This is a genomic window from Streptomyces sp. NPDC020490 (genome assembly GCF_044335305.1).
Lineage (GTDB): Bacteria > Actinomycetota > Actinomycetes > Streptomycetales > Streptomycetaceae > Streptomyces.
Window position 1 is genome coordinate 112798 of sequence record NZ_JBIRUY010000007.1, and the last position, 56768, is coordinate 169565.

At 72.0% G+C, this 56768-nt stretch carries 50 protein-coding genes, 1 tRNA gene and 2 pseudogenes (2 of these 53 only partly in view); 26 read left to right on the forward strand and 27 right to left on the reverse strand.

Features of this window, described 5'->3' with window-relative positions; translation table 11 throughout:
* Together ACH4ZX_RS10300 and ACH4ZX_RS10305 are read right to left on the reverse strand one after the other, a co-directional pair.
* Nucleotides 1-602, reverse strand: the 5' end (the start) of a protein-coding gene (locus tag ACH4ZX_RS10300; RefSeq protein WP_398270468.1) for a GntP family permease. It extends 796 nt beyond the left edge of the window; the window shows 602 of its 1398 coding nt (coding positions 1-602); its start codon is at nt 600-602; the stop codon falls past the left edge of the window.
* A 104-nt stretch (nt 603-706) separates the two neighbouring features.
* Entirely contained in the window at nt 707-1225 is a 519-nt protein-coding gene (locus ACH4ZX_RS10305) for a gluconokinase (protein ID WP_398270472.1), read from the reverse strand.
* Nucleotides 1226-1364: 139 nt separating this feature from the next.
* Here ACH4ZX_RS10305 and ACH4ZX_RS10310 point away from each other — a divergent pair, with 139 nt between their 5' ends.
* Entirely contained in the window at nt 1365-2066 is a 702-nt protein-coding gene (locus tag ACH4ZX_RS10310) for a FadR/GntR family transcriptional regulator (RefSeq protein WP_360752212.1), read from the forward strand.
* A gap of 36 nt (nt 2067-2102) precedes the next feature.
* Here ACH4ZX_RS10310 and ACH4ZX_RS10315 read toward each other — a convergent pair whose 3' ends face one another.
* The 11 genes from ACH4ZX_RS10315 to ACH4ZX_RS10365 form a co-directional block, all read right to left on the reverse strand.
* A complete protein-coding gene (locus tag ACH4ZX_RS10315) occupies nt 2103-2525 on the reverse strand; it encodes a YchJ family protein (protein WP_398270476.1) in 423 nt (140 codons plus the stop codon).
* Nucleotides 2526-2607: 82 nt separating this feature from the next.
* Nucleotides 2608-3297: a DUF4389 domain-containing protein gene (locus ACH4ZX_RS10320; protein ID WP_398270479.1), complete on the reverse strand. Its 690-nt coding sequence runs from the start codon at nt 3295-3297 to the stop codon at nt 2608-2610.
* A gap of 6 nt (nt 3298-3303) precedes the next feature.
* On the reverse strand, nt 3304-4020 hold the full coding sequence (locus ACH4ZX_RS10325) for a CBS domain-containing protein (RefSeq protein WP_398270482.1): 717 nt from the start codon (nt 4018-4020) through the stop codon (nt 3304-3306).
* A gap of 690 nt (nt 4021-4710) precedes the next feature.
* On the reverse strand, nt 4711-5607 hold the full coding sequence (locus tag ACH4ZX_RS10330) for a universal stress protein (protein ID WP_398270485.1): 897 nt from the start codon (nt 5605-5607) through the stop codon (nt 4711-4713).
* A gap of 138 nt (nt 5608-5745) precedes the next feature.
* A complete protein-coding gene (locus tag ACH4ZX_RS10335) occupies nt 5746-6171 on the reverse strand; it encodes a pyridoxamine 5'-phosphate oxidase family protein (protein WP_398270488.1) in 426 nt (141 codons plus the stop codon).
* A gap of 94 nt (nt 6172-6265) precedes the next feature.
* A complete protein-coding gene (locus ACH4ZX_RS10340) occupies nt 6266-7492 on the reverse strand; it encodes a PAS domain S-box protein (protein WP_398270491.1) in 1227 nt (408 codons plus the stop codon).
* Nucleotides 7493-7533: 41 nt separating this feature from the next.
* Nucleotides 7534-8529: a SpoIIE family protein phosphatase gene (locus ACH4ZX_RS10345; protein ID WP_398270494.1), complete on the reverse strand. Its 996-nt coding sequence runs from the start codon at nt 8527-8529 to the stop codon at nt 7534-7536.
* Between the two features lie 49 nt (nt 8530-8578).
* Nucleotides 8579-9007, reverse strand: coding sequence for an anti-sigma regulatory factor (locus tag ACH4ZX_RS10350; RefSeq protein ID WP_360752191.1), 429 nt, complete (start codon nt 9005-9007; stop codon nt 8579-8581).
* Nucleotides 9004-9390, reverse strand: a complete 387-nt coding sequence (locus ACH4ZX_RS10355; RefSeq protein WP_324788775.1) for an STAS domain-containing protein — start codon at nt 9388-9390, stop codon at nt 9004-9006. Before ACH4ZX_RS10355 ends, ACH4ZX_RS10350 begins: the two co-directional genes overlap by 4 nt.
* A complete protein-coding gene (locus ACH4ZX_RS10360; protein ID WP_398270498.1) occupies nt 9390-10607 on the reverse strand; it encodes a PAS domain S-box protein in 1218 nt (405 codons plus the stop codon). The genes ACH4ZX_RS10355 and ACH4ZX_RS10360 overlap by 1 nt, the downstream gene beginning before the upstream one ends.
* A gap of 188 nt (nt 10608-10795) precedes the next feature.
* Nucleotides 10796-10880: transfer RNA gene (locus tag ACH4ZX_RS10365), tRNA-Leu, on the reverse strand.
* A 185-nt stretch (nt 10881-11065) separates the two neighbouring features.
* Here ACH4ZX_RS10365 and ACH4ZX_RS10370 point away from each other — a divergent pair.
* From ACH4ZX_RS10370 to ACH4ZX_RS10380, 3 genes are all read left to right on the forward strand, one after another.
* Entirely contained in the window at nt 11066-12391 is a 1326-nt protein-coding gene (locus ACH4ZX_RS10370; protein WP_398270501.1) for a M20/M25/M40 family metallo-hydrolase, read from the forward strand.
* A gap of 137 nt (nt 12392-12528) precedes the next feature.
* Nucleotides 12529-12762 (forward strand): chaplin ChpH, encoded by a 234-nt coding sequence (gene chpH / locus ACH4ZX_RS10375; protein WP_398270504.1) that lies wholly within the window; start codon nt 12529-12531, stop codon nt 12760-12762.
* 128 nt (nt 12763-12890) lie between these two features.
* Nucleotides 12891-13691, forward strand: coding sequence for a chaplin family protein (locus ACH4ZX_RS10380; protein WP_398270507.1), 801 nt, complete (start codon nt 12891-12893; stop codon nt 13689-13691).
* A gap of 70 nt (nt 13692-13761) precedes the next feature.
* Here ACH4ZX_RS10380 and ACH4ZX_RS10385 read toward each other — a convergent pair whose 3' ends face one another.
* On the reverse strand, nt 13762-13950 hold the full coding sequence (locus tag ACH4ZX_RS10385; protein ID WP_007380901.1) for a DUF5703 family protein: 189 nt from the start codon (nt 13948-13950) through the stop codon (nt 13762-13764).
* A 47-nt stretch (nt 13951-13997) separates the two neighbouring features.
* Between ACH4ZX_RS10385 and ACH4ZX_RS10390 the strand changes: the two genes are divergently transcribed.
* The gene (locus tag ACH4ZX_RS10390) at nt 13998-14795 is read left to right on the forward strand and encodes a hypothetical protein (protein ID WP_398270511.1); all 798 of its coding nucleotides are present in this window, start codon (nt 13998-14000) and stop codon (nt 14793-14795) included.
* Nucleotides 14796-14865: 70 nt separating this feature from the next.
* Here the strand turns inward: ACH4ZX_RS10390 and ACH4ZX_RS10395 are convergent, their stop codons facing one another.
* Nucleotides 14866-17421 carry a helix-hairpin-helix domain-containing protein gene (locus ACH4ZX_RS10395; protein ID WP_398270514.1) on the reverse strand — a complete coding sequence of 852 codons (2556 nt, stop codon included), beginning with the start codon at nt 17419-17421 and terminating at the stop codon, nt 14866-14868.
* Nucleotides 17418-18401, reverse strand: coding sequence for an aldo/keto reductase (locus ACH4ZX_RS10400; protein ID WP_398270517.1), 984 nt, complete (start codon nt 18399-18401; stop codon nt 17418-17420). The genes ACH4ZX_RS10395 and ACH4ZX_RS10400 overlap by 4 nt, the downstream gene beginning before the upstream one ends.
* 196 nt (nt 18402-18597) lie before the next feature.
* Between ACH4ZX_RS10400 and ACH4ZX_RS10405 the strand changes: the two genes are divergently transcribed.
* Together ACH4ZX_RS10405 and ACH4ZX_RS10410 are read left to right on the forward strand one after the other, a co-directional pair.
* Entirely contained in the window at nt 18598-19653 is a 1056-nt protein-coding gene (locus ACH4ZX_RS10405; protein WP_398270520.1) for an LLM class F420-dependent oxidoreductase, read from the forward strand.
* A 440-nt stretch (nt 19654-20093) separates the two neighbouring features.
* Complete coding sequence (locus ACH4ZX_RS10410) at nt 20094-20882, forward strand: ferritin-like domain-containing protein (RefSeq protein WP_398270523.1); 789 nt, start codon at nt 20094-20096, stop codon at nt 20880-20882.
* 43 nt (nt 20883-20925) lie between these two features.
* Here ACH4ZX_RS10410 and corA read toward each other — a convergent pair whose 3' ends face one another.
* Entirely contained in the window at nt 20926-21921 is a 996-nt protein-coding gene (gene corA, locus ACH4ZX_RS10415) for a magnesium/cobalt transporter CorA (RefSeq protein WP_398270526.1), read from the reverse strand.
* A gap of 62 nt (nt 21922-21983) precedes the next feature.
* On the opposite strand from corA, the gene ACH4ZX_RS10420 reads away from it, so the two are divergent.
* The 5 genes from ACH4ZX_RS10420 (at nt 21984) to ACH4ZX_RS10440 (ending at nt 26661) form a co-directional block, all read left to right on the forward strand.
* Nucleotides 21984-22670: a histidine phosphatase family protein gene (locus ACH4ZX_RS10420; RefSeq protein WP_398270529.1), complete on the forward strand. Its 687-nt coding sequence runs from the start codon at nt 21984-21986 to the stop codon at nt 22668-22670.
* 110 nt (nt 22671-22780) lie between these two features.
* Nucleotides 22781-23371 carry a DUF3090 domain-containing protein gene (locus tag ACH4ZX_RS10425; protein WP_398270532.1) on the forward strand — a complete coding sequence of 197 codons (591 nt, stop codon included), beginning with the start codon at nt 22781-22783 and terminating at the stop codon, nt 23369-23371.
* Nucleotides 23335-24153, forward strand: a complete 819-nt coding sequence (locus ACH4ZX_RS10430) for an SCO1664 family protein (protein WP_398270535.1) — start codon at nt 23335-23337, stop codon at nt 24151-24153. The genes ACH4ZX_RS10425 and ACH4ZX_RS10430 overlap by 37 nt, the downstream gene beginning before the upstream one ends.
* Before the next feature lie 94 nt (nt 24154-24247).
* The gene (mshC, locus tag ACH4ZX_RS10435) at nt 24248-25477 is read left to right on the forward strand and encodes a cysteine--1-D-myo-inosityl 2-amino-2-deoxy-alpha-D-glucopyranoside ligase (RefSeq protein WP_398270538.1); all 1230 of its coding nucleotides are present in this window, start codon (nt 24248-24250) and stop codon (nt 25475-25477) included.
* A 230-nt stretch (nt 25478-25707) separates the two neighbouring features.
* Nucleotides 25708-26661 carry an SMP-30/gluconolactonase/LRE family protein gene (locus tag ACH4ZX_RS10440; protein WP_398270541.1) on the forward strand — a complete coding sequence of 318 codons (954 nt, stop codon included), beginning with the start codon at nt 25708-25710 and terminating at the stop codon, nt 26659-26661.
* Nucleotides 26662-26789: 128 nt separating this feature from the next.
* On the opposite strand, the gene ACH4ZX_RS10445 is transcribed toward ACH4ZX_RS10440, so the two are convergent.
* The 6 genes from ACH4ZX_RS10445 to ACH4ZX_RS10470 all read right to left on the reverse strand — a co-directional run bounded on the left by ACH4ZX_RS10445 (nt 26790) and on the right by ACH4ZX_RS10470 (nt 33943).
* The gene (locus tag ACH4ZX_RS10445) at nt 26790-27803 is read right to left on the reverse strand and encodes a PAC2 family protein (protein ID WP_398270544.1); all 1014 of its coding nucleotides are present in this window, start codon (nt 27801-27803) and stop codon (nt 26790-26792) included.
* A 142-nt stretch (nt 27804-27945) separates the two neighbouring features.
* Nucleotides 27946-28617, reverse strand: coding sequence for a FadR/GntR family transcriptional regulator (locus ACH4ZX_RS10450; protein WP_360752144.1), 672 nt, complete (start codon nt 28615-28617; stop codon nt 27946-27948).
* Between the two features lie 144 nt (nt 28618-28761).
* Entirely contained in the window at nt 28762-30378 is a 1617-nt protein-coding gene (locus ACH4ZX_RS10455; RefSeq protein WP_398270548.1) for an FAD-dependent oxidoreductase, read from the reverse strand.
* 9 nt (nt 30379-30387) lie between these two features.
* Nucleotides 30388-31947, reverse strand: coding sequence for a glycerol kinase GlpK (gene glpK / locus ACH4ZX_RS10460; RefSeq protein WP_398270551.1), 1560 nt, complete (start codon nt 31945-31947; stop codon nt 30388-30390).
* A gap of 67 nt (nt 31948-32014) precedes the next feature.
* Nucleotides 32015-32809, reverse strand: coding sequence for an MIP/aquaporin family protein (locus tag ACH4ZX_RS10465; RefSeq protein WP_398270553.1), 795 nt, complete (start codon nt 32807-32809; stop codon nt 32015-32017).
* 369 nt (nt 32810-33178) lie between these two features.
* Nucleotides 33179-33943 carry an IclR family transcriptional regulator gene (locus ACH4ZX_RS10470; RefSeq protein WP_398270556.1) on the reverse strand — a complete coding sequence of 255 codons (765 nt, stop codon included), beginning with the start codon at nt 33941-33943 and terminating at the stop codon, nt 33179-33181.
* Between the two features lie 456 nt (nt 33944-34399).
* Between ACH4ZX_RS10470 and metH the strand changes: the two genes are divergently transcribed.
* From metH to ACH4ZX_RS10485, 3 genes are all read left to right on the forward strand, one after another.
* Nucleotides 34400-37912, forward strand: coding sequence for a methionine synthase (metH, locus tag ACH4ZX_RS10475; protein WP_398270559.1), 3513 nt, complete (start codon nt 34400-34402; stop codon nt 37910-37912).
* Nucleotides 37913-38108: 196 nt separating this feature from the next.
* A complete protein-coding gene (locus ACH4ZX_RS10480; protein ID WP_398270562.1) occupies nt 38109-38852 on the forward strand; it encodes an HAD family hydrolase in 744 nt (247 codons plus the stop codon).
* Between the two features lie 393 nt (nt 38853-39245).
* A complete protein-coding gene (locus ACH4ZX_RS10485; protein ID WP_398270565.1) occupies nt 39246-40850 on the forward strand; it encodes an ABC transporter substrate-binding protein in 1605 nt (534 codons plus the stop codon).
* Nucleotides 40851-40956: 106 nt separating this feature from the next.
* Here the strand turns inward: ACH4ZX_RS10485 and ACH4ZX_RS10490 are convergent, their stop codons facing one another.
* Both ACH4ZX_RS10490 and ACH4ZX_RS10495 read right to left on the reverse strand, forming a co-directional pair.
* Nucleotides 40957-41628, reverse strand: coding sequence for a response regulator transcription factor (locus ACH4ZX_RS10490; RefSeq protein WP_020141342.1), 672 nt, complete (start codon nt 41626-41628; stop codon nt 40957-40959).
* A gap of 14 nt (nt 41629-41642) precedes the next feature.
* Nucleotides 41643-42642 (reverse strand): annotated as a pseudogene (locus tag ACH4ZX_RS10495) (RecB family exonuclease).
* A 174-nt stretch (nt 42643-42816) separates the two neighbouring features.
* On the opposite strand from ACH4ZX_RS10495, the gene ACH4ZX_RS10500 reads away from it, so the two are divergent.
* The 3 genes from ACH4ZX_RS10500 (at nt 42817) to ACH4ZX_RS10510 (ending at nt 46467) form a co-directional block, all read left to right on the forward strand.
* On the forward strand, nt 42817-44589 hold the full coding sequence (locus ACH4ZX_RS10500; RefSeq protein ID WP_398270569.1) for a site-2 protease family protein: 1773 nt from the start codon (nt 42817-42819) through the stop codon (nt 44587-44589).
* 181 nt (nt 44590-44770) lie between these two features.
* Complete coding sequence (locus tag ACH4ZX_RS10505) at nt 44771-45673, forward strand: tRNA (adenine-N1)-methyltransferase (RefSeq protein ID WP_061921269.1); 903 nt, start codon at nt 44771-44773, stop codon at nt 45671-45673.
* 218 nt (nt 45674-45891) lie between these two features.
* Complete coding sequence (locus tag ACH4ZX_RS10510; RefSeq protein WP_398270573.1) at nt 45892-46467, forward strand: hypothetical protein; 576 nt, start codon at nt 45892-45894, stop codon at nt 46465-46467.
* Nucleotides 46468-46525: 58 nt separating this feature from the next.
* Here the strand turns inward: ACH4ZX_RS10510 and ACH4ZX_RS10515 are convergent, their stop codons facing one another.
* On the reverse strand, nt 46526-46846 hold the full coding sequence (locus ACH4ZX_RS10515) for a ferredoxin (protein ID WP_398270575.1): 321 nt from the start codon (nt 46844-46846) through the stop codon (nt 46526-46528).
* Nucleotides 46847-47089: 243 nt separating this feature from the next.
* Between ACH4ZX_RS10515 and arc the strand changes: the two genes are divergently transcribed.
* The 6 genes and pseudogenes from arc to prcA all read left to right on the forward strand — a co-directional run bounded on the left by arc (nt 47090) and on the right by prcA (nt 53269).
* Complete coding sequence (gene arc, locus ACH4ZX_RS10520; protein ID WP_398270578.1) at nt 47090-48856, forward strand: proteasome ATPase; 1767 nt, start codon at nt 47090-47092, stop codon at nt 48854-48856.
* 241 nt (nt 48857-49097) lie between these two features.
* Nucleotides 49098-50609 (forward strand): depupylase/deamidase Dop, encoded by a 1512-nt coding sequence (gene dop / locus ACH4ZX_RS10525; RefSeq protein ID WP_351899199.1) that lies wholly within the window; start codon nt 49098-49100, stop codon nt 50607-50609.
* Nucleotides 50610-50773: 164 nt separating this feature from the next.
* Nucleotides 50774-50992 carry a ubiquitin-like protein Pup gene (locus ACH4ZX_RS10530; protein WP_121888496.1) on the forward strand — a complete coding sequence of 73 codons (219 nt, stop codon included), beginning with the start codon at nt 50774-50776 and terminating at the stop codon, nt 50990-50992.
* Between the two features lie 27 nt (nt 50993-51019).
* A pseudogene (locus ACH4ZX_RS10535) lies at nt 51020-51648 on the forward strand (endonuclease VII domain-containing protein).
* A complete protein-coding gene (gene prcB, locus ACH4ZX_RS10540; protein WP_398270582.1) occupies nt 51600-52445 on the forward strand; it encodes a proteasome subunit beta in 846 nt (281 codons plus the stop codon). Before ACH4ZX_RS10535 ends, prcB begins: the two are co-directional and overlap by 49 nt.
* Before the next feature lie 62 nt (nt 52446-52507).
* Nucleotides 52508-53269: a proteasome subunit alpha gene (prcA, locus tag ACH4ZX_RS10545; protein ID WP_398270585.1), complete on the forward strand. Its 762-nt coding sequence runs from the start codon at nt 52508-52510 to the stop codon at nt 53267-53269.
* A 76-nt stretch (nt 53270-53345) separates the two neighbouring features.
* Here the strand turns inward: prcA and ACH4ZX_RS10550 are convergent, their stop codons facing one another.
* Nucleotides 53346-54374, reverse strand: a complete 1029-nt coding sequence (locus ACH4ZX_RS10550) for a LacI family DNA-binding transcriptional regulator (RefSeq protein ID WP_398270588.1) — start codon at nt 54372-54374, stop codon at nt 53346-53348.
* Between the two features lie 155 nt (nt 54375-54529).
* Between ACH4ZX_RS10550 and ACH4ZX_RS10555 the strand changes: the two genes are divergently transcribed.
* Together ACH4ZX_RS10555 and pafA are read left to right on the forward strand one after the other, a co-directional pair.
* Entirely contained in the window at nt 54530-55789 is a 1260-nt protein-coding gene (locus ACH4ZX_RS10555; protein ID WP_398270591.1) for an MFS transporter, read from the forward strand.
* Between the two features lie 9 nt (nt 55790-55798).
* A protein-coding gene (pafA, locus tag ACH4ZX_RS10560) for a Pup--protein ligase (RefSeq protein WP_398270594.1) crosses the window boundary here: on the forward strand, nt 55799-56768 show its 5' portion. Its footprint extends 392 nt past the window's final position; the window shows 970 of its 1362 coding nt (coding positions 1-970); it begins with the start codon at nt 55799-55801; its stop codon lies off the right edge, out of view.

The following is a 56768-nucleotide window of genomic DNA, read 5'->3' on the forward strand; positions in this document are numbered from 1 at the left end:
CCGAGGGCGAGGGTGACGCCCAGGTCGGCGTGGAGGGCGTCGATCGCGACCAGCGGCCCGGGGTGCGGCGGCACCAGCCCGTGCATCACGGACAGGCCCGCGAGCGCCGGGACGCCGATGCGCATCAGCGAGTAGTTGCCGCGCCGGGCGACCATCAGCACGACCGGGATCAGCAGCACGATGCCGACCTCGAAGAACAGCGGCAGACCGATCACCGAGGCGATCAGCACCATGGCCCACGGCATCGCGCGCCCGCCCGCCCTGGCGAGGATCGTGTCGACGATCTCGTCGGCGCCGCCGGAGTCGGCGAGCAGCTTGCCGAGGATCGCGCCGAGGGCGATCAGCACGCCCACGCCGGCGACCGTGGAGCCGAGCCCGGTGGTGAAACTGGTGATCGCCTTGTCGAGCGGCGCCCCGGCGATCGCGCCGAGCGCCAGCGAGCCGATGGTCAGCGCCAGGAAGGCGTGCAGCTTGAACCGGGTGATGAGCAGGACGATGACGGCGATGCCCGCCAGGACGGCGATGCCCAGCTGAGCGTGACCGGCCGAGGTGATCGGCTCGGGCGCGTCCGCTGCCAGCATCTCGACGCTGAGTCTGGTCACGGTTTTCCCTTGCAGGTACGGGGGACGGGGGAGTGGTGTCGGGCGAGGCGCTGCCCGGTACTACCGGGCCGGGCCGGGCAGCACCGGGCCGGGCGGAGGCGCCGCTATCGGGCCGGGCGGGACAGCGCGGCCAGCGCGCCGACGGCCCGTTCGGTGATCTCCTCGGGACTGCCCGCGACGTCCACCTCGACGCCCGCCTCGTCCGGCCCGAGCGGCTGGAGCGTGGCGAACTGGGAGTCGAGCAGCGCCGTGGGCATGAAGTGCCCCTGCCGGTGCGACATCCGGTCCTCGACGAGGGCCCGGTCGCCGGTGAGGTGGACGAAGACGGCGCCGGGAGCGGCGGCCCTGAGCCGGTCGCGGTACGACCGCTTCAGCGCCGAGCAGCTGACCACCCCGCCCAGCCCGTCACGGTCGTGCGCCCAGGTGCCGATGGCGTCGAGCCACGGCCACCGGTCCGCGTCACCGAGCGGGATCCCGGCCGACATCTTGGCGATGTTGGCCGACGGGTGGAAGTCGTCGCCCTCGGCGTACGGAACGCCGAGCCGGGCCGCGAGCAGGGGACCGATGGTGGTCTTCCCGGTGCCCGCGACACCCATCACGACGACGACCTGGGGGGTGCTCATTGGCTGCCTCACTGTCTGCTGTCCTCGTCGGCACCTGATTGCCGACGCCACTGAAACCGATTAGGTACGACGAATTCAAGGGTCTGTGACGAATAAGTCTGACTTTTTCTGGCCGTGACGTGCCCCGTACGCTGAGTGCATGAGCACAACGGGCCGGGGGCTGCACGGCCGCGTACTGGACACCCTCGGCCCCGCGATCACCGCGGGCGAGTATCCGCCGGGCAGTGTCCTGCGCACGGACGAGCTGGCGCAGCGTTTCGAGGTGTCACGCTCGGTGATGCGCGAGGCCGTACGCGTCCTGGAGTCGATGCACCTGGTGGAGTCGCGCCGCCGGGTGGGCGTCACGGTGCGGCCGACCGCCGAGTGGAACGTCTACGACCCGCAGGTCATCCGCTGGCGGCTGGCCGGCGCCGACCGCCCGCGGCAGTTGCGCTCGCTCACGGTGCTGCGCTCGGCGGTCGAACCGGTCGCCGCGGGACTGGCCGCCCGGCACGCATCCCCCGAGCAGTGCGCCGAACTCACCGAGTGCGCGCTCGGCATGGTGGCCAACTCACGCGGCCACCGGCTCCAGGGGTACCTCGTCCACGACATCGCCTTCCACCGGGTGATCCTCACCGCGTCCGGCAACGAGATGTTCGCCCGCCTCGGTGACGTCGTCGCCGAGGTCCTGGCCGGCCGCACCCAGCACGAGGTCATGTTCGAGGACCCCGACCCGGCCGCCGTCACCCTCCACGTCCAGGTCGCCGAAGCGGTGCGCGAGGGCGACGCGGAGCGCGCGGAACGGCTGACCCGCGAGATCACCGTGGGCGCCCTGCGGGAACTGGACGTCCTGGCGCCGTAGCGGCCTTCCGGCCGCCCCCCATTCTCTTCGGAGCTCTCAGCCGAGGAAGTCCCCGTCGACGTACACCCACGCCCCGTCGACCCGTTCGAACCGGCTGCGCTCGTGCAGCGAACCGCCCCGGTACGACGCCCGGAAGGTCACCGTCCCGGTGGTGTGGAAGGCCGAGCCGTCGGCGGCGCCGAGGATCTCCAGCCCCGTCCAGCGCGTCCCGGGGTCGAAGTCGACCCGCACGGGGCGCGTGCGCGGGTGCCAGGTGCGCAGCAGGTAGGCCTCGTCGAGGCGCACGAAGGCGGCGTAGCGCGAGCGCATCAGCGCCTCGGCCGTCGGCGCCGCGGCCTCGCCCCGGTGGAAGCGGCCGCAGCACTCCTCGTAGGTCTCCGCGCGGCCGCACGGACAGGCGGGCCGGTGGGCGTGCGCGGAGCCGCGCTGCGGGCGGGGCCGGGAGGTACGTCGGGACATGCGCCCCATTGTGCTGCACCCGGTGAGCCGGGGGCCGCGGCAGACCGCCTTCCGCGCAGCACCAGGCCCAACAGGGCCGTGGTCACGGCCGGTCCCGCACCCCGCTTGCCGTCCCCGCCGTGCCCGTGCCCGGTTCGGCGCCGCCCATGTCGAGGCGGAACGGCGGATAGCTGTCCGTCATCAGGCCGGCGTATGCGGCGACCCGCAGCACCCAGCGGTTCAGGCCCAGGACCAGGTCGAACAGGGACTTGGGGTACTCCTCGGTGAACGCCAGCGTCACGGCCGCGATCAGCACCAGCCCGCCGACCAGCCCGCCGCCCCACCAGCCGAGATTGATGCCGCTCAGGAAGAACCAGAGGACGACGTAGTGCGGTATCGCCAGCAGCCACCACTTCACCAGCACCAGGCCGCGGGAGAGGCGCTCGGGGTAGGCGATGTCCAGCCGCGCCGGGTAGTCCGGCTCCGCACCCAGGCTGAAGGGCGGGTACCGGTCGGTGCCCAGGGCGCCGTACGAGTAGTAGGCCACCCGCCAGCTCCAGCGCAGCACCCCCAGACTGAAGTCGAACAGGGCCCGCGGATAGCGCTCGGTGAACAGGACGGCGAAGAACGCGACCACGCTCACCGCGACGAACGCGATCCACAGGAAGAACAGCACCACGTAGTGCGGGATCAGCAGGATCCACTTCACCAGCCACAGCCACCGGGACAGCGGCTCGTCCAGCTCCGCGTCCACGCGGACCGGGGTGCCCGGGGACGCCGCGAGGGTCGTCATGACGGATCAGCTCCTTCCGGCGGTGCTCGCCCCGGTGGACCGATGCATCTCGGACGGACGCGTGTCGTCGTCGCGGTACGTCAGACCGTTCACGACGCCGACCACCCCGTCCACCCGCCACGTCAGCCGGATCACGAGCGGGACGTCGGAGCGGTTCTCCACCTGCCCGTCGAGCGTGACCATGCCGTCCCGGACCGAGACGGTCACGGCGTACGCGGGCAGGCACATCGTGCCGGTCAGCACCTCGTCGATCACGTCCTGGCGGATCTCCTCGTCCGAGCGCAGGAACACCCGCAGCAGATCCCGCCGGGTGGCGATGCCGATCAGCCGGTCCTCCTCGTCCACCACCGGGAGCCGGTCGACGCCGTGGCGCTCCATGATGCGCGCGGCGGCCTCGACGGCCTGCTCCGGGTGCACGGTGACGGCGGGGCTCGACATCATCTCCCCGGCCGTGGTGGCCCGGGCGACGGCGGCCGCGCGCCGGGCGCGGCGCGGCGCGGGCAGCATCCGCAGCCGCCGCACCTGTCCGCCGGCGGGGCCGGCCGCCTGGCGGCGGATCAGATCGGTCTCGGAGACCACCCCGAGGACCTTGTCGTCGTGGTCCACCACGGGCAGCCCGCTGATCCGGTGCTCGGCCAGCAGCCGGGCGACGTCCTTGAACGACGTCTCCCGGTGAGCCTCGACCACCTCGCGGGTCATCACCTCGCCGACGATGCGGGCCATCACGACCACTCCCTTCTCGCCCACCGTCCACGAACAGGCGCGACGGAGTTCTGCTGAGCCGACCCGCCCGGCCGGGGTACGGCCCTGCGGAGCGCGGCGGTTTGTGCGGCGGACACCGGGAGCCGGATGACCCGGGCGGCGCTGTGACCGCCAGGTCGTCGCGGACCGCTCCGGACAGCCGGCGCCCCGATGCTCTTCAAGGCTCCCGCGCGGCGATCCGCCGGTGCAGGGGCCGAGCGTCCTGCCCCGCAGGACCGAACCGCCCCACCGGATCGGCCGTCCCGCCGTCTCCCGGCCCGGGCCGGCCGCCCGGCCACGGCCCTTTCGGCCACGCACGGGAGCCGGAGGACCCAGATCCCGCGCCCGTCCCAGGCACGCGCCTGCCCGCCTGCCCCGGCCGCGCCGCGCCTGCCCGGACGCGTGCCGCCCCGCCACCGTCCCGCGACGCTGCCGGCCCGGCGGGTGCGCCGCCCGGACGGCACCGCGAGCCGCCCGGTCCCGGGCCGAGACGCGCGAAGGCCGCCCCGCCGAAGCGGGGCGGCCATGGCCGGGCGTCCTCACGGACCTCCGTCGAGCGGCCTCAGGGGCCTCCGTCGAGCGGCCTCTGGGGCCTGCGTCGAGCGGCCTCTGGGGCCTTCGCCGGGCGGCCCCAGGGGCCTGCGTCGCGCGGCCTCGTACCGGGCCGCCGGGTCACTCGTGCGGAACCACCGCGACGGGCGCCTTGGCGTGGTGCAGCACCGCGTGCGCGACCGGCCCGATCCGCGCGCCGAGCGGGGTACGCCGGATGCGCCGGCCGACCACGACCAGCGACGCGTCGGCCGCGGCGTCCACCAGATGACCGCCGGCGTTGCCTATCACGGCGTCCTCGACGACCTCCACACCGGGGAACTTCTCGCGCCACGGCGCCAGGGCGGCCTTGACGGCGCCCGCCTCCTGACGGGCCAGCTCCTCGTTCAGCGCCTGGTCGGTGGCGGCCCCGTAGGCGAAGTAGGGCGGCAGGCTCCAGCCGTGCACCACGCGCAGCCGCGCCGCGCGGCGGGACGCCGACTCGAACGCGAACGCGATGACCGTCGCGTCGGGGTGCTCGTGGTCCAGCCCGAGCACGACGTCCCGGTAGGGCGTCCCGGCCGACGGGCGGCCCTCCGCGTCCGGCCGGCGCTCGTCCTCCGGGCGCGTGCCGGAACGCACCAGGACGACGGGCCGGTCGGTCTGGGCGACGACCCCGAGACCGACGGAGCCGACCAGGAACCCGGTGACGCCGCCCAGCCCACGGGAGCCGATGACCAGCGGGTCGGCTCCCTCGGAGGCCTCCAGCAGCGCCGTCGCGGGCGCCTGCGACACCTGCTCGTAGGTGATCGTCAGGCCGGGGTGGCCACGGTGCAGCTGCTCCGTCGCCTCCCGCAGGATCCGCAGTGCCCAGTGCTGGTGCGTCGAGTCCTCCGACGCCGGCTCGGCGTACCGCTGCCAGTCCCAGGCGTGCACCAGGTGCAGAGGGAGACCCCGCATCTCGGCCTCACGAGCGGCCCACTCGGCGGCCGCGAGGCTCGCGGGCGATCCGTCGAGTCCGACGGTCACGTTACGGGTCATGGCAGGACCTCCCGGTCGTACAACAAGTGTGCGGTGCTTCGATCACATGATGGCAGGGGTGATCAACACGGCGGCAGGGCCGAGCGGCCCGTGATCACGGTGGCTTTCGGCCCCCTCACCCGGAGCCGCGGACGCCCTTCAGCACCCGGAGCCGCGGACGCCCTTCAGCTCACGCCCGGTGACGATCTCCGCCTCGATCCGCACGAAGACCCCCTCTGGCAACGGCATCCAGGAGCGCGGGCCGGTCCTGGTCAGGCGCTCGTGCTCGGCGGGGTCGGTCACCACGGTGGCGCGGCCGGTGACGACCACGCTCCAGCCGGACCGGGCCTCGGCGTCGAAGTCGTCCGCCTCGAAGGCGACCACGACCCCGTCCACCGCGCGCACCAGTTCCGACGCGGCCGACGTGCGCAACAGCACGGAGAAGTCGTCGTCCAGGGAGAAGTTGACGGGCAGAACGGCGGGCAGCGCGTGGCGCGTGTACACGACACGGCCGACCGGCACCTTGGTCAGCAGGCGCAGACACTCCTGCCGGTCGAGTATGCGGAAGCCGTCCCCATCCACCATCCGGCCATGGTCTCGCCCGGACCGCACCGGCGTTTAGGGCCGGTCGGCCCTGTTTGCCGGGCCGAGCCGCACCGTCTGGGCGCGTCTGGGTGCCCTACCCGATCCGGGCGGCGGGCCGGGCCGGCGGCGGCGATCCGGCCGCGCTGAGGGGAATGCGCCAGCACAGCCGGGTGCCGCCCTCGGGCCGGCCGGCCACCTCGAAGGCGCCGCCGAGCTTCTCCGCCCGGCGCCGCATGTTGGTCAGACCGCTGCTGCGGGTGGGCCGGCCGATGCCGCGGCCGTTGTCGACGACCTCCAGCAGCAGCTCGTCCGCCGCGTGCACGGTGACCTGGACGGCGGTGGCCTGGGCGTGCCGGGCGATGTTGGACAGCGCCTCGCGCAGCACGGCGAGCAGATGCGCGGCCGTCTCGTCCGGCAGCGCGGCGTCGACCGGGCCCTCGAACGCGACCGCGGGCGCGAACCCGAGCCGGTGCTGCGCCGAGGACGTCTCGTCGATGACCTGGGCGCGCAGGCTGGCCGCCTTCTGCGTCGGCTGGTTGAGGTCGAAGATGGTGTTGCGCAGTTCCCGGATGGTGGAGTCGAGCTCGTCGATGACCCGGTTGACCCGGCCGGCGGTGTCGGCGTCGGCGCCGCGGGCGGCGATGCTCTGCAGCGCCAGACCGGCCCCGAACACCCGCTGGATGACCATGTCGTGCAGGTCGCGGGCGATGCGCTCGCGCTCGGCCATCACCTCGCGGTCGGCACGCGCCGCGGCCAGCTCGGCCTGGGCGGCGAGCTGCTGGGTGATGTCGCGCAGCACGGTGCAGAAACCGACCAGGTCGCCGTCGGGGTCGCGCATCGCGGAGACCGTGACGGCCACGTCGACCTCGGTGCCGTCGGCACGGCGCCAGCTGCTCTGGTGCGGCTCGGCGTGCTGCCGCGAACGGATCTGCTCCACCGCGGAACGGTAGGCGGCGAGCGCCGCGTCCGGCATCAGGTCGTCCACCGACCGGCCCACGACGTCCCGCTCGCTGCGGCCGAACAGCCGCTCGGCGCCCGGATTCCAGGTCTCGACGCGGTCGGCGCGGTCCACCGAGAGCATGGCGTCGTCGGAGGAGGCCACGATGGCCGCGAGCCGTGCCTCGGCCGCCCGGGCGGCCTCCAGCTCGGTGTGCAGGGCGATCAGACCCCGGTTGGTGTCCTCCAGCTCCTGGCGCAGCTCGTCGAGCAGCCGGTCACGCGTGTCCGGCTCCGGCCGCCCACCGGTCGCGTCGTCGGTCGCGTCGTCGGTGACGGCGGAGTGTGCGCCTCCGTCGGCCCGGAGGTCGCGCGGATTCTCCATGTCAGGACCGCCCTTCGCCTCCGTCACCTGCGACCCGATCATCATGCCACGCGGTCGGTGCCGCGGACCACGAGCACCGTGGCGTCGTCCGTGGGCCGGCCGAAGTCCCGCTGGACGACCGCCGCGACGATCGCCGGATGCCGCCGCGTCAGCAGCGGGTGCTCCTCCAGGTTCCAGCCGGACCGGATCCCGTCCGAGACCAGGACGAGCGTCGATTCCGGCTCCCAGGGGCAGCGCTGGATCCGGGTGCCGGGCACGGGCAGGTGGGTGCCCAGGGTGCCGGGCCGGTCCAGCAGATGGACGGACCGGGCGCCGGTGTACACCCGCCCGGTGATGTTCCCGACGGCCGCGTACGACAGCTCGCCCCGGCCGGCGTCTATCAGGCACGTGCCCAGCACACCGCCCCGGGTGCCGCGCATCGCCTCGTGCGCCTGCCGGACGAACCGTTCCAGATCGGTGACCGGCTGCCGTTCGAACGCGGTGACCGCGGCGCGCGACGCGGCGGCCGCGCCGGAACCGTGCCCCAGCCCGTCGACCACCAGCGCGGCCAGCGTCGGGCCGGGCGCGACCGTCCAGGAGTCACCCGACTCCCCGTCCCCGCCGTAGGGCACGTTGACGCCGCCGAAACGCCACCGGGCGTCCGGGCCGGACCCCGCGGTGCCCAGCCGCGCGTACACGACCGTGCCGCGCCGCGTGGAGTACCAGTCGAACTCGACCGCGTTCCGGCGTACGACCCGCAGCCCCGCGCTCAGCCCGCCACCCCGGAACGGACCCGCCTGGGCGGCCACGGCGCCGTCCGCGGCCGGCGCGAGGGCGCTGCCCGTCATCCCCGGCCCGCTGTCGACGGACAGCAGCTCGATCCCGTCCCCGGCCCTGCGCACCAGCACGTAACCGCCGGGATGGGCGTGCCGGACCAGGTTCGTGCCCAGCTCGGTCGCGACCAGCTCGGCCGTGCCCGGACGCAGCCCGGTCTGCGCGGCGGCCAGCCGGGCGACCGACCGGCGCAGCGCACCGACGTCCTCCTCGGCGGCGATCATGTGCCGCTGGTGTTCGCTCTCGCTCAGCGCCGTCGCACCCCTGTCGCCCCTACCGCTGCCATTTCACGATCACCACCGTGGTGCCCGTCCCCGGGACGGAGGTGAGGGTCATGTCGTCCACCAGCCGCCGGGCTCCCGGCAGCCCCAGCCCGAGGCTGCCCTTGGTGCTGAAACCGTCGGTCAGCGCCGCGTCGATGTCCGCGATGCCCGGACCGTCGTCGCTGAACGTGGCCCGCACCCCGCGGCGCCCCTGGCGGAACACCTGCTCCACGCTGATACGGCCGCGGCGGCCGGTGGCGTAGTTGAGGATGTTGCGGGCCAGCTCGCTGCCCGCCGTGATCAGTTTCGTGGCGTCCACCAGGTTCAGACCTGCCGCGTCGGCCTCGGCGCGCAGCACCTTGCGGACCCGGATCAGGTCGGCCTCGTGGGCGATGGCGAAGGCGTCCGCCTCGCGGCCGGTCGTGGCATCCGTCGTCACGGGCGGTCCGCACCCGAGTCGCCGCGGCGCAGCCGGCGCAGCAGCGCCAGCCCCTGCTCGGCGTTGAGCGCGGTGTCCAGGTGCCCCATGGGGACGCCCAGCTCCACCAGCGTGATGGCCACCGCGGGCTGGATCCCCACCACGGCCGCCTGCGCGCCCAGCAGCCGCACCATCGCCACGATCCGGGCGAGCACCCGGGCGATGAAGGAGTCCACCACGCTCAGCCGGCTGACGTCGATCAGCATGCCGCTCGCGGAGGTCCGCGCGACCTCCCGGGTGAGCTGCTCCTCGATCTGGATCACCGTGGTGTCGTCGAGGTCGCCCTGCAACGCCACCAGCAGCGTGTCGCCGATCTGCATGACCGGCACCACGTCCTCGGTCATCACACCTCACCCCCGGTCAGCGCACGCGCGGCCAGCTCCGCCGAGCCGGCCCGCTCGGCCAGCACCGCCAGCGCCAGCTGGAGCGCGTCCTGCAGGGTGTTGCGGGAGCGCAGCCGTCCCATGTCGATGCCCAGGTGCACCATGGACTGGGCGGTCTCGGGGCGCACCCCGCTCATGATGCTCACCGTGCCCATCAGCGCGGCCGCCTGCACCGTCTTCAGCAGGTGCTGGGCGACCTGCGTGTCGATGGTGGGCACCCCGCTGATGTCCAGGATGGCCACCTCGGCCTGGGTCTGGGCGATCTTCTCCAGCAGGCCCTCGGTCAGCCGCGTCGCCCGCAGCGTGTCCAGGGTGCCGATGATCGGCAGCGCCAGGACCTTGTCCCACACCTGGATCACCGGCGTCGACAGCTCCAGGATCTCGTCCCGCTGCCGCTGCAGCCGCTGCTCGGTCTCCCGGCGCTCGGTGACGTCCCGGATCGCGGCGGCCACCAGCCGGCCCTCGGCGGTCTCCAGCGGGCTCAGACTGATCTCGACGGGGAACTCGGTGCCGTCCCGGCGCATTCCGTACAGCTCCAGGCCCGCGCCCATCGGCCGCAGCCGCGGGTCGTGCAGGAAGCCCGTGCGGTGGCCGACGTGCCGGTCGCGGAACCGCGACGGCACCAGGACCTCGATCTCCCGGCCGACCAGTTCGTCGCGCTGGAAACCGAACAGCGCCTCGGTCTGCCGGTTGACCAGGACGATCCGCGCGTCGTCGCCGACGATCACCATGGCGTCCGGCGCCGACTCCAGCAGGCCGTGGAACAGCGACTCGGTCCGCGCGCTCTCGGTGACGTCCTGGAACGTCTTGACGAAGCCGGTCACCCTGCCGTCCGCCTCCCGCACCGGCGTCAGCGTGACCCGGGCGAGGAACCGCTCGCCGCTCTTGCGCACCCGCCAGCCCTGGAACGCCCGGCGGCCGTCCTGCCGGGCCGCGTCCAGCTCCTGCTCGACCAGTCCCGCGTCGCGGTCCTCCGAGGTGTGCAGCGTCGCCACCGACCTGCCCACGATCTCGTCGGACCCGTAACCGGTCATGGCCTGCGCGGTCCGGCTCCAGCGGACCACCTCGCCCTCGGGACCCAGCTTGATGACGGCCTGGTCGGTGACCGCGTCCAGCATCGCCTCGAGATCGCGCAGGCTGCCCTGCGGGTCCCGGTCGCCTTCCGATGACCTCGTCATTCCGGCCTGCCTCCCGCGTCCTCGGTCCCCACCGGGCACCCGCCGCGGGCGCCCCGTTCCCGGCGCGGCCGATGCTACTTGCTCCCTCGGCGAAGATCAGCACCACGGACCCCGGAAGTGATCACGGCGATTCCCGGAAAACGCACTGTGCGGGCCGAGAGTCCTCTCGGCCCGCACAGCGGATCCAGTGTCCGAGGGGGGACTTGAACCCCCACGCCCGATAAAGGGCACTAGCACCTCAAGCTAGCGCGTCTGCCATTCCGCCACCCGGACAAGGTGTGCGTCGTGCGGGTTTCCCCCGCAGCGACGAAGGAAACATTACCAGGCTTTCGAGGGCCCCTGATCACCCCCCGTCCCCGCGTGAACGGCGTGTGACGGGCCGGGCCCGGTCTTGGGGCCGGGCGGCCGGCGGGGGGAGGATGAGGGGACCACCAGCAGTGACAGCGGGAGGAAGCAGCGTGAGCGAGACGGACACGACCGGCGGCGTCACCGGTCAGGACGAGGTCGTGGACCTCTGCCGCGAGCTGATCCAGATCGACACCAGCAACTACGGCGACCACTCGGGGCCGGGCGAGCGCGCGGCGGCGGAGTACGTCGCGGAGAAGCTCGCCGAAGTGGGTCTGGAACCGCGGATCTTCGAGTCGCATCCGGGACGCGCCTCCACGGTCGCCCGGATCGAGGGCGAGGACCCCTCCCGGCCCGCGCTGCTCATCCACGGCCACCTCGACGTCGTACCGGCCAACGCGGCCGACTGGACGTACGACCCCTTCTCCGGCGAGGTCGAGGACGGGTGCGTGTGGGGACGCGGCGCCGTCGACATGAAGGACATGGACGCGATGACCCTGGCGGTCGTCCGCGACCGGCTGCGCAGCGGGCGCAGGCCCCCGCGGGACATCGTGCTCGCCTTCCTGGCGGACGAGGAGGCGGGCGGCACGTACGGCGCCCGGTACCTCGTCGACCACCACCCGGACCTGTTCGAGGGCGTGACCGAGGCGATCAGCGAGGTGGGCGGCTTCTCGTTCACCGTCAGCGAGCAGCGGCGGCTGTACCTGATCCAGACGGCCGAGAAGGGCATGCACTGGATGAAGCTGACCGTGGCGGGCACCGCCGGGCACGGGTCGATGATCCACCGGGACAACGCCATCACCGAGCTGTCGGAGGCGGTCGCCCGGCTGGGACGGCACAAGTTCCCGGTGCGGGTGACCAAGACGACCCGGGCCTTCCTCGACGAGCTCGGCGACGCGCTCGGCACCGAACTCGACCCGGAGGACATGGAGTCGACCCTCGCCCGGCTCGGCGGCATCGCCAAGCTCATCGGCGCGAGCCTCAGCAACACCGCCAACCCCACGCAGCTGGGCGCCGGCTACAAGGTCAACGTCATCCCGGGCGAGGCCACCGCGCACGTCGACGGGCGGTTCCTGCCGGGGTACGAGGAGGAGTTCCTCGCCGACCTCGACCGGATCCTCGGGCCGAAGGTGCGGCGCGAGGACGTGCACGCCGACAAGGCCGTGGAGACCTCCTTCGACGGGGCGCTCGTGGAGGCCATGCAGTCCTCGCTGCTGGCCGAGGACCCGGCCGCGAAGGCCATCCCCTTCATGCTCTCCGCCGGCACCGACGCCAAGTCCTTCGACGACCTGGGCATCCGCGGCTTCGGCTTCGTGCCGCTGAAGCTGCCGCCGGAACTGGACTTCGCGGGCATGTTCCACGGGGTCGACGAGCGGGTGCCGGTGGAGGGACTGAAGTTCGGTGTGCGTGTCCTGGACCGTTTCATCGACGCGTCGTGATCTCCTTTATTCGGCCGCGCGTGCGGCCGTGACTGAGAAGAGTGAATGCGACCATAAGCTGGTAGCTCCATTCACGCCTCCTCGTTACAGGTGATGCGATCCGCTGCTTGGGATCGCATTGCCAACCAGGAGGAATAATGATCAAGAAGGTCGTCGCTGCTGCGGCTGCCACCGGTGGTCTGGTTCTCGCGGGTGCGGGCCTGGCTGTCGCCGACTCGGGCGCTCAGGGTGCCGCCGTGCACTCCCCGGGTGTCGCGTCCGGCAACGTCATCCAGGCGCCCGTTCACACCCAGGTGAACCTCTGCGGCAACACGGTCTCCGTGATCGGGCTGCTGAACCCTGCCTTCGGCAACTTCTGCATCAACAAGTGATGCCGGCCCGCTGAGGGTCGTTTTCACGCCCGTCGGCTCCGGAGCGTGCGCCATGCGCTCCGGAGCCGACCGGCCTTTGGTGCAGCTGGTTCCAGGTCAGATTTTCGAAGGCAGGGGAGGATTCAGGAATGCGACAGGCCACTCGTAAGGGCTTGATGACCGTGGCGGCCGCGACCGGCGTGATCGCCGCCGCGAGCGGATACGCGCACGCCGACGCGGGCGCGAGCGGCGCCACGTCCGACTCGCCCGGCGTGCTGTCGGGCAACACGGTGCAGGCGCCGGTGCACGTGCCGATCAACGCGTGCGGCAACACGATCAACGTCGTCGGGCTGCTCAACCCGGCGATCGGCAACACATGCGTCAACCAGGGCGGCGGCAGCGGCTCATCGGGCGGGTACGGCGACTCCGGAGGGCACGGCGGCTCCGGGGGCGCGCAGGCCGGCGGGCACACCGGCGGCTCGCCCGGCGTCGGCTCGGGCAACCACGTCCAGGCCCCGATCGACGTGCCGGTCAACGCCTGCGGCAACATCGTCGACATCGTCGGCCTCGGCAACGCCGCCGCCGGCAACAGCTGCGGCAACGGCGGCGGCCACCACCACACGCCTCCGGGCGGCGGCCACCAGACGCCCCCGCCCGGGCAGCCGGAGCACCCGGGCCACCCCGGCGGTCCCGAGCACCCGGGTCACCCCGGCGGTCCCGAGCAGCCGGGCCACCCCGGCGGCCACACGCCGCCCACCAGGGGCGGCCAGACGCCCGGCGGCTCCTCGCACGTCAACCACCCGGGCACCCGGTCGCTCACCCCGCCCGGGGGCGGCGCACAGCTCGCCCACACGGGAAGCGGCCTCCCGCTGGGCATCACCCTCCCGGTCGGCGCGGGCGCGCTGCTGGCCGGCACGGTGCTCTACCGCAAGGCCCGCGCCTGGGCGTAACCGTTCGCACGCACGAAACGGAGCGGGCCCCGCCTCGGCGGGGCCCGCTCCGTTTCGTCGTCGCCCGAACTCACCACGTGGCGCGCACCTGGCGGATGATCCGCCGACGCAACCGCACCCTGCGGCTGCCGTCGCGCATCAGGCTCAGACGGTCCAACTCCCAGTGACCGTACTCGGCATGGTCCGTCAGCAGACGTGTGGCGTCCTTGCGGGAGACCCCGCGCGGCACGTACACGTCGACAAATTCGTATTCCGGCATCGCATCTATTGTGCGGGCTGGGGGCTCGTACGGATAGCGTCTGCACTATGTCTGATGCTGCGCAGCCCACCGCTGCAGAGGTACGCGCCGCGGCCGAGGCGGTCAAGACCGCGCTCGACCGCCACCTGGCCGCGGTCGAACGCCGGTCGGGGGAGGACGACCCGGCCGTCTACGAGGCGTTCAACCAGCTGGCGGCGGCCGCCGAGGCGTACGACGAGCTGCTCTACGACCGGTACGACGAGGTCACGCCCTTCGAGATCCCCGGCGCGGAGGACACGCCGCCGTACACGGGTCCCGAGGAACCGAACGCGCTGAGCGTGCTGATCCGCCGCGACTACGCCGTGGTGGAGCCGCAGCGGCTGCTGGCCCAGGCGCAGCGGATCGAGGCCGCCGACGACGAGGCGGACGGGGCGGAGGTCTCCGCGTCGGTGCACGGTGCGCTGGGCATCCTGTTCGGCGAGTTCGAACCGGACGAGATCGCCTCACGGCACAAGGAGTTCGGCCTCGAGGAGGGCGACTCCACGCTGTGGGTGACGGCCGCGGACGATCCGGCCGAGCCCGGCGAATGGCTGGAGGCGCCCTTCGACCAGGTCGACCCGCAGCGGGTGGTCTGCCGCTTCGACGTCAGCGCCGTCTTCGACGACGACGTCGAAGACATCGAAGACGCCGAGGACGTCGACGATATTGAGGACATCGAGGACATCGAGGACATCGACGAGGAGGTCGATGTCGAGGCGGACCAGGATCTCGACGACGAACTCGACACAGACCTGGACGAGGACGAGGACGACGAGGGCGAGGACGAGGCGGGCGACGACCTGGAGCGGCTGGACGCGGACCGCTGACGCTCCGGCCGTGCCGGCCGCGGGGCCCCGGGGTGTCGCACCCCGGGGCCCCGTCGTCGAGCGGTCGCCGTCAGCCGGTCGCCGGCAGCTGCGCCCGCAGCAGCACGGGCAGCCGGGTCGTGCGCGGCTTCGCCGGGACCTCGGCCACCGCACGGGGCAGCGCCTGATCCACACCGTGCACCACGGACAGGTGTCGTTCCGCCCGGCCGAACGCCGTGTACACCCACGGGCGGCTGAGCGAGTGCGCCGCGTCACCCGGCAGTACCACGACCACGGCCGGCCAGCGGTTGCCCACGGCCTGGTGCGCCGTCAGCGCCCACCCGTGCCGTACGGACTGGTCCACCCGCTCCTTCGGTACGACGACGGAAGCGCCCCCGCACGACAGGTGCAGCCCGTCGGCGTCGGCCTTCACCACCTGGCCGGGCAGCGTCCGCCCCGGGGCGGGGGAGTAGGCGACCCGGTCGCCGGGGTCGAAGCCGCCGAAGCGGCCGGGGCCGGGGTTGAGCCGCTCCTTCAGAGCGGCGTTCAGCGCGCGCGTGCCGGCCGCGCCGCCGTGGCCCGGGGTGATCACCTGGGTCTGTTCGGGCGGGACGCCGATCGCGCGGGGCACCGAGTCGGCGACGAGCTGCACGGTCCGGTGCACGGCCTCGCCGGCGTCCCGCACCGGGACGATCACGACCTCCTTGCCCGGGGCGTCGACCTTGTTCAGCTCGCCGACGCCGATACCGGAGACCAGTTCGCCCAGCGGGCCGGAGTCCGGCACCCGGGAAGCCACCTGCGGGCAGGCCCGCGCCGCCAGCAGGTCCGCGAAGACCCGCCCGGGCCCCGCCGACCACAGCACCGCGGGGTCGCCGGCCAGCACCAGCCGTGCCCCGTCGGGCAGCGACTCCACGAGCAGGGCCGCCGCCTCGACGTCCAGCTGGGGTGCGTCGAGCACGACGAGCAGGTCCAGGTCCAGCGCCCCTTCCGCGTCCCGGCCGGGCCCCTCGGCCCCGGACAGCAGCCCGGCGACGGTGGCGACACGGGGCGCGGCGGTCGGGGCGGTGTCCGTGGCGGTGTCCGTGGGGGAGCCGTCGGACCGGGACGCGCCGGTCGATGACGTGCCGGTCCACGACGTGACGAAACGGTCGCGGCCGAGCGGGGTGTGCGTGGCGGCCCAGGCCCGCAGCCCGAGCCCGTCCGCCGCGCGCAGCAGGGCTGTGAGGTCCGCCAGGGACGCCTCCCCGCCGGTGTGCAGCACCAGACCGTGGGCGCCGGCCGCCCGGACCAGTTCGGCGGCGGAGCCGCGGACCGCCGTCGCGGCCTCCTCCCAGCGCTCGGCCGGACCGCCCTCCTTCGGCACCGAGTCGATCAGCCGGGCCAGGCCGTCGGCGAGGCTCTCCTCCGCGAGCGCGTACCGTTCCAGGCCGACCAGGACGCGCACGGGACGCTCCTCGCCCTCCTCCGGCTCCGGCGCGGCCGGGTCGAGGGCGTCCTGGAAGACCAGTGCCTCGCCCTCGGCGACGGCGCTGTGCACGGCCTCCTCGGCGTCGGGTACGCCCCGCTGGGCGAGGGCCGCGACGAGCGCCGGCATCTCCAGGGCCGTGTGCCCGGCCAGGGCCGCCTGCTCCAGCAGCCAGCCGGTGACCGCGCGGCCCCGCCGCTCGTCGTCCGGGCCGCACTCCGCGCCCAGCAGCGCACGGGCGAAGCCGTCGGCCTGCTCGGGCCGCACCCCGGCGACCCGCAGCAGCTGCCAGGGGTCGGCCCGCAGACGCTCCTCCGCGCCCTCGCCGAGGGCCGTGGCGACCTGCGGTGCGAGCGTGTCCGGCGCGCCGCCGTCGGTCAGCACCCGCCGCACCGCGGCGACCGTCTCCGGTGCGGGGGACGAGGGTGCCGGGGCCGCCTCCGTCGGCTGCGGGCGCGGTGTCGGCTCGGGTGCGGGGCGGCGCCTGGCGGGTGCCGGTTCGGCGAAGACGGGGGCCACGGGCTGCCGGCCGCTCTCCACGGCCCGGACGGCCGCGAGCAGGTCGGCGGCCTTCCCGCTGAGCTTGGCGCCGGCCGCGATCGGCTCGCTCTTGGCCGCCTTGCGCCGCTCGATCCGCTCCCGCTCGATCCGCTGCGCCGCCAACTCGGCCTCGGCCTCGGACACCCGACCAACGGCCTCCCCCTCACCCCCGGCCTCGGCGGCGTCCACGGCCTCCGCACCGCCCTCGGCTTCCGCGGTGTCCCCAGCTTCGGCGTCCCCGGTCTTCGTGGCGTCCCGGCTCTCCGCCGGGTTGCGGCCCGCGGCGCTTTCCGTCTCCGTCCCGTCCCGGCCCTCGGCCTCTCCGGCCTCGGCGGCGCCTCCGGCTTCCGCGGTGTCCCCAGCTTCGGCGTCCCCGGTCTTCGCGGCGTCCCGGCCCTCCGCCGGGTTGCGGCTCTCAGCGCCCCCTGTCTCCGCCGCGTCCTGGCCCCCGGCCTCCCCGGCCTCCGCGGCGCCCCCCGTCTCCGCGGCGCCCCCCGCCTCCGCCGCGTCCCGGCCCGCAGGCTCCCCGGTCTCCCCGGCGACGGTCTCCCCGGTGTCCACGGGCTCCCGGGTATCGTCCTCGGCCGCGGCGTCCGGGGTCCCCGGCTCGGTGTCGTCCGTGGTCTCGGGGTCCGTGCTCACAGCGTGCTCCAGTCGTGATCGGGATAGCGGTGCACGGGCGCCGACACGTCGTCGAGCGCCCGGCAGATCTCGTCAGGAAGACTAAGGGCCTCCACTGACAACGCCGCCGTGAGCTGCTGCGCGTTGCGCGCGCCGATGACGGGCGCGGTCACCCCCGGCCGGTCGCGGATCCAGGCGAGGGCGACCTGCAGGGGCGTCACCGCCAGCCCGTCCGCCGCGGTCTGCACGGCGTCGACGATCCGGCTCGCCGTGTCGTCGAGGTACGGCGCGACGAACGGCGCCAGATGCTCCGAGGCGGCCCGCGAGTCCGGGGGCGTGCTGGTGCGGTACTTGCCGGTGAGGACCCCGCGGCCCAGCGGCGAGGAGGGCAGCAGGCCGATGCCCAGGTCCAGCGCGGCCGGCAGCACCTCCCGCTCGACGCCGCGCTGCAGCAGCGAGTACTCCAGCTGGGTGCTGGCCAGCCGAGTCCGCGTGCCCGGCGCCGCGAGCTGCCAGGTCGCGGCCTTGGCCAGCTGCCAGCCGCAGAAGTTGGAGACGCCGACATAGCGGGCACGGCCGCTGCTGACCGCCAGGTCGAGGGCCTGCAAGGTCTCCTCCAGCGGGGTGCAGGGGTCGAAGGCGTGGACGTGCCACACGTCGACGTACTCCGTCCCCAGCCGCGCGAGCGAGGCGTCCAGCGCGGCGAGCAGGTGCCCGCGCGAGCCGTCGAAGCGCCGGTCGGGGTCCGGGACGCTGCCCGCCTTGGTCGAGATGACCAGGTCCCGCCGCGGCACCAGGCCTTCCATGAGGCGTCCGAGCAGGTACTCGGCCTCTCCGTCGCCGTACACGTCCGCGGTGTCGACGAGGTTCCCGCCCGCCTCCCAGAACGTTTTCAAGAGGTCCGCGGCGTCGTGCTCGTCGGTGTCCCTGCCCCAGGTGAGGGTGCCGAGTCCGATGCGGGACACGCGAAGGCCGGTGCGGCCGAGATGCCTCTGCTCCATGAACGCCGAGATTACTGGCCGGAACCTGCCGTGTGGGGGCCTGTGGACAACCAGTTTTCCCAGCCGTCACCCGCGCCGCCGCCGGGTCCGTAACGGCTGGTCGCGCGGCGTGTGCGCGACATGACTGCCCACTGCGGCGCCGCCCGCGCTAGGGTCTGCCGCACAGGGACGTTACTGATCGGTAAGGGGATCGGCCATGAAGCTCGGGATCAACCTCGGCTACTGGGGCGCCGGAATGGACGCGGACAACCTGGCGGTCGCCCAGGAGGCCGACCGGCTCGGGTACGCGGTGTGCTGGGCCGCCGAGGCCTACGGGTCGGACGCCGCCACCGTGCTCACCTGGGTCGCCGCCCAGACCGAGCGGATCGACGTCGGCTCGGCCATCTTCCAGATCCCGGCCCGCCAGCCGGCCATGACCGCGATGACCGCGGCCACCCTCGACTCGCTCTCCGGCGGCCGCTTCCGTCTCGGCCTCGGTGTCTCCGGGCCGCAGGTCTCCGAGGGCTGGTACGGCGTGAAGTTCGACAAGCCGCTGGCCCGCACCCGTGAGTACGTGGAGATCGTGCGCAAGGCGATGTCGCGCGAGCGGCTGACGTACGACGGCGAGCACTGGACGCTGCCGCTGCCCGGCGGCCCGGGCAAGCCGATCAAGCTGACCGTGCACCCGCAGCGCGAGCACATCCCGCTGTACATCGCCGCGATCGGCCCGAAGAACCTGGAGCAGACCGGCGAGATCGCGGACGGCGTGCTGCTGATCTTCCCCGCCGCGGAGCACCTGGAGGAGACCGCGATCCGGTACCTGCGGGCCGGCCGGGAGAAGGCGGGCAAGACGCTCGAGGGCTTCGACGTCTGCCCCACCCTCCCGCTCGCCGTCGGCGACGACAAGGACGTCACCGCGCTCGCCGACACCTTCCGCCCGTACACGGCGCTGTACGTCGGCGGCATGGGCAGCCGCAAGCAGAACTTCTACAACCAGCTCGCCTGCCGCATGGGGTACGAGAAGGAGGCCGCCGAGATCCAGGACAAGTACCTCTCCGGCGACAAGCAGGGCGCCGCGGCCGCGATCCCGCACGACCTGATCGACAAGACGACGCTGCTCGGCTCCGTGGACCGCATCGCGGACCGGATGCGGCAGTACGCGGAGGCGGGGGTCACCACCCTGACGCTCGCCCCGGCCGGCTTCACCCTCGACGAGCGGCTCGCCTCGCTCCGCGCCGGCACCGAGGCCCTGGAGCGCGCCGGACTGGCGTGACCCGGGCCGCGCGAGACGCCCGTGACCCGGGCCGCGCGAGACGCTCGTGACGCGGGCTGCGCGAGACGCTCGTGACGCGGGCCGCGCGAGACGCCCGTGACGCGGGCCGCGCGAGACGCCCGTGACACGGGCCGCGTGAGGCGCGCGTGACACGGGCCGCCGTGAGGTGCGTGGCACAGGGCGCCGGGGCGGGCGCGCGTGGCACAGGGCGCGCGCCCCGCAGGCCGGTCTTCCGCGGCCGTGGTGGGGGCTCGGGGGTCTTCCCCGCCACGGCCGTCACGGGGAACAACGCGTCACGGTCCGCGCGGTTACGGCGCCGGGACACGCCGAGCGTCAGTCTTTCGGCGCAGTCGTCCACCACAGCTGTTGCGGCACGCATCCCCCCGCATTTGACTCGGTCTGTGCGGGGGTCCTGCGGAGTCCTGCAGAGAGGTGGTCAGATGCTTTCCGCCAAGAGCCTGTTCCAGGAGATCCTCGACAACGACGAGTCCTTCGCCCTGTTCTGCTCCATCGCCGCCAGCGGCGAGTCCCAGGGCGGCTGGGAGAACGCCCGCATCGCCGCGCTCGTCCCGCGGAGCGAACGCGACCTCGCCCCCAAGATCACCCGGCACGGCGCCGACGAGGACAAGCACGGCCGCATCTTCACCGCGCTGATGAGGAAGCGCGGCCTGGCCCCCGTCCCCGTCCCGCCCGAGACCGACTACACGATGCTCCTGGAGAAGCACGGCATCGGCCTCGCCCACGCCAGGCTCACCCAGGACGAGCCGCTCACCGTGCGGGAAATCGTCACCTACCTCGCCCACAGCCGGGTCACCGAGCAGCGCGCCTCCGAGCAGATGGAGCTGCTGCGCAAGCACTTCGCCGACCACCCCGGCATCGGCCGCGCGGTGCGGATGATCTCGGACGACGAGGACAACCACCTCGCCTACTGCCATGAGGAACTGCTCCGCCTCGCCTACGCCGGCCACGGCCGCGACATCCAGCGGACGCTGCGGGAGTGCGCGCTCGCCGAGATCCGCATCTACCGGGACGTCAGCCTCGCGGTGATGGACCACATGGGTCGCATCCTCGGCTGGCCGAAGCCGAAGTCCGCGGTGCTCGCGGCCGGCATCCACGCCGTGTACGCGTACGAACGGCTGGTGGGCTGGCGCCGGATGGTGACCCTGAGGGCGCCCGAGCGGCGCGACGCGCTGGGCGGCCCCGCGACGACCGCCCCCGAGTTCGCCTGACCGGCCGGAACCCGCGCGGCCCGACCGGCCGGGCCCGCGCACCCTAGAGCCACCCCCGGTGCTTGAAGAGGCGGTAGAGCCCCACCTCCAGGGCCGCCATCACCAGGATCACGGCCGGATACGACCACACCCAGCGCAGCTCCGGCATGTGGTCGAAGTTCATGCCGTAGATCCCCGCGATCATCGTCGGGACCGCGGCCATGGCCGCCCACGCAGAGATCTGGCGCATGTCGTCGTTCTGCCGCACGCTCATCTGCGCCAGGTGCGCCGAAAGGATGTCCGACACCAGCCGGTCCAGGCCCTCCACCGACTCGTTCACGCGCGTGAGGTGGTCGCTCACGTCCCGGAAGAAGGGCCGCGCCCGCTCGTCGACGTAGGGCACCGCCGCGCCGAACGGACCGGAGCCCGCCAGCCGGTTCAGCGGCAGCGCCAGCGGGCCGGTCGCCCGCCGGAACTCCAGGATCTGCCGCCTGAAGTCGTAGATGCGCGAGGCCGTGTGGCGCGATCCGCCGCCGTCCGGGGAGAAGACCTCCGCCTCCAGCTCCTCCAGATCGGTCTGCAGCTCCGTCGCCACGTCCAGGTAGTGGTCGACGACGGCGTCCGCGATCGCGTACAGCACCGCCGTCGGGCCCCGGCCCAGCATCTCCGGCTCGTGCTCCAGCCGGCGCCGTACGGCACCCAGCGGGGAGCCCTCGCCGTGACGGACGGTCACCACGAAGTGGTCGCCGAGGAAGACCATGACCTCACCGGTGGAGACCCGGTCGCTCTCGGCCTCGTACACGACCGGCTTGAGCACCGCGAACAGGGAGTCGTCGTACATCTCCAGCTTGGGCCGCTGATGGGCCTTCAGGGCGTCCTCGACCGCCAGCGGGTGCAGCGCGAACTCCTCGGTGACCAGGGAGAACTCCTTCTCCGACGGCTCGTGCAGCCCGATCCAGACGAACCCGCCCGTGGCACGCACCTCCTCCAGGGCGTCGGAGAAGTCCTCGGGGCCCTCCTTGCGGTGCCCGTCGCGGTAGATGGCGCAGTCGACGATCACAGAGTGTCTTCTCCCGTCTCCCCGGGCCCGCCCCGGGCGGGCCTGCGCCTACCCTGGGCCGCATGCCCACGCTGATCCTGGTCCGGCACGGACGTTCCACCGCCAACACCGAGGGACTGCTCGCCGGGTGGACGCCCGGTGTCGCCCTCGACGAACGCGGCGCCGCGCAGGCCGCCGCGCTGCCCGGACGGCTCGCCGAGCTGCCCCTGTCCGAAGTGGTGAGCAGCCCGCTGCAGCGCTGCCGGGAAACCCTCCGGCCGCTGCTTCAGGCCCGTCCCGAGCTCACCGTCCACACCGACGAGCGGATCGGCGAGTGCCACTACGGCGACTGGTCCGGCCGCAAACTCGCCGAGCTCAATGACGAGCCGCTGATGGAGGTCGTGCAGGCGCACCCGAGCGCCGCCGCGTTCCCCGGCGGCGAGTCCATGCGCGCGATGCAGACGCGCGCCGCCGAAGCGGTGCGCGAATGGAACGCGCGCGTGGAACGCGACCACGGACCCGACGCCGTCTACCTCATGTGCTCGCACGGCGACATCATCAAGTCGCTCGTCGCGGACGCGCTCGGACTTCATCTCGACCTCTTCCAGAGGATTTCCGTTGAACCGTGTTCCATCACCGCGATCCGTTACACCCGTCTGAGGCCGTTCCTCGTCCGCCTCGGCGACACCGGCGACTTCACGTCCCTGGTGCCGCGCGAGGAGCCGCCGGCCGACGACGCTCCGGTCGGGGGCGGTGCGGGCGCACCGTGATCGTCGGGCGCAGTAGGGTGAAGCGGTCGTGACAGCGCCGCACCCGCCCGCAGCCGTGCGGCTCGTGCCGCGGCCGGTCCCCAAGCCGATCCAGATCCAGGAGACAGGACGTGTCCCGTCAGGTGTTCCTCTACGACCCGCCGGACCGTTTCGTGGCCGGTACGGTCGGACTGCCCGGGCGCCGTACGTTCTTCCTCCAGGCCACCGCCGGCCCCCGGACGACCAGCGTGGCCCTGGAGAAGACCCAGGTGGCCGCCCTCGCGGAGCGGATGGACGAACTGCTCGACGAAGTCGTGCGCCGCAGCGGCGGCAGCGCCGCGGTCCCGGCCGTGGCGCCGGCCGAGGTGGCCGACACCGCCCCCCTCGACACCCCGATCGAGGAGGAGTTCCGGGTCGGCACCATGGCCCTCGCCTGGGACGGCGAGGAACAGCGCATGATCGTCGAGGCGCAGGCCCTCGTGGAACTCGACGCGGAGTCCGAGGAGGACCTCGCCGAGGCCGAGGAGCGGCTGCTGCAGGACGAGGAGAACGGGCCCCCGATGCTGCGGGTCCGGCTGACCGGCGCGCAGGCCAGAGCCTTCGCCAAACGCGCCCTCGACGTCGTCAACGCCGGGCGGCCGCCGTGCCCGCTGTGCAGCCTCCCGCTCGACCCGGAAGGACACGTATGTCCGCGCCAGAACGGATACCGCCGCGGAGCGTGACCGCGGCCGAGCTGCTCAGCCGCGGTGAGCTGACGGTGCGCGGGCAGATCCGGGACGCCTCCAACGCCGTGCTGTACTGCTCCGTCACCCACGAGGGCCAGGAGGCCTTCTGCGTGTACAAGCCGGTCCGCGGGGAGCGCCCGCTGTGGGACTTCCCCGACGGCACCCTGGCCCAGCGCGAGGTGGCCGCCTACGAGGTGTCCGAGGCCACCGGCTGGGGCCTGGTGCCGACCACCGTGCTGCGCGACGGTCCCTTCGGCGAGGGCATGTGCCAGCTGTGGATCGAGGGCGAGCCCGGAGACGGGCTGCTGGCCCTGGTGGACGGCGAGGAGCCGGAGGACGGCTGGAAGGCCATCGGCTTCGCGGAGGCCGAGGACGGCAGGGCCGCCCTGCTCGTGCACGCCGACGACGAGCGCCTGCGGCGGCTGGCCGTCCTCGACGCGGTCATCAACAACGCCGACCGCAAGGGCGGCCACCTGCTGCCCGCCGCCGGGGGCCGCCTCTACGGCATCGACCACGGGGTGACCTTCAACACCGAGAACAAGCTGCGCACGCTGCTGTGGGGCTGGGCGGGCGAGCCGCTGACCCCGGAGGCGCTCGACGTCCTGGCGAACCTGCGGGAGGCCCTGGACGGCGCCGGGACGCTGGCGCGGAAGCTGGCCGTGCTGATCACCCCCGCCGAGCTGGACGCCACACGCGCGCGCGTGGACGCCCTCCTGGAGTCGGGCCGGCACCCGGAGCCGAGCGGGGAGTGGCCGGCCATTCCGTGGCCGCCCGTCTGACAGCACACCGGCCGACAACGCGCAAGAGCGCCTTGCCGGCCATCCGGTCCGGTCCGGTTCGTAGGCGGAACATCCGTCCGGTTAGGCTCATGTCATGCATGCCTGGCCCGCTTCCGAGGTCCCCGCCCTGCCTGGTCAGGGCCGCGACCTGAGGATCCACGACACCGCGACCGGCGGCCTCGTCACCCTCGACCCCGGTCCCGTCGCCCGTATCTACGTCTGCGGCATCACTCCGTACGACGCGACCCACATGGGTCACGCGGCGACCTACAACGCGTTCGACCTCGTGCAGCGCGTGTGGCTCGACACCAAGCGGCAGGTCCACTACGTCCAGAACGTCACCGACGTCGACGACCCGCTGCTGGAGCGGGCGCAGCGCGACGGACTCGACTGGGTCGCCCTCGCCGAGCGGGAGACGGCGCTCTTCCGCGAGGACATGGCCGCCCTGCGGATGCTCCCGCCGCGGCACTACATAGGCGCCGTCGAGGCCATACCGGGCATCGTGCCCCTGGTGGAGCGGCTGCGCGAGCTCGGCGCCGCCTACGACCTCGAGGGCGACATCTACTTCTCCGTCGAGTCCGACCCCCACTTCGGCGAGGTCTCCCGGCTCGACGCGGCCGCCATGCGGCTGCTGTCCGCCGAGCGCGGCGGCGACCCCGACCGGCCCGGCAAGAAGAACCCGCTCGACCCGATCCTGTGGATGGCCGCCCGTGACGGCGAGCCGAGCTGGGACGGCGGCTCCCTCGGGCCCGGCCGGCCCGGCTGGCACATCGAGTGCGTCGCCATCGCCCTCGACCACCTCGGCATGGGCTTCGACGTCCAGGGCGGCGGCTCCGACCTCGCCTTCCCGCACCACGAGATGGGTGCCTCCCACGCCCAGGTGCTGACCGGCGAGTTCCCGATGGCCAAGGCCTACGTCCACGCCGGCATGGTCGCCCTCGACGGCGAGAAGATGTCCAAGTCCAAGGGCAACCTGGTCTTCGTCTCGCAGCTGCGCCGGGACGGGGTCGACCCCGCCGCCGTCCGGCTCGCGCTGCTCGCCCACCACTACCGGTCCGACTGGGAGTGGACCGACCAGGTGCTCCAGGACGCCGTGGCCCGGCTCGGGCGCTGGCGGGCCGCCGTGTCCCGGCCCGACGGCCCGCCCGCCGACGCCCTCGTCGAGGAGATCCGCGACGCCCTCGCCGACGACCTCGACGCCCCGTCCGCGCTCGCCGCGGTGGACCGCTGGGTGGCCCGGCAGGAGCGGGAGGGCGGCACCGACACCGGCGCCCCCGGCATCGTGTCGCGTGCCGTGGACGCCCTGATGGGCGTGGCGCTGTAACGACGACGGGCCACACGCCGACGAGACGCCGACGAGCCCGGCGGCCGGTTCCCCAGGGACCGTGCCGACGGGCTCGCCGGGCGTCCGCCGGCGATCCTCGTCGGCCGCAATCCCGGCAAATCGCTGCGCGGCACGGGGGCCACGTGATGGGGTGAGGGCGTCTGTTGACCGTTCGGCCGGCCCAGGACCTGTTGCGAAAGTCCCGCCGGCCCCTGGCAGAAGGACGCACCGTGGCACCCACCGAACGTTCCTTCGCACGTCGAAGACTCCTCACCGGCGCGGCCGCCCTCACGGGAGCGACACTCCTCGGCCCCACCGCGCACGCGGCCGAGAACGGCCGCGGCGCCTGGCCGGACCGCTTCTCCCTGCCGCAGGGCTTCCAGCCCGAGGGCATCACCATCGGCTCCCGCCCCTACGCCTGGTTCGGCTCGCTCGCGAGCGGCGACGTCTACCGCGCGAGCCTCGCCACCGGCCGCGGCGCGGTGATCGCCAAGGGCCTCGGCGCGGACCACCCCACCGTCGGCCTCAAGATCGGCCCCCGCGGCAGGCTCTTCCTGAGCGGCGGCGTCAGCGGCGAACTGCGCATCGTCGACGCCCGCTCGGGCGAGACCGAGAAGGTGTACGACGTCGACGGCCTGTTCGTGAACGACGTGATCCTCACGCCGGACGCCGCCTGGTTCACCGACTCCTACCGGGCCGTGCTGTACAAGCTGCTCCTCGACCGGCACGGCGCGCCGGGCGCCGTCGAGACCGTGCCGCTCACCGGCGACTGGGTCCAGGGCGCCGACTTCACCGCCAACGGCATCGAACGCACCCCGGACGGCAGCGCGCTGCTCGTGGTCAACACCGTCGCGGACGGCGGCGGCCTGATGCGCGTCGAGCCCCGCACCGGCGTGGCCCGCGCCGTCGACCTCGGCGCGGCGAGACTCCCGAACGGCGACGGCCTGCTGCTCCTGGGCAGGACCCTCTACGCCGTCCAGCAGCAGCAGAACGCGATCGACGTCTTCCGGCTGGACGCGGCCGGCACCCGGGGCACGGCCATCGCCCGCATCACCGACCCGCGCTTCCGCATCCCCACCACGGTCGCGGCGTGGGGCGACCGCCTGTACCTGCCCAACGCCCGCTTCGACGTGGAGCCGGCACCGGACACCGAGTACGACGCGGTGGCGGTGCGGCAGGTGTAGGACACCCGGCCGGGCACGACGAGGGCGGTGCGCGTCGCACGCACCGCCCTCACCGTTCGGTTCTGCTCGGTCTCGTCGGCCCTGTCGGTCCCGTCGGTCCCGTCGGTCCTGCCGTCCGGTTCTCCCGGTCAGTCCTCCGAGGAGTCCCCGTCGTCCCGGTCCGCGTCCGCGTCCGCGTCGGTTTCGGTGTCGGCGTCCGTCCCGGCCTCCGGCTTCGGCGGCTTCGGCGACTTCGTGCGGCCGCCGGGCCGCTCCCGCCGGTAGGAGGCGCCGTCGCCGCCGTCCGCCCCGGCGGGGCCCGCCCCGTCCCTGCGCCGCAGGTAGCGCTCGAACTCGCGGGCGATCGCCTCGCCCGACGCCTCCGGCAGCTCCGCGGTGTCCCGGGCCTCCTCCAGCGTCTGGACGTACTCGGCGACCTCGCTGTCCTCGGCGGCCAGCTGGTCCACGCCGACCTGCCAGGCGCGTGCGTCCTCGGGCAGCTCGCCCAGCGGGATGCGCACGTCGATCAGGTCCTCGAGACGGTTGAGCAGGGCCAGCGTCGCCTTCGGGTTCGGCGGCTGCGAGACGTAGTGCGGCACCGCGGCCCACAGGCTCACCGCGGGCACGCCCGCGTGCGTGCACGCTTCCTGCAGCACACCGACGATGCCCGTCGGACCCTCGTACTTGGTCTCCTCCAGGTCCATGCGGCGGGCGAGGTCCGGATCGGACGTGGTCCCGCTGATCGGGACCGGACGCGTGTGCGGGGTGTCGCCGAGCAGGGCGCCCAGGATGACCACGAGCTCCACGCCCAGTTCGTGCGCGAAGCCCAGCAGTTCGTTGCAGAACGAGCGCCAGCGCATCGACGGCTCGATGCCCCGCACGAGCACCAGATCGCGCGGCTTCTCACCGCCGACGCGGACGACGGACAGTCTCGTCGTCGGCCACGTGATCTTGCGCACTCCGGCGTCCATCCACACCGTGGGCCGGTTCACCTGGAAGTCGTAGTAGTCCTCGGCGTCCAGCGCCGCGAACACCTCGCCCTTCCACTCCCTGTCCAGGTGCGCGACCGCGGTGGAAGCGGCGTCGCCGGCATCGTTCCAGCCCTCGAACGCGGCCACCATGACCGGGTCGATCAGCTCGGGTACCCCCTCGAGCTCGATCACCCAGTGCCTCCTTCCGACGTGCCCTCGCCTGACCACCCAACCTTACGGCGTCCGGCGGGGGCGTCCGCAGCCCCCTTGCACGGGGGAGTGAACGGATCACTGCCCCGATCACCACCCCGGAACACCCGTCGCCACGCGCCCCTCACAGGGTCGACCGCAGCCACTGCTCCACGCTCGCGATGTGCACGGTCGCCCAGGAGCGGGCCGTCTCCGCGTCGCGGTCGCGCAGGGCCGTCAGGATCGCCCGGTGCTCGTGCAGGGTGCGGCTGACCGCGTCCTGCTGGGTCAGCCCGCGCCAGATCCGGGCCCGGGTGGTCGGCCCGGACAGGCCGTCGAGCAGGGAGCAGAGCACCGAGTTGCCGGCGCCCTGCACGATGCTCCGGTGGAACTCGAGGTCGCTCGCGACCAGGTCCTCCACCGACGGGTTGTCGCCGAGCTCGTCCAACTGGGCTGAGAGCGCGTCCAGTTGCTGCTCGCTGATGCGGGAGGCGGCCATCGCCGTGGCGGCGGGTTCCAGGATGCGGCGCACGGCCAGGAACTCCAGGACCGTGTCGTCCCGGTGGAAGTCGACGACGAAGCTCATCGCCTCCAGCAGCAGCTGCGGGTCGAGGCTGGTGACGTACGTGCCGTCGCCCTGCCGCACGTCCAGGATCCGGATGAGCGACAGCGCCCGCACGGCCTCCCGGAGCGAGTTGCGGGACAGCCCGAGTTCGGCGGCGAGTTCGCTCTCCTTGGGCAGCCGGTCCCCGGGGCGCAGCGCGCCGGAGACGATCATGTCCTTGATCTTCTCGATCGCCTCGTCGGTGACTGCCATGCCGGGCCTCCCTGTGGTTCCGCTCGCCCTCGAGACATCGGATGTCTCAGGGTCAAGTATGCGGTCCCGCGGGCCCGGCCGGACGCCGAACGATCAAGCCGGCGAAGGGGACCCCGCCCGCGGGGCCCCCTTCGCCGTCCGCGCCTACTTCTCGTCGAGCAGCGTCCGCACCTTCGCGCGCACGTCGTCCGTGGCCAGGCCGCGGATCGTCAGCGTGGTGCGGCGCCGCAGCACGTCGTCCGCCGTCTCGGCCCACTCGTGGTCCCGGGCGTAGACGACCTGCGCCCAGATCTCCGGGGCGTCCGGGTGGACGCGCTCGCCCAGCTCCGGCCGCTCGTTGGCGAGGCGGGCGATGTCGAAGGCCAGCGAGCCGTAGTGGGTGGCCAGGTGCCGGGCGGTGTCGGCGGCCATGCGCGGACCCGGCGCCGGACGGTCCACCAGCAGCCGGTGCGCGACCGCGCGCGGGTTCGCCACCCCCGGCAGCGGCAGCCGCCTCGGCAGGGACGCGACCGGCTCGAAGCCGTCGCCCAGCGGGTGACCGGGCAGTTCCTGGAGCTTCTTCATCACCGTGCGGCCTATGTGCCGGAACGTCGTCCACTTGCCGCCCGCGACGGACAGCATGCCGCCCCGGCCCTCGGTGACGACCGTCTCCCGCTTGGCCTTCGCCGTGTCGCCGGGCCCGCCCGGCAGCACGCGCAGACCCGCGAAGGCGTACGTGATCAGGTCACGGTCGAGCTGCTGGTCCCGGACGGAGAACGCGGCCTCGTCCAGGATCTGGGCTATGTCCTTGTCGGTCACCGCGACGTCCGCCGGATCGCCCTCGAACTCCTCGTCGGTGGTGCCGAGCAGCAGCATGTCCTCCCAGGGGAGGGCGAAGGTGATGCGGTACTTGTCGATCGGGGTGGCCAGCGCGGCCTTCCACGGGGAGGTGCGCTTGAGGACCAGGTGCGCGCCCTTCGACAGCCGGATCGACGGGGCGGCCTTCGGGTCCTCCATGCGGCGCAGGTGGTCCACCCACGGGCCGGTGGCGTTGAGCACGAGGCGGGCGTCCACCCCGAACTCGTCCCCGGACAGGCGGTCGCGCAGCTCCGCGCCCGTCACCCGGCCCCGGGTGAAGCGCAGTCCGGTGACCTCGGCGTGGTTGAGCACCACCGCGCCCGACTCGACGGCCGCGCGGACCGTCATCAGCGCCATGCGCGCGTCGTTCATCTGGTCGTCGCCGTACACGGCCACGGCCTTGAGGTTCTCGGTGCGCAGCTCGGGCACGTCCTGCGCCGCCCGCGCGGGGCTGAGCAGGTGGCCGACGCCGTCCCCGAACGCCGACAGCATCGAGTACGCGAACACGCCGGCCCCGAGCTTCGCGGCGCCGTGCGGCCCGCCCTTGTACACGGGGAGGTAGAAGGTGAGCGGGTTCGCCAGATGGGGGGCCACCTGGCGGGAGACCGCACGGCGCTCGAAGTGGTTCTCCGCCACCAGCTTCACCGCGCCGGTCTGCAGGTAGCGCAGACCGCCGTGGAGCAGCTTGGAGGAGGCGGACGACGTGGCGCCGGCGAAGTCGCCGGCGTCGACCAGGGCCACCCTGAGGCCGGACTGCGCGGCGTGCCAGGCGGTGGAGATGCCCAGGATGCCGCCGCCGATCACGAGAAGGTCGTACGACGCCCTGGCGAGCTGCTCCCGGGTCTCGGCTCGGCTCGGGTTTGCGCCGGACGCCGGGCGCGTCCCCAGGGCAGGCACGGACTGCAGGGTGGACTGAGTGGTCATGTCGGGTTCTTACTCCTCGTCCTCGAGCCAGCCCATGGTCCGTTCGACGGCCTTGAGCCAGCTCTTGTACTCACGGTCGCGGGTCTCCGCGTCCATGCGGGGGGTCCACTCGGCGGCCCGGCGCCAGTTGGCGCGCAGGTCGTCGGTGCTGGTCCAGAAGCCGACGGCGAGGCCGGCGGCGTAGGCGGCGCCGAGGCAGGTGGTCTCGGCGACCATCGGGCGCACCACGGGCGCGTCCAGGACGTCCGCGAGGGTCTGCATCAGCAGGTTGTTGGAGGTCATGCCGCCGTCGACCTTGAGGGCGGTCAGCTCGACGCCGGAGTCCTTGGTCATCGCGTCGCTGATCTCCCGGGTCTGCCAGGCGGTGGCCTCCAGGACGGCGCGCGCCAGGTGCGCCTTGGTGACGTACCGGGTCAGGCCGGCGATCACACCGCGGGCGTCGGGGCGCCAGTACGGGGCGAACAGGCCGGAGAAGGCCGGTACGAAGTAGGCGCCGCCGTTGTCCTCGACCGACAGCGCGAGCGTCTCGATCTCGGCCGCGGTGGAGATCAGGCCCATCTGGTCGCGCATCCACTGCACCAGCGAACCGGTGACGGCGATCGAGCCCTCCAGGGCGTAGACCGGGGTCTCGTCGCCGATCCGGTAGCCGACCGTGGTCAGCAGGCCGGAGTAGGAGTTGATGATCTTCTCACCGGTGTTCATCAGCATGAAGGTGCCGGTGCCGTACGTCGACTTCGCCTCGCCCTCGGAGAAGCAGGTCTGGCCGAACAGGGCCGCCTGCTGGTCGCCGAGCGCGGAGGCGACCGGGATGCCGCCGAGCAGCTCGCCCAGCTTGCCGCCGGTGATCTCGCCGTACACCTCGGCCGAGGAGCGGATCTCCGGGAGCATCGCCATCGGGACGCCGATGGACTCGCAGATCTTCGGGTCCCACTCCAGGGTGTGGAGGTTCATCAGCAGGGTGCGGGAGGCGTTGGTGACGTCGGTGACGTGCCGGCCGCCGTCCACGCCGCCGGTCAGGTTCCAGATGACCCAGCTGTCCATGGTGCCGAAGAGGATGTCGCCCGCCTCGGCGCGCTCGCGCAGGCCGTCGACGTGGTCGAGCAGCCAGCGGGCCTTCGGGCCGGCGAAGTAGGAGGCCAGCGGCAGGCCGGTCTCGCGGCGGAAGCGGTCCTGGCCGACGTTGCGGCCGAGTTCCTTGCACAGGGCGTCGGTGCGGGTGTCCTGCCAGACGAGGGCGTTGTGGACGGGCTCACCGGTGTTCTTGTCCCACAGCAGCGTGGTCTCGCGCTGGTTGGTGATGCCGATGGCCTTGATGTCGTCGCGGGTGATGCCGGCCTTCTCGATGGCTCCGGCGACGACCTCCTGGACGTTGGTCCAGATCTCGGTGGCGTCGTGCTCCACCCAGCCCGGCTTCGGGAAGATCTGCTCGTGCTCCTTCTGGTCGACGGCGACGATGCGGCCGTCGCGGTCGAAGACGATGCAGCGGGAGGAGGTCGTGCCCTGGTCGATGGCGGCGATGAAGGGGCCGTGGCCGTGGGACGAGATGCCGGCGGTGTGGGCGTCGGTCACTGTGTGCTCCTGGAAGGTCCGTGGTCGAGGGGCTGCGCGTACGGCACGCGCTGGAGGTCCGGTGTGTCTAGGCGAACGCGGCGTTGTAGATGCCGGCGGCTGTCGCGCCGCCGATCAGCGGGCCGACCACCGGGACCCAGGCGTAGCTCCAGTCGGAACCGCCCTTGTGGGGAAGGGGCAGCAGTGCGTGCACGATACGCGGGCCGAGGTCGCGGGCGGGGTTGATGGCGTAGCCGGTCGGGCCGCCGAGGGACAGGCCGATCGAGACCACGACGAGCGCGGTGATCAGCGCGCCCAGGGTGCCGAGGCCCTTTCCGCTGTCGTTGAGGCCCTGCGTCAGGACGGCGAGGACCAGCACGATCGTGCCGATGATCTCCGTCGCGAGGTTCTGCACCACGTTGCGGATCTCCGGACCGGTGGAGAAGACGCCGAGCACCGGGCCGGCGCCCTTCTCCTGCGCCTCCACGGCCTTGGCCGCGGTGGCCTGCGCCCCGGGACCGCCGACGATCTCCCGGTCGGTGAGGTGGGCGTGGAACTGCCCGTAGTAGGCGATCCAGACCAGCGTCGCGCCGATCATGGCGCCCAGGAGCTGTCCGGCCCAGTAGGCCGGGACGTCGCTCCAGTCGCCGTCCTTGATGGCGAGGGCGAGCGTGACGGCCGGGTTCAGGTGGGCGCCGGACAGGGGCGCCGAGGTGTAGACCGCGGTGAGCACGGCTAAGCCCCACCCTAAGGCGATGGCGAGCCAGCCGGCGTTGCGGGCTTTGGAGGCCTTCAGCGTGACGGCGGCGCAGACGCCGCCGCCGAGCAGGATGAGTACGGCGGTACCGATGGTCTCGCCGATGAAGATGTCGGAGCTGGACACCCGCGACTCCTTTGTCCTTCGTCCAGGGAAGCCGGAACCCCGGGGTCCCTCCGGGGGTTCGGCGCCCTCAGGGGTGAGAGCGATGCCGGCCCTTGGCGTTGTCACACTCTAGCGTGAATTGCCGGTAGGTGTTCGACAATGCCGACCGCTGGACGGGAGTCTCGCTGGGGGGTCACGTGTGCGTCAATAGTTTGTTTACCGAAAATATGATCGTTACTCGTTGTCATGAGCTGTCGATCTTCCTGGTCAGTGCCCACGGCGGGGTGTACGGGCGCGCGTGACGGTCGGGAAGTTTGCCGCTTTTGTCGGCACATGTCGATGGCCGGAACGCCACCCGGCATTCCGGCCGCCGTTCGCATCCCGCGCCGGTCAGAACCGCCCGGCGCCCAGATCCCGCGACACCGCACGCGCGCAGTCCCGCACCGCCGCGATCAGCTCCGGCCGCAGCTCACCGTCCCGGCACAGCCGCTCCACCGCGCCCGTGATGCCGACCGCGCCCACCGGCATGCGCCGCCGGTCGTGGACGGGCGCGGCGATGGCCGCCACGCCCTCCCAGGTCTCCTCGACGTCCGCCGCGTAGCCACGCGCGCGCGTGATGTCGAGGATGTGCTCGAAGCCCTCCAGGTCGCACACGGTGCGCTCGGTGAAGGCCTTGCGGTCGGCCTCCAGTGCCTCGCTGTGCGCGACCGGGTCGTACGCCGACAGCACCTTGCCCAGGGCCGTGGAGTGCAGCGGCTGCATCGCCCCGATCTCCAGTACCTGCCGGCTGTCGTCGGGCCGGAAGACGTGGTGCACGACCAGCACGCCGTGCTGGTGCAGGACTCCCAGGTAGACGCTCTCGCCGCTGGAGCGGGCCAGGTCGTCCGTCCACACCAGGGCCCGCGCCCGCAGCTCGTGCACGTCGAGATACGTGGTGCCCAGGCGCAGCAGCTCCGCCCCCAGCTGATAGCGCCCCGACGCCTCGTCCTGCTCGACGAAGCCCTCCTGCTGCAGGGTGCGCAGAATGCCGTGGGCGGTGCCCTTGGCGAGGCCCAGCGAGGAGGCGATGTCCGACAGGCCGAGGCGTCGCTCACCGCCCGCGAGGAGCCGCAGCATCGCGGCCGCCCGTTCGAGCGACTGGATGTTCCGTGCCATCGCCGTGCTGCCTCCGTCCCCTTCGACCGTCGCCGTGCGAGGTCGCCGCCACTGTTCGGCAATGTCGAACACTACCGGTCGATGTCGACCTCCCGCTAATGGTCGGTCAACACCTGTTGCGTCACTCGTATCCCGCCGGTGCGCCGCCCGTCATCCTCGTCCGCCTCGTGGACGCCACGACCACCGGGGCGGTCGTCCGCCCGCGCACAGCCCCGGTCACCGGGCGGTCGTCCTCGCGGTCGCCCCGACCACCGGGGTGGTCGTCCTCGCGGTCGCCCCGGTCACCCGGGCGGTCCTCCTCGCCACCGCCCCCGGTCACCCGGGCGGTCGTCCGGCCCGTGGACGTCCCGACCGCCGGACGGCCGACCCGGTTACTCTGACGTGGTGCGCCCGCCGCGGAGAGTTCCGCGGGCGGACGCAAAGCCGACAGCCGTCGCACCTCAAGGGAGCCCCTTCATGGCCTCGTCGCCGCCGACCCCTTCCGCCGACAGCCGGACCCGTGTGTCCGAACTCCGTGAGGCGCTGGCCACCCGTGTGGTGGTCGCCGACGGAGCGATGGGCACCATGCTCCAGGCACAGGAGCCGACCCTGGAGGACTTCGAGAACCTCGAGGGGTGCAACGAGGTCCTCAACGTCACCCGGCCCGACATCGTCCGTTCGGTCCATGAGGCGTACTTCGCCGTGGGCGTCGACTGCGTCGAGACCAACACCTTCGGCGCCAACCACGCCGCCATGGCCGAGTACGAGATCGAAGGCCGCGTCTTCGAGCTGTCCGAGGCCGGCGCCCGCATCGCCCGCGAGGTGGCCGACGAGTTCACCGCCGGTGACGGCCGCCGCCGCTGGGTCCTGGGCTCGATCGGCCCCGGCACCAAGCTGCCCACCCTGGGCCACGTCCCCTACACCACCCTCCGCGACGGCTTCCAGGCCAACGCCGAGGGGCTTCTCGCCGGCGGCGCCGACGCCCTGATCGTCGAGACCACCCAGGACCTGCTGCAGACCAAGGCCTCGATCCTGGGCGCCCGCCGCGCCATGGAGGCCACCGGCGCCGAGGTGCCGCTGCTCTGCTCGATGGCCTTCGAGACGACCGGCACCATGCTGCTGGGCTCCGAGATCGGCGCCGCGCTCACCGCCCTGGAGCCGCTCGGCATCGACATGATCGGCCTGAACTGCTCCACCGGCCCCGCCGAGATGAGCGAGCACCTGCGCTACCTCGCCCGGCACTCCCGCATCCCGCTGCTGTGCATGCCGAACGCCGGCCTGCCCGTCCTCACCAAGGACGGCGCCCACTTCCCGCTCGACGCGGAGGGCCTCGCCGACGCGCAGCAGACCTTCGTCCGGGACTACGGCCTCTCCCTCGTCGGCGGCTGCTGCGGCACCACCCCCGAACACCTGCGCCAGGTCGTCGAGCGGGTCCGCGGGCTCGCCCCCGCCGAACGCGCCCCGCAGCCCGAGCCCGGCGCCGCCTCCCTCTACCAGACGGTCCCCTTCCGCCAGGACACCTCCTACCTGGCGATCGGCGAGCGCACCAACGCCAACGGCTCCAAGAAGTTCCGCGAGGCCATGCTGGAGGGCCGCTGGGACGACTGCGTGGAGATGGCACGCGAGCAGATCCGCGAGGGCGCGCACATGCTCGACCTGTGCGTGGACTACGTCGGCCGCGACGGCGTCGCCGACATGGAGGAACTCGCCGGCCGCCTGGCCACCGCCTCCACCCTGCCGATCGTCCTGGACTCCACCGAGGTCGACGTCATCCGGGCCGGCCTGGAGAAGCTCGGCGGCCGCGCGGTCATCAACTCCGTCAACTACGAGGACGGCGACGGCCCCGAGTCCCGCTTCGCCCAGGTCACCCAGCTCGCCAAGGAGCACGGCGCCGCGCTGATCGCGCTGACCATCGACGAGGAGGGCCAGGCCCGCACCGCCGAGAAGAAGGTCGAGATCGCCGAACGGCTCATCGCCGACCTGACCGGCACCTGGGGCATCCACGAGTCGGACATCCTCATCGACTGTCTGACCTTCACCATCTGTACCGGCCAGGAGGAGTCCCGGGGGGACGGCGTCGCCACCATCGAGGCGATCCGCGAGCTCAAGCGCCGCCACCCGGACGTGCAGACCACCCTCGGCCTGTCGAACATCTCCTTCGGCCTCAACCCGGCCGCCCGCATCCTGCTCAACTCCGTCTTCCTGGACGAGTGCGTCAAGGCGGGCCTGGACTCGGCGATCGTGCACGCCTCGAAGATCCTGCCGATCGCCCGCTTCAGCGAGGAGGAGGTCACCACCGCCCTCGACCTCATCCACGACCGCCGCAGCGACGGCTACGACCCGCTGCAGAAGCTGATGGCCCTGTTCGAGGGCGCCACCGCCAAGTCCCTGAAGGCCGGAAAGGCCGAGGAACTGGCCGCGCTGCCGCTGGAGGAGCGCCTCAAGCGCCGCATCATCGACGGCGAGCGCAACGGCCTGGAGGCCGACCTCGACGCCGCGCTCCAGGACCGGCCCGCCCTCGACATCGTCAACGAGACGCTGCTGGACGGCATGAAGACCGTCGGCGAGCTGTTCGGCTCCGGCCAGATGCAACTGCCGTTCGTCCTGCAGTCCGCCGAGGTCATGAAGGCGGCCGTCGCCCACCTCGAACCGCACATGGAGAAGACCGACGAGGCCGGCAAGGGCACCATCGTGCTGGCCACCGTGCGCGGCGACGTGCACGACATCGGCAAGAACCTGGTCGACATCATCCTGTCCAACAACGGCTACAACGTCGTCAACCTCGGCATCAAACAGCCGGTCTCCGCGATCCTGGAGGCGGCCGAGGAGCACAAGGCCGACGTCATCGGCATGTCCGGGCTCCTGGTCAAGTCCACCGTGATCATGAAGGAGAACCTGGAGGAGCTCAACCAGCGCGGCCTGGCCGCCGCTTACCCGGTCATCCTCGGCGGCGCCGCCCTCACCCGGGCGTACGTCGAGCAGGACCTGCACGAGCTGTACGAGGGCGAAGTCCGCTACGCCCGCGACGCGTTCGAGGGACTGCGCCTGATGGACGCCCTCATCGGCGTCAAGCGGGGCGTACCCGGCGCGAAACTGCCCGAGCTGAAGCAGCGCCGGGTACGCGCGGCCACCGTCGAGGTGGAGGAACGGCCGGAGGAGGGCCACGTCCGCTCGGACGTCGCCACCGACAACCCCGTCCCCACCCCGCCCTTCTGGGGCACCCGCGTCATCAAGGGCATCCAGCTCAAGGAGTACGCGAGCTGGCTGGACGAGGGCGCGCTGTTCAAGGGCCAGTGGGGCCTGAAGCAGGCCCGCTCCGGCGAGGGACCGACGTACGGGGAACTCGTCGAGAGCGAGGGCCGGCCGCGGCTGCGCGGCCTGCTGGACCGGCTCCAGACGGAGAATCTGCTGGAAGCGGCCGTCGTCTACGGCTACTTCCCCTGCGTCTCCAAGGACGACGACCTCATCGTCCTGGACGAACAGGGCAACGAGCGCACCCGCTTCACCTTCCCCCGCCAGCGCCGCGGCCGCCGGCTGTGCCTGGCCGACTTCTTCCGCCCGGAGGAGTCGGGCCAGACGGACGTCGTCGGATTCCAGGTCGTCACCGTCGGCTCCCGCATCGGCGCCGAGACGGCCCGCATGTTCGAGGCGAACGCCTACCGCGACTACCTCGAACTGCATGGCCTGTCCGTTCAGTTGGCCGAAGCGCTCGCCGAGTACTGGCACGCGCGCGTCCGCGGCGAACTCGGCTTCGCGGGCGAGGACCCGAGCGACATCGAGGACATGTTCGCCCTCAAGTACCGGGGCGCCCGCTTCTCCCTCGGCTACGGCGCCTGCCCGAACCTGGAGGACCGCGCCAAGATCGCCGACCTGCTCCAGCCGGAGCGCATCGGCGTCCACCTGTCCGAGGAGTTCCAGCTGCACCCCGAGCAGTCCACGGACGCGATCGTGATCCACCACCCGGAGGCGAAGTACTTCAACGCCCGCTGACCGGCCCCGCCGGGGCCGCACCGGCACACACCGGGGACACCCCCGGCCGCACTGCCGGTGTGCCCCGGCACGCCCGTTTCAAACGAGGCGCTTCGCCCGCCACAGTCGTACACTGGTCGGTCCACCGCAGGCCGGTTGCTCACCTTTGCGAAAAAGGGGCAGCCGGCCTGATCGTCCCTCAAGGAGGTGCGCCCGGATGACCAGTACGGTCCCCGCGCCCGGAACCCTTCCCCAAGCCCTCGGCTCCGCTCGAGCAACGGATACCCCGACGGCCCACAACCCGGGCTCAGCCCTGCAGGCCGTGCTCCTGGACATGGACGGAACCCTGGTGGACACCGAGGGGTTCTGGTGGGACGTCGAGGTGGAGGTCTTCTCCCGCCTCGGCCACGCCCTGGACGACTCCTGGCGCCACGTCGTGGTCGGCGGCCCCATGACACGCAGCGCGGGCTTCCTGATCGAAGCCACCGGCGCCGACATCGACCTCGCCGAACTCACGGTCCTGCTCAACCAGGGGTTCGAGGAGCGCATCGCCGACGCCCTGCCGCTGATGCCGGGCGCCGCCCGGCTGCTCGCCGAACTCACCGAGTACGCGGTCCCGACCGCCCTGGTCTCCGCGTCCCACCGGCGCATCATCGACCGCGTCCTCGGCTCGCTCGGGTCCCACCACTTCGGGCTGTCCGTCGCCGGCGACGAGGTGCGGCGCACCAAGCCGCACCCCGATCCGTACCTGGTCGCGGCGGCCGGACTGGGAGTGGACCCGACCAGATGCGCGGTCGTGGAGGACACCGCGACCGGTGTCGCCGCCGCCGAGGCCGCGGGCTGCCACGTGGTGGCCGTGCCGTCGGTCGCCCCCATCGCGCCCGCCGAGCGGCGCACGGTGGTCTCCTCCCTGGAAGCGGTCGACCTGGCCTTCCTGCGCGGCCTGATGCCCACCCGCTGACGCGGGCGCGCAAGAGCGTTCACCCTGAGTCTCCAGAGCCGGCGGATGACCGAATTCCGCTCCCTCGTACAATGTTTGACCATGTGACGTTCCCCACTCACCAGGCGGTCGACAGGACGGCCGAGGTGTGCTGTTCACCCCCATTCGGGGGTGTCCGGCGTGCCCTTGTGTCCTGATTGGTGGAACCCTGCACGAATCCTTCCGCTGTCGGGTTTTCGGTGTGTCCACACCCGGTTTCGCTGCGTGATGGCAGATCGCCCCCGGTGACCGCGAACCCCCGTGCGGGCGCGCACTAATCTCGTCGCGAGAACATCAACCCCTACCCCCGTGCATCCGCATCGACACCCCCGCATGCCGGATACACGGACCTCACAGCTCTGGAGAAACTCGAGCATGAACCGCAAGACTTTGGTGCTGCCGGCCGTGGTCGGCCTGCTCGCGCCGGTTCTCGCCGCCTGTGGTGGGTCCGACAGCGGCAGTGACGGCGGGGATGCGATCGTCGTCGGCACCACGGACCGGTTCACCGCCACGAAGGACGCCCCGGCGCCGCTCGACCCCGCTTACGCCTACGACGTCGGCACCTGGAACATCCTGCGCCAGACCGTGCAGACCCTGATGATCCAGCCGAAGGGCGAAGGCGACCCGGTGCCCGAGGCCGCCCAGAGCTGCTCGTTCACCGACTCGGGCAACGAGCGCTACGCCTGCAAGCTGCGCGACGGCCTGAAGTTCTCCAACGGCGACAAGATCACCGCGGCCGACGTGAAGTACTCCATCGACCGCGCCCGCGCCATCAAGGCCGACTCCGGCGTCTTCGCCCTGCTGTCCACCATCGACACCGTCGAGACGCAGGGTGACAACGAGGTCATCTTCCACCTCAAGACCGCCGACGCCACCTTCCCCTTCAAGCTGTCGACTCCGGTCGCGGGCATCGTCAACCCCGACGACTACGAGAAGGACAAGCTGCGCGACGGCTTCGACGTCGACGGCTCCGGCCCGTACACCCTGCACGCCGACGTCAAGAACGACGAGATCGTCAAGGCCACCTTCACCAAGAACCCCAACTACAAGGGCGTCCTGAAGGTCAACAACTCCAAGGTCGACATGGTCTCCTTCGCGGACGCCACGAAGATGGGCGACGCCCTGGACAAGGGTGACATCGACGTCATGACCCGCACCATGTCGCCGCAGCAGATCCAGGCGCTGTCCACCAAGTCGGGCGGCAGCGTGGACCTGGTGGAGATGGCCGGCCTGGAGATCCGCTACCTCGCCTTCAACACCAGCGCCCCGACGGTGAAGTCCAAGACCGTCCGCCAGGCGATCGCCCAGCTCATCAACCGCGGCGAACTCGTCTCCAAGGTCTACGGCACCCAGGCCGAGCCGCTCTACTCGATGGTCCCGGCGAGCATCACCGGGCACTCCAACTCGTTCTTCAACAAGTACGGGGACCCGAGCGTCGCCAAGGCCAAGGCCCTGCTGACCGCGGCCGGCATCACCTCCCCGGTCAAGCTGACCCTGCACTACACGACCGACCACTACGGCCCCGCCACCAAGAAGGAGTTCGAGGTCCTGCGGCAGCAGCTCAACGACAGCGGGCTGTTCGACGTCGCCATCAAGGGCGCGCCCTGGGAGACCTTCGTCCCGGCCGAACGCAAGGGCGAGTACGACGTCTTCGGCATGGGCTGGTTCCCGGACTTCCCGGACGCCGACAACTACCTCGCGCCCTTCCTCGACAAGGACAACTTCCTCAAGTCGCCGTACCGCAACAGCACCGTCATCAACAGCCTGATCCCGGAGTCCCGCCGCGAGGCGGACCGGGTCGGGGCGGCCAAGAGCCTCACCGAGATCCAGGACGCCATCGCCGAGGACGTCCCGCTGCTGCCGCTGTGGCAGGGCAAGCAGTACGTCGCCTCCGGCGACAAGGTCACCGGCACCGCGTACGCGCTCAACTCCTCCTCCACGCTCCAGCTGTGGGAGCTCGGCCGCGGCGTGGGCGGCTGAGACTCACCCCCGCCCTCCGGCAGCCCGGCAAGGGCCTGAGCGGCGACCGCTGAAAACACCGAGGGCGCCCCTTCCACGGAAGGGGCGCCCTCTTCGCCGTCCGGCCCTACTGCGCGCCGGGACGCACCAGCCCGCTCTCGTACGCGTACACCGCGGCCTGCACCCGGTCGCGCAGGCCCAGCTTGGTCAGCACATGGCCGACGTGCGTCTTGACCGTCGTCTCGCTGACGAACAGGTCGGCGGCGATCTCCGCGTTGGACAGACCGCGGGCCACCAGCTTCAGCACCTCCACCTCGCGGTCGGTGAGCGTGTGCAGCGTGTCCGGCACCGGCTCGTCGCCCGAGGGCAGATGCGTGGCGTACTTGTCGAGCAGCCGCCGCGTGATGCTCGGCGCGAGCATCGCCTCGCCCGCGGCCACCACCCGGATCGCCTGCACCAGCTCATTGGCGGGCGCGTCCTTCAGCAGGAACCCGCTGGCACCCGCCCGCAGCGCCTCCACCACGTACTCGTCGAGGTCGAAGGTGGTCAGCACCAGCACCTTCGCCGGGCCGTCCCGCCCGGGCCCGGTGATCTGCCGGGTCGCCTCCACGCCGTCCATACGCGGCATACGGATGTCCATCAGGACCACGTCGGGCTGCAGGGCCCGTACCTGGTCGAGGGCCTGGAGGCCGTCTCCGGCCTCGCCGACGACCGCGATGTCCTGCTCGGCCTCCAGGATCATCCGGAACCCGGTACGCAGCAGCGGCTGGTCGTCGACCAGTAGGACGCGGATGGCCACGTAAGTCTCCTTCGCTAGTCCGGCCCCATTCTGCCCTGCGTCCGCTCAGCCACCGGACCCGGACGCCCGGACCGGCAGCGGATACGGCGGGGGAGTGCCGCCGAACTCCGGGCAGTGCGCCCGGTGGTCGCACCAGCCGCAGAGCTTCGTCGGCCGCGGCCGCCAGTCACCCGTCTCCGTCGCCAGCCGGATCGCCTCCCACAGCGCCAGCAGCTTGCGCTCCACACGCTCCAGGTCGGCGAGCACCGGGTCGTACGTCAGCACGTCCCCACTGCCCAGGTACACGAGCTGGAGCCGGCGCGGGACCACCTTCTTCAGCCGCCACACCACCAGCGCGTAGAACTTCATCTGGAACAGGGCGCTCTCCGCGTACTCGGGCCGGGGAGCCTTGCCCGTCTTGTAGTCGACGATCCGCACCTCGCCCGTCGCCGCCACGTCCACCCGGTCGATGATCCCGCGCAGCCTCAGCCCGGAGGCCAGCTCCGCCTCGACGAACAGCTCCCGCTCGGCGGGCTCGAGCCGGGTCGGGTCCTCCAGCGTGAACCAGCGCTCGACGAGCTGCTCGGCCTCCGCCAGCCACCGGGCGAGCCGCTCGCCGTCGGCATCGTCCCGGAACAGTTCCGCGACCTCCGGCCGGGCCTCCCGCAGCCGGTCCCACTGCCCGGGGACGAGCGACCGGGCGCGGGGCGCGGTCCGCTCGGCCGCCGGGGCGTCGAAGAGCCGCTCCAGGACCGCGTGCACCAGGGTCCCCCTGGTGGCCGCCTCGCTGGGCTTCTCCGGCAGCCGGTCGATCACACGGAACCGGTACAGCAGAGGGCACTGCATGAAGTCACCGGCCCGGGACGGCGACAGGCTGGTGGGCGCACCGGCCGCCGGCTCCCGCACACCCGCCGTGCCCACCGCACTCACCGCTTCGGCCGTCACCACCGCCGCCGGCTCCGCCGGAACCGGCGCCCCGGCCCGTGCGGCGCTGTCGCCGGGGGCCTGCGCCGCGTCCTCCGTGCTCGTCTCCATGCCCCAGACCTTACGGCCCGCCACTGACAGTGACCCAGCCGCGGCCGTGACAGGTGCGACGGAGGGTGAAACACGGGGGGTGCCGGGGCGGAACGCGCCCCGACGGACGCATACCATCGACCCGAGACCCTTCCGCCCGGCAGGCGCGGGAGACGCTGCGAACGAGGGGACACCGTGGACGAGAGCGGCGGGAGCGGGCAGCCGCGCACCGGCACCGACGAGTCGGCCGACCACCTCGCGGGAACCGCGACCCCGGCCGACACCGAGGGCGGCACCACGGCGGCCGACGACACGCAGACGCCGGCGACGCGCCCCGCCCCCACCCCGACGCCGTCCGGCGAACCCGCGGAAGCGGCACCGCCGTCCGGCGGCAACGGTGTCACCGCGCAGACCGAGGACGGTACGCCGGCATCCGCGCCCCGGCCGACGGACACCCCGGAGCCGGACCCCGGCACCGGCGGACCCGCCCCCTCGACCGGCACGCCCGCCCACCCCGCGTCCCCGGCCGAGCACCGCCCGGCCGGCGCCGAGGACACCGCCGCGCAGGACCACCCCTCCGCACACCGGCCGGACACCCCGCCCACCACCGGCCACCCGACCCGAGGCGACCACCCGGCCCCCGCCGACCACGCTGCCCCCGCCGACCACCCTGCCGCCGGCCACCCGGCAGCCCGCCCCGGCCACCCGGCAGCCCGCCCCGGCCACCCGGCCGCCCCCCACCCCACCGGCACCGGGAGCCGCACGCCGGCGCACTCCGCGGGCGGAGGCGTCAAGAACCCGCCGCCGCAGCGGCCCGAGCCGCGCGGCGGACTGCTGATGGGGCGCCCGTTCGGCGTGCCGGTCTACGTCGCGCCCAGCTGGTTCCTCGTCGCCGCCCTGATCACCTGGGTGTTCGGCGGACAGCTCGAACGCGTGCTGCCCGAACTCGGCGCCGCCCGCTACCTCGTCTCCCTCTTCTTCGCGGTCGCCTTCTACGCCTCCGTCCTGGTCCACGAACTGGCCCACACGGTCGCCGCACTGCGCTTCAAACTCCCGGTCCGCCGGATCCAGCTCCAGTTCTTCGGCGGCGTCTCCGAGATCGAGAAGGAGGCCGAGACCCCCGGACGGGAGTTCGTGCTCGCCTTCGTCGGCCCGCTGCTCTCCCTCGTCCTGGCCGGCGTCTTCTACCTGGCCATGCAGCCCGTCGAGCCCGGCACCGTCCCCGGCGTCCTGCTCGCCGGCCTGATGGTCTCCAACCTGATCGTGGCCGTCTTCAACCTGCTGCCCGGCCTCCCCCTCGACGGCGGCCGCATGCTCCGCGCCGTCGTCTGGAAGATCACCGGCAAGCCCATGAGCGGCACCGTCGCCGCCGCCTGGGTCGGCCGCGCCCTCGCCGTCTCCGTCCTGATCGGCCTCCCGCTGCTCACCCAGTCCGGAGCCCTCGGCAGCAACGCCGAGGACAACGTCGGCATGGACACCGTCACCGACGCCCTGCTCGCCGCCATCCTCGCCGCGATCATCTGGACCGGCGCCGGCAACAGCCTGCGGATGGCCCGGCTGCGCGAGCACCTGCCGGAACTGCGCGCCCGCAACCTCACCCGGCGCGCTGTCCCCGTCGAGACCGACACCCCCCTGTCCGAGGCCCTGCGCCGCGCCAACGCGGCCGGCGCCCGCGCCCTGGTCGTCGTCGACCCCGACGGCACCCCCCTCTCCCTCGTCCGCGAGGCCGCCATCGTCGGCGTACCGGAACACCGCCGCCCCTGGGTCGCCGTCAGCGGCCTCGCCCAGGAGCTGACCGACGGCATGCGCGTCTCGGCCGAACTGGCCGGAGAAGACCTCCTGGACGCCCTGCGCGCCACCCCGGCCACCGAGTACCTGGTGGTGGAGGAGACCGGCGAGATCTACGGCGTCCTGTCCGCCGCCGACGTGGAGCGCGCCTTCGTCAAGGCCATGGCCAGGCCCTCGTAGCGGCCCCCGGCCAAGCCCTCGTAGCGGCCCCAGGCCCGGCCCGGCCGGCGCCCCCCGGCCCGGCTCGCCCAGCGCCCCCCGGCCCGGTCCGCCCAGAGCCCCCCGGCCCTGCTCGCCCAGCGGCCGTCGGCCCGCCCCGGCCGTGGTCGGCGGGGCCCGCAAAGGCCGGTAGGCTGTTCACATGTCCGAACCGACCGGTGCCGCCCGCAGGCGCGGGCCCTTCAAGGTCGGGGACCAGGTTCAGCTGACCGACCCCAAGGGCCGCCACTACACGTTCACGCTCGAAGCCGGGAAGAACTTCCACACCCACAAGGGTTCCTTCCCGCACGACGAACTGATCGGCGCTCCCGAGGGCAGCGTTGTCCGCACCACCGGGAACGTCGCCTACCTCGCGCTGCGCCCCCTGCTCCCCGACTACGTCCTGTCCATGCCCCGAGGGGCAGCCGTCGTCTACCCGAAGGACGCGGGGCAGATCCTCGCCTTCGCCGACATCTTCCCCGGCGCCCGCGTGGTCGAGGCCGGCGTCGGCTCCGGCTCGCTCAGCAGCTTCCTGCTGCGCGCCATCGGCGACCAGGGCATGCTGCACAGCTACGAGCGCCGCGAGGACTTCGCGGACATCGCCCGGCAGAACGTGGAACGCTACTTCGGCGGCCCGCACCCCGCCTGGCAGCTCACGGTCGGTGACCTCCAGGACAACCTGAGCGACACCGACGTCGACCGCGTCATCCTCGACATGCTCGCCCCCTGGGAATGCCTGGAGGCCGTCTCCAAGGCGCTCGTGCCCGGCGGCATCCTGTGCTGCTACGTCGCGACCACCACCCAGCTCGCCCGGACCGTCGAGTCCATCCGCGAGATCGGCTGCTTCAACGAGCCGACCGCCTGGGAGACGATGATCCGCAACTGGCACATCGAGGGCCTGGCCGTCCGCCCCGACCACCGGATGATCGGCCACACCGGCTTCCTCCTCACCGCCCGCCGCCTCGCCGACGGCGTCGAGCCGCCCATGCGCCGCCGCCGCCCCGCCAAGGGCGCCTACGGCGAGGACTACGCCGGCCCCAACGCCGACGGAGGCACCGGCCGCTGAGGCCACCCGGCCGCGGTCAACGTACGAGCGCCGCCGCGGAGTTCCCCAGCACCCTCCGGAACTCCGCGGCGGCGCTCGCGTGTTGACAGAACAGCACAAAGCGAACGAACCCGGGCGGGGGCCGTCCCGGCCGTGCACCCCGCCGTTCCTTCACACTGTGACGTGTGGCACGATGCAGGCCACCCCCACCGGCACAGCCCTCACAGGAGACACTCCTAGTGCAGCACTCCGCCGTCCCGGAACTGGCCCACACCCAAACCCGCCCGATCCACTGGCTCGCCACCGCCACGGCCGTGGCCGGCGTGATGGCCGTGTCCTCGCTCCTGCAGCCCGGATCGGCGACGGCGGCACAGCCGGCCGGCCACGACACCAAAGCCGTCCACGCGGCCACCCCGCCCGGCACCGCGGGCGTCGACTTCCCGATCACCTGCGGTCCCGTGAAGGCCGTGGTGCAGAAGAAGGCCACCGGGGACCTCGACGGCGACGGCAGGCCGGAGACCGTGGCCGTGGTGCACTGCGACGCCCCCATGGGCACCCCGCCCGACGGCGTGTACGTCCTCACCCGCACCGCCCACGGCGACAAGGCGCGCGTGGTGGCCACCCTCGTCGACCCCAAGGACGGCGACACCGTCGGCGATCTCGCGGTGCGCGACGGCGCCGTCCTCGCCACCCTCCTCGGCTACTCGTCCGACGACGTGCCCCGCTGCTGCCCCGACCAGACCGACAAGGCGAAGTGGGCCTGGAAGGACGGCGCCTTCGTCCGCTCGACACCCGCCGGCACCCGGAGCGTGTGACCGGCGCCACCGGCGCTTGTGAGAAATCAGACAACCGTCACGCGAGGTGACACCTCTCTCACTCCGCGTCCGGGCCGTACACCTCCACCTTGTCCAAAACGCGCCGTACATGGATGCACTCGCCCGGACACTCCTTCGCGGAGTCCACCACGTCCGTCAGCAGCGGCAGCGGCACCGGTGCCGTGGCCCCCCTGTCCTGGAGCAGCTCGTCGTCGCCGCCCTTGACGTAGGCCAGACCGTCGATGTCCAGCTCGAACACCTCCGGCGCATACTGGGCGCAGATGCCGTCACCGGTACACAGGTCCTGGTCGATCCAGACCTCCAGTGCCGCACCGTCGGCCCCGGCCACCTGCTGCACGGCCTCCTGCTGCACGCTCATGTCTCCTGCCGTTTGGCTGACGAGCCGACGGGAATCAGGCCAGCTCTGAAGGGTGTTGAACACTTCGACCCTACCTTCGCCCGCTTTCCAATCATGTTCGGTGGGTATTCCCCTGGCGTGAGGGAGAGCGCAAGGGTGAAGATCGGACACACCCCGACCGTCTTTGTGATCTAGGGGTTTCAATCGACACCCACCCAGGTAGGGTCTGGAAGCGTCCAGCTCCCCTTGGAGGAGGTGAGGACCGTGGCAGCCCACGACGACGACATGAACCGCGGCATCCGCCCGGGACGAGGGTCCGACGACCCCGACGGGCAGATTGCCTACCTTGAGCAGGAGATCGCCGTCCTGCGACGCAAGCTCGCCGACTCTCCGCGACACACGAGGATTCTCGAAGAGCGGATCGTCGAGCTGCAGACCAACCTGGCCGGCGTGTCCGCGCAGAACGAGCGGCTCGCCAACACGCTCCGTGAGGCCCGCGACCAGATCGTGGCCCTCAAGGAAGAAGTCGACCGGCTCGCGCAGCCACCGGCCGGCTTCGGTGTCTTCCTGCAGGCCAACGAGGACGGCACCGCCGACATCTTCACCGGCGGCCGCAAGCTCCGGGTGAACGTCAGCCCCAGCGTCGAGCTCGACGGGCTCCGGCGCGGCCAGGAAGTGATGCTCAACGAAGCGCTCAACGTGGTCGACGCCATGGAGTTCGAGCGCGTCGGGGACATCGTCACCCTCAAGGAGATCCTCGAGGACGGCGAACGCGCCCTGGTGCTCGGGCACACCGACGAGGAACGGGTGGTACGGCTCGCCGAGCCGCTGCTGGACGTCACCATCCGCGCCGGCGACGCCCTGCTGCTCGAACCCCGTTCCGGATACGTCTACGAGGTCGTCCCCAAGAGCGAGGTCGAGGAACTCGTCCTCGAGGAAGTCCCCGACATCGGCTACGAGCAGATCGGCGGCCTGGGCAACCAGATCGAGGCCATCCGCGACGCGGTCGAGCTCCCGTACCTCTACCCCGACCTGTTCAAGGAGCACGAACTGCGGCCGCCCAAGGGCGTCCTGCTGTACGGGCCCCCCGGATGCGGCAAGACGCTCATCGCCAAGGCCGTCGCCAACTCGCTGGCCAAGAAGGTCGCCGAGGTCACCGGCCAGGCCGCCGGCAAGAGCTTCTTCCTCAACATCAAGGGCCCCGAGCTGCTGAACAAGTACGTCGGCGAGACCGAGCGGCAGATCCGCCTCGTCTTCCAGCGTGCCCGGGAGAAGGCCAGCGAGGGCACACCCGTCATCGTCTTCTTCGACGAGATGGAATCCCTCTTCCGCACCCGCGGCTCCGGCGTCAGCTCGGACGTGGAGAACACCATCGTCCCGCAGCTGCTCGCCGAGATCGACGGCGTCGAGGGCCTGCAGAACGTGGTCGTCATCGGCGCCTCCAACCGCGAGGACATGATCGACCCGGCCATCCTGCGCCCCGGCCGGCTCGACGTGAAGATCAAGATCGAGCGTCCGGACGCCGAGGCGGCGAAGGACATCTTCGGGAAGTACCTCACCGAGCGCCTTCCGCTCCACGCGGACGACCTCGGCGAACACGGCAGCGACAAGGCGGCCACGGTCGAGAGCATGATCCAGACCGCCGTCGAACACATGTACGCCGAGTCCGAGGAGAACCGCTTCCTGGAGGTCACCTACGCCAACGGCGACAAGGAAGTCCTCTACTTCAAGGACTTCAACTCCGGCGCCATGATCGAGAACATCGTCGGCCGCGCCAAGAAGATGGCGATCAAGGACTTCCTCGACCACAACCAGAAGGGCCTCAGGGTCTCCCACCTCCTCCAGGCATGCGTGGACGAGTTCAAGGAGAACGAGGACCTGCCCAACACCACCAACCCGGACGACTGGGCCCGGATCTCCGGCAAGAAGGGCGAACGGATCGTCTACATCCGCACCCTCATCACCGGAAAGCAGGGCGCGGACACCGGACGCTCCATCGACACGGTGGCGAATACCGGTCAGTACCTCTAAAAGTCAGGGCGGCTGCGGGTGCCCTCAGCGGGTACCCGCAGCCGAGTGCTTTCCGGGCCACTGCCGGAGCAAGACCAATGACGCAAATGATCTCCCCACCAGCGCAGAGCCGTTCTAGGCTCTTCGGTACCGGTACCGCCGAGGCGCGCAGTGCGGGGACGGGCACCGCACACGCACCGGAGCGCCAGCGGTATCTGAGCGCCGCCCCCGACCGAGGGCGCCGCCGGGCAAGGAGGGCCGCATGACCGTACGGCGAGTAATGGGCATCGAGACCGAGTACGGAATCTCCGTCCCCGGCCACCCCAACGCCAATGCCATGCTCACCTCGTCCCAGATCGTCAACGCCTACGCGGCGGCGATGCACCGGGCCCGGCGGGCCCGATGGGACTTCGAGGAGGAGAATCCGCTGCGGGACGCGCGAGGCTTCGACCTCGCCCGCGAGGCCGCCGACGCCAGCCAGCTCACCGACGAGGACATCGGCCTCGCCAACGTGATCCTCACCAACGGCGCGCGACTGTACGTCGACCACGCACACCCCGAATACAGCGCACCCGAGGTCACCAACCCGCGCGACGCGGTCCTCTGGGACAAGGCCGGCGAACGGATCATGGCAGAGGCCGCCGAACGCGCGGCCCAGCTCCCCGGGGCACAGCCCATCCACCTCTACAAGAACAACACCGACAACAAGGGCGCCTCCTACGGCACGCACGAGAACTACCTGATGAAGCGGGAGACCGCCTTCTCGGACATCGTGCGCCACCTCACGCCGTTCTTCGTCTCCCGCCAGGTGGTGACCGGCGCCGGCCGCGTCGGCATCGGCCAGGACGGACACGAGCACGGCTTCCAGCTCAGCCAGCGCGCCGACTACTTCGAGGTCGAGGTCGGCCTCGAGACGACGCTGAAGCGCCCGATCATCAACACCCGCGACGAACCGCACGCGGACGCCGAGAAGTACCGCCGCCTGCACGTCATCATCGGCGACGCGAACCTCTCGGAGATCTCGACCTACCTGAAGGTGGGCACGACCGCCCTGGTCCTGTCCATGATCGAGGACGGCTTCATCGCCGTCGACCTGGCCGTCGACCAGCCCGTCCGCACCCTCCACCAGGTCTCCCACGACCCCTCGCTCAAGCGGCTCGTCACGCTCCGCAGCGGCCGCACGCTCACCGCGGTCCAGTTGCAGATGGAGTACTACGAACTGGCCCGCAAGTACGTCGAGGAACGCTACGGCGCCGACGCTGACGAGCAGACCAAGGACGTCCTGGCCCGCTGGGAGGACACCCTCAACCGCCTGGAACACGACCCGATGAGCCTGGCCGGCGAACTGGACTGGGTCGCCAAGCGGGAGCTCATGGAGGGCTACCGGCGCCGCGACAGCCTCGACTGGGACGCCGCCCGGCTCCACCTGGTCGACCTCCAGTACGCCGACGTACGGGCCGAGAAGGGCCTCTACAACCGCCTGGCCGCCCGCGGCCGCATGAAGCGCATCCTGACCGAGGACGAGGTCGACAGGGCCCGCACCAAGCCGCCGGAGGACACCCGCGCCTACTTCCGCGGACGCTGCCTGGAGCAGTACGCGGAAGACGTCGCGGCGGCCTCCTGGGACTCGGTGATCTTCGACCTCCCGGGCCGGGACTCGCTCCAGCGCGTCCCAACCCTCGAACCGCTTCGCGGAACGCGAAATCACGTCAAGGCGCTCCTGGACCGCTGCCGCACGGCGGAAGACCTGGTCAGGGTCCTGTCCGGCGGCTGAGCGGGTACCCGGGGCGCACCCTGCCCGGCAGGGAGGCAGGGTGGAAAACCCGGCGTAAGGGAATCATGAAGGTGGTCCCCGGACGTTGAGGGAACAGCGGGGCCGATGTCGGACCCTGCTTGTAGGGTCTGATCAAGAACGTCGAACCGAGCGGGGTGAGGGTTATGGCGACCAAGGACACCGGCGGCGGACAGCAGAAGGCGACGCGCTCCACCGAGGAGGTCGAGGAGCAGGCGCAGGACGCGCAGGCGACGGACGACCTCAAGGAGCGCCACGAGAAACTGAGCGACGACGTGGACTCCGTCCTGGACGAAATCGATGATGTACTCGAGGAGAACGCCGAGGATTTCGTTCGCTCCTTCGTGCAAAAAGGCGGAGAGTGAAGGTGAATTGGCCACCCTTCCTTTGAAATGAAAGTGACGGGGGAGAGGGTGACCGAGGAGCCGAGCGCGAAGCGATGCAGGAAATGTGAGCGGGAGCTGCCTCCTGCGGGGCGTTTGCGCGAGACAGGAATCGGCGGGATGGACTCCAAGTGCACTGCCGGGAGTGCGTGGCGGAATACAGCGCCGCGCACTACCGGCGCCGCCGGGAGGCCATGGGCAGGACCGTGCGGGAGAAGGCGGACGTCCCGGCCGGGCACAAGCTCTGCCGGACGTGTGGTGAGGTCAAGCCTCACAGCGAATGGCATCGCAACGCGACCGCTTCCGACGGGCTGGCCACTCGCTGCAAGGCGTGCCGGTCCCGGCTCGGGCGGCAGGACCATCTCAAGCGCCAGTACGGCATCACCGAAGCCGAGCGCGACGAGTTGATCGCCTCGCAAGGGGGCGTCTGCTGTATATGCCTGGCGGCCGTGCCCGAGCATGTGGATCACTGCCACAAGACGGGTAGGGTCCGTGGCGTACTGTGCTTCAGCTGCAATGCCGCACTGGGGCAGTTCAAGGATCGGCCCGATGCCATAAGGCGGGCTGCTGCTTACGTGGAAGGAATCGCGTGGAAGCCAACACTCGTGGCACCGGGCGTCTACCGGCTGCCTTCCTGACGCCGGGATCCTCGTCGTTCATGGACTTCCTCTCCGAGCACCAGCCGGAGCTGCTGCCCGGCAGGCGGCAGCTGCCGCCGATCCAGGGGGTGATCGAGGCGCCGCACGGCACGACCATCGTCGCCGTGACCTTCCCCGGGGGTGTGGTGCTCGCCGGTGACCGCCGGGCCACCATGGGCAATGTGATCGCCCAGCGCGACATCGAGAAGGTCTTCCCGGCCGACGAGTACTCGGCGGTCGGCATTGCCGGCACCGCCGGTCTGGCCGTGGAGATGGTGAAGCTGTTCCAGCTGGAGCTGGAGCACTTCGAGAAGGTCGAGGGGGCCCAGCTCTCCCTGGAGGGCAAGGCCAACCGCCTGTCGACCATGATCCGTTCCAACCTCGGCATGGCCATGCAGGGCTTGGCCGTGGTGCCCCTCTTCGCCGGTTACGACGTGGACCGGGAGAAGGGCCGCATCTTCTCCTACGACGTCACGGGCGGCCGCTCCGAGGAGCACGGCTACGCGGCCACGGGTTCCGGTTCGATCTTCGCGCGCGGAGCGATGAAGAAGCTCTTCCGCGAGGACCTGACCGAGGAGCAGGCCACCACGCTGGTGGTCCAGGCTCTCTACGACGCGGCTGACGACGACTCGGCGACCGGTGGTCCCGATGTCGCCCGCCGGATCTACCCGATCGTCATGGTGATCACCGAGGACGGTTTCCGCCGTCTCACCGAGGACGAGTCCTCCGCCGTCGCCCGCTCGATCCTGGAGCGGCGGCTGGAGCAGCCCGACGGCCCGCGGGCCGCGCTGCTGTAGCCGGCGGCCGGGCTTCTTATCAAGGTGATCCTGTGACTTCGACAGAAAGGGACGGATAACCGGTGTCGACGCCGTTCTATGTCTCACCCCAGCAGGCGATGGCCGACCGGGCGGAGTACGCCCGCAAGGGCATCGCCCGTGGCCGCAGCCTGGTCGTGCTGCAGTACGCCGACGGCATCGTCTTCGTCGGCGAGAACCCGTCCCGCGCGCTGCACAAGTTCAGCGAGATCTACGACCGGATCGGCTTCGCGGCCGCCGGCAAGTACAACGAGTACGAGAACCTGCGCATCGGTGGTGTGCGCTACGCCGACCTGCGCGGTTACACCTACGACCGGGACGACGTGACCGCGCGCGGTCTCGCCAACGTCTATGCCCAGACGCTGGGCACGATCTTCTCCTCGGCGGGCGAGAAGCCGTACGAGGTGGAGCTGGTCGTGGCCGAGGTCGGCGAGACGCCGGACGGCGACCAGATCTACCGGCTGCCGCACGACGGTTCGATCGTGGACGAGCACGGCTCGGTCGCGGTCGGCGGCAATGCCGAGCAGATCAGCAGTTACCTCGACCAGCGGCACCAGGACGGCATGAGTCTCGCCGAGGCTCTGAAGCTCGCCGTGCAGGCGCTGTCCCGTGACACGAACGGCACGCAGCGGGAGATTCCCGCGGAGCGGCTGGAGGTCGCGGTGCTGGACCGGACGCGTCCGCAGGCGCGCAAGTTCAAGCGCATCGTGGGCCGTCAGCTCTCCCGGCTGCTGGAGAGCGGTGGCGCGTCCGCCGAGGCGGGGAGCTCGGAGAGCTCCGAGGCGGAGAGTTCCGAGGAGGAGTAGACCCGCCCCGCCCCGTTCCTCGTGTGTTCCGTTCCTCGTGTGCCCCGGCCGATCCTGCGGCCGGGGCACAGGGCGTTCAGGAGGTGCTCGGCGGCGCCGTGGAGCCCCGGACGACGAGTTCGACGGGGATGTCTCCTGCTTCCGGTGCGCGGCCTTCCAGTACCGCCAGGAGCGCCCGCATGCCGTGTTCCCCGAACAGTTCGGCGTCCAGGCGGACGGTGGTCAGTTCGGGGTCGAGGGCGGTGGCCAGGGCGAGGTCGTCCACGCCGGTGACGGAGACGTCGTCGGGGACGCGCAGGCCGAGCCGTCGCAGGGCCTTGTAGGCGCCGGCCGCCATTTTGTCGTCGTCGCAGACGAGCGCCGTGGGCCGGGGGCCGGGCCGGGTCAGGGCGGCTTCGGCGGCGGTCCGGGCGGCGTCGATGGAGATGGGCGCGCGGGCGGTGTGCAGGGTGGTGCCGGGGACGGCGCGGACGCGGGCGGCGAGTTCGCGCGCGCGGACCTCGAAGGTCCAGGAGGGTACGTCGGCGGCCAGGTGCAGGAAGCGGCGGTGGCCGAGGCCGAGGAGGTGTTCGGCGATCCGGCGGACGCCGTCGGCGATGTCCAGGTTGACGGTGGCCGCGCCGAGGTTGCCGGCGGGGTCGCTGTCGAGCATCACGAGGGGCAGTTGGTCGCCGCGGATGGCGGTGAGGGCGTCGGCGGTCATGGAGGAGGCGATGACGCCGTCCACGGCGGCCTGGGCGGAGGCGAAGGGGTCGGGGATGGGGGCGGCCCGCAGGGGCCTTCCTTCGGGGGACGGGTAGAGGACGACGCCGAAGCCGTGGCCGGCGGCGACGCGGGCGGCGCCGGTGTAGACGCCGGCGAAGAACTCGGTGGTCAGGACGGGCACGACGAGGAGGACCGTGCGGGTGCGGCCCAGGCGCAGGTTGCGGGCGGCGAGGTTGGGGCGGTAGCCGAGGTCGCGTGCGGCCTGTCGTACCCGCTCGGCGGTGGGTTCGGAGACGCGGCCGCGCCATTTGTCGCCGAGGACGAGGGAGACGGCGGCCTGGGAGACCCCGGCTCGCTGTGCGACGTCACGGCTGGTCGGGCGGGTGCTGCTGGGTGCCACCGTGGGTCCGCTCCTCTTCGTCCGGTCTGTCCGGTTGTCCGTTCGTCTCCGGCAGGGCCGGCCGGCTCGCTGCGGCCTGCTGTCGTCTGGACGGGTGAACAGCGGACATGGTACGTATGGGCACCGAAGTTATACGTAACACTTGGAGGCTGGGCATGGCCGCGGGATACCTGGAGATCCTCAGGGCGAAGCACGCGGCCCGCCTGCTGACCGGCACGCTGGTGGGCCGTCTGCCCAACGCGACCGCCGCGATCGCCCTGGTGCTGTTCGTGCGCGCCGAGGGCGGTACGTACAGCCTGGCGGGCGTCCTGGCGGCGGTGTACGGCGTCGCCAACGCCGTCGGGCAGCCGGTGCTGGGCCGGCTGGTGGACCTGTACGGCCAGCCGCGGGTGCAGCTGCCGGCGGCCGTCGTGTCGGCCCTGGCGATGGGCGTGTTCGCCTTCTCGGGCACCGATCCGCTGCCGTCCGCCTGCGCGGCCGTCGCGGCGGCGGGCCTGTTCGCTCCGCCGCTGGAGGGCGGTCTGCGGGCCCTGTGGCCGTCCGTGCTGCGGCGCGAGGAGCAGGTGCACACGGCCTACGCGCTGGACGCCGTGGCGCAGGAGGTCCTGTTCACCGTCGGCCCGCTGCTGGTGACCCTGTGCGTGTCGCTCTGGTCGGAGCGGGCCGCCCTGCTGGCGCTGAACGCGGTCGGCGTCCTCGGCGCCCTGTCCGTGGTCTGCTCGCCGCCCTCGCGTGCGTGGCGCTCGGCGCCGCGGGAGGCCCACTGGCTGGGTGCCCTGCGCTCGCCCGGTCTGCTGGCGCTGCTGGGCGCGTTCCTGTTCGTCGGCATCGCGCTGGGCTCCATCACGGTGGCCTGCGTGCCGTACGCGGACGGTCACGGCGGTGACGCGGTGTACGGCTGGCTGATGGCGGCCCTGGGGCTTGGCGCGCTGCTGGGCGGCACGGTGTACGGCGCGCGGCGGTGGACGGGGGAGCCGGCGCGCCGGCTGCAGGGGATCGTGGCCCTGCTGGCGGTGTGCTACCTGCCGCTGATGCTGATGCCGGGCGCGGTCGCCATGGTGCTGCTCACCGTTCTGGCGGGGGTGTTCCTGGCGCCCGCCATCGCCTGCGCTTTCGTCCTGGTCGACCGGCACGCGCCGGGCGGGACGCTCACCGAGGCGTTCTCCTGGCTGGTGACGACGTTCACGGTGGGAGCGTCGGTCGGGACGGGGGTCGCGGGTCCGGTCGTCGAGGCGGGCGGGGCCTTGTGGGGGTTCGCCGTACCGGGTGCGGCCGGGGGAGTGTCGTTGCTGGTTCTGCTGGTCACGCGGGGGCTTCTGACGGGGCCCGTGGGGCGGGCGGTCGTTGCGGCTTCATCTGAAAATGATCCAAACCGTGCTGTCGAACCCCGTTTCAGCTCAGGGGATCGGGCGTAATGTTCAGTCATGGACCGCCGCATTTTCGGGCTGGAGAACGAGTACGGCGTCACGTGCACGTTCAGGGGACAGCGCCGCCTGTCGCCTGACGAGGTGGCGCGGTACCTCTTCCGCCGTGTCGTGTCATGGGGCCGCAGCAGCAATGTCTTTCTGCGAAACGGCGCCCGCCTTTATCTCGACGTGGGCTCACATCCGGAATACGCGACACCCGAATGTGACAATGTGATCGAACTGGTCACCCACGACAAGGCCGGCGAACGCATTCTCGAGGGACTCCTGGTGGACGCCGAACGACGCCTGCACGAGGAAGGAATCGCGGGCGACGTCTACCTCTTCAAGAACAACACCGATTCGGCGGGCAACTCCTACGGCTGCCACGAGAACTATCTGGTCGCCCGGCACGGGGAGTTCTCCCGGCTCGCGGACATCCTCATCCCGTTCCTGGTCACCCGCCAGTTGCTGTGCGGTGCCGGCAAGGTGCTGCAGACGCCGCGCGGTGCGGTGTACTGCGTCAGCCAGCGGGCCGAGCACATCTGGGAGGGCGTCTCCTCGGCCACGACGCGTTCGAGGCCGATCATCAACACGCGGGACGAGCCGCACGCGGACGCCGAGCGCTACCGCCGTCTGCACGTGATCGTGGGCGACTCGAACATGTCCGAGACGACCATGCTGCTGAAGGTCGGGGCCACCGACCTGGTGCTGCGCATGATCGAGGCGGGCACGGTGATGCGTGACCTGACCCTGGAGAACCCCATCCGGGCGATCCGCGAGGTCAGCCACGACATCACGGGCCGGCGCAAGGTGCGTCTGGCCAGCGGCCGGGAGGCCTCCGCGCTGGAGGTGCAGCGCGAGTACTACGAGAAGGCCGTGGACTTCTGCGAGCGGCGCGGCATCCGTACCGGCATCGTGGAGCGGGTGCTGGAGCTGTGGGGCCGCACGCTGGACGCCATCGAGTCGGAGGACCTGGACCGCATCGGCA

Excerpts from the sequence above, each read along its gene's own strand:
- ACH4ZX_RS10305 (WP_398270472.1), bottom strand. The coding sequence starts at position 1,225 with ATGAGCACCCCCCAGGTCGTCGTCGTGATGGGTGTCGCGGGCACCGGG.
- ACH4ZX_RS10505 (WP_061921269.1), top strand. The coding sequence starts at position 44,771 with ATGTCCGAACCGACCGGTGCCGCCCGCAGGCGCGGGCCCTTCAAGGTC.
- ACH4ZX_RS10355 (WP_324788775.1), bottom strand. The coding sequence starts at position 9,390 with ATGACCGAGGACGTGGTGCCGGTCATGCAGATCGGCGACACGCTGCTG.
- ACH4ZX_RS10335 (WP_398270488.1), bottom strand. The coding sequence starts at position 6,171 with ATGGTGGATGGGGACGGCTTCCGCATACTCGACCGGCAGGAGTGTCTG.
- ACH4ZX_RS10470 (WP_398270556.1), bottom strand. The coding sequence starts at position 33,943 with ATGGCACGGAACATCCAGTCGCTCGAACGGGCGGCCGCGATGCTGCGG.
- ACH4ZX_RS10320 (WP_398270479.1), bottom strand. The coding sequence starts at position 3,297 with ATGACGACCCTCGCGGCGTCCCCGGGCACCCCGGTCCGCGTGGACGCG.
- ACH4ZX_RS10515 (WP_398270575.1), bottom strand. The coding sequence starts at position 46,846 with ATGAGCGTGCAGCAGGAGGCCGTGCAGCAGGTGGCCGGGGCCGACGGT.
- ACH4ZX_RS10315 (WP_398270476.1), bottom strand. The coding sequence starts at position 2,525 with ATGTCCCGACGTACCTCCCGGCCCCGCCCGCAGCGCGGCTCCGCGCAC.
- metH (WP_398270559.1), top strand. The coding sequence starts at position 34,400 with ATGGCCTCGTCGCCGCCGACCCCTTCCGCCGACAGCCGGACCCGTGTG.
- ACH4ZX_RS10530 (WP_121888496.1), top strand. The coding sequence starts at position 50,774 with ATGGCGACCAAGGACACCGGCGGCGGACAGCAGAAGGCGACGCGCTCC.
- ACH4ZX_RS10455 (WP_398270548.1), bottom strand. The coding sequence starts at position 30,378 with ATGACCACTCAGTCCACCCTGCAGTCCGTGCCTGCCCTGGGGACGCGC.
- ACH4ZX_RS10450 (WP_360752144.1), bottom strand. The coding sequence starts at position 28,617 with ATGGCAGTCACCGACGAGGCGATCGAGAAGATCAAGGACATGATCGTC.
- ACH4ZX_RS10390 (WP_398270511.1), top strand. The coding sequence starts at position 13,998 with ATGTCTGATGCTGCGCAGCCCACCGCTGCAGAGGTACGCGCCGCGGCC.
- mshC (WP_398270538.1), top strand. The coding sequence starts at position 24,248 with ATGCATGCCTGGCCCGCTTCCGAGGTCCCCGCCCTGCCTGGTCAGGGC.
- ACH4ZX_RS10410 (WP_398270523.1), top strand. The coding sequence starts at position 20,094 with ATGCTTTCCGCCAAGAGCCTGTTCCAGGAGATCCTCGACAACGACGAG.
- ACH4ZX_RS10385 (WP_007380901.1), bottom strand. The coding sequence starts at position 13,950 with ATGCCGGAATACGAATTTGTCGACGTGTACGTGCCGCGCGGGGTCTCC.
- ACH4ZX_RS10430 (WP_398270535.1), top strand. The coding sequence starts at position 23,335 with ATGTCCGCGCCAGAACGGATACCGCCGCGGAGCGTGACCGCGGCCGAG.
- ACH4ZX_RS10340 (WP_398270491.1), bottom strand. The coding sequence starts at position 7,492 with ATGGAGAATCCGCGCGACCTCCGGGCCGACGGAGGCGCACACTCCGCC.
- dop (WP_351899199.1), top strand. The coding sequence starts at position 49,098 with ATGACCGTACGGCGAGTAATGGGCATCGAGACCGAGTACGGAATCTCC.
- ACH4ZX_RS10380 (WP_398270507.1), top strand. The coding sequence starts at position 12,891 with ATGCGACAGGCCACTCGTAAGGGCTTGATGACCGTGGCGGCCGCGACC.
- ACH4ZX_RS10405 (WP_398270520.1), top strand. The coding sequence starts at position 18,598 with ATGAAGCTCGGGATCAACCTCGGCTACTGGGGCGCCGGAATGGACGCG.
- ACH4ZX_RS10360 (WP_398270498.1), bottom strand. The coding sequence starts at position 10,607 with ATGACGAGGTCATCGGAAGGCGACCGGGACCCGCAGGGCAGCCTGCGC.
- ACH4ZX_RS10330 (WP_398270485.1), bottom strand. The coding sequence starts at position 5,607 with ATGACCCGTAACGTGACCGTCGGACTCGACGGATCGCCCGCGAGCCTC.
- chpH (WP_398270504.1), top strand. The coding sequence starts at position 12,529 with ATGATCAAGAAGGTCGTCGCTGCTGCGGCTGCCACCGGTGGTCTGGTT.
- ACH4ZX_RS10400 (WP_398270517.1), bottom strand. The coding sequence starts at position 18,401 with ATGGAGCAGAGGCATCTCGGCCGCACCGGCCTTCGCGTGTCCCGCATC.
- ACH4ZX_RS10420 (WP_398270529.1), top strand. The coding sequence starts at position 21,984 with ATGCCCACGCTGATCCTGGTCCGGCACGGACGTTCCACCGCCAACACC.
- ACH4ZX_RS10345 (WP_398270494.1), bottom strand. The coding sequence starts at position 8,529 with ATGATCGCCGCCGAGGAGGACGTCGGTGCGCTGCGCCGGTCGGTCGCC.
- ACH4ZX_RS10555 (WP_398270591.1), top strand. The coding sequence starts at position 54,530 with ATGGCCGCGGGATACCTGGAGATCCTCAGGGCGAAGCACGCGGCCCGC.
- ACH4ZX_RS10325 (WP_398270482.1), bottom strand. The coding sequence starts at position 4,020 with ATGGCCCGCATCGTCGGCGAGGTGATGACCCGCGAGGTGGTCGAGGCT.
- ACH4ZX_RS10310 (WP_360752212.1), top strand. The coding sequence starts at position 1,365 with ATGAGCACAACGGGCCGGGGGCTGCACGGCCGCGTACTGGACACCCTC.
- ACH4ZX_RS10480 (WP_398270562.1), top strand. The coding sequence starts at position 38,109 with ATGACCAGTACGGTCCCCGCGCCCGGAACCCTTCCCCAAGCCCTCGGC.
- ACH4ZX_RS10485 (WP_398270565.1), top strand. The coding sequence starts at position 39,246 with ATGAACCGCAAGACTTTGGTGCTGCCGGCCGTGGTCGGCCTGCTCGCG.